The 56,527-nt window shown below is 67.3% G+C and carries 52 protein-coding genes and 1 riboswitch (2 of these 53 cut by a window edge); of the genes, 36 read left to right on the top strand and 16 right to left on the bottom strand.

The genetic code is table 11. The annotated features are described in order from the left end of the window. The 5 genes from AC3WOB_RS19775 to AC3WOB_RS19755 form a co-directional block, all read left to right on the top strand. Positions 1-673: the 3' portion of an SDR family NAD(P)-dependent oxidoreductase gene (locus AC3WOB_RS19775; protein WP_492275941.1), read on the top strand. Its footprint begins 80 nt before the window's first position; the window shows 673 of its 753 coding nt (coding positions 81-753); its start codon lies off the left edge, out of view; the stop codon is at positions 671-673. A gap of 9 nt (positions 674-682) precedes the next feature. Continuing rightward, positions 683-1,411, top strand: coding sequence for an SDR family NAD(P)-dependent oxidoreductase (locus AC3WOB_RS19770; RefSeq protein ID WP_424243453.1), 729 nt, complete (start codon positions 683-685; stop codon positions 1,409-1,411). A gap of 5 nt (positions 1,412-1,416) precedes the next feature. Continuing rightward, positions 1,417-3,123 (top strand): FAD-dependent oxidoreductase, encoded by a 1,707-nt coding sequence (locus AC3WOB_RS19765; protein ID WP_492275940.1) that lies wholly within the window; start codon positions 1,417-1,419, stop codon positions 3,121-3,123. Between the two features lie 25 nt (positions 3,124-3,148). Then, a complete protein-coding gene (locus tag AC3WOB_RS19760) occupies positions 3,149-3,748 on the top strand; it encodes a glutathione S-transferase (protein ID WP_492275939.1) in 600 nt (199 codons plus the stop codon). Positions 3,749-3,955: 207 nt separating this feature from the next. Continuing rightward, positions 3,956-4,462, top strand: coding sequence for a hypothetical protein (locus AC3WOB_RS19755; protein WP_492275938.1), 507 nt, complete (start codon positions 3,956-3,958; stop codon positions 4,460-4,462). A gap of 60 nt (positions 4,463-4,522) precedes the next feature. Here AC3WOB_RS19755 and AC3WOB_RS19750 read toward each other — a convergent pair whose 3' ends face one another. Then, a complete protein-coding gene (locus AC3WOB_RS19750; RefSeq protein WP_492275937.1) occupies positions 4,523-5,863 on the bottom strand; it encodes a DUF3100 domain-containing protein in 1,341 nt (446 codons plus the stop codon). A gap of 289 nt (positions 5,864-6,152) precedes the next feature. On the opposite strand from AC3WOB_RS19750, the gene AC3WOB_RS19745 reads away from it, so the two are divergent. From AC3WOB_RS19745 to AC3WOB_RS19730, 4 genes are all read left to right on the top strand, one after another. Next, positions 6,153-7,088 (top strand): LysR family transcriptional regulator, encoded by a 936-nt coding sequence (locus AC3WOB_RS19745; protein WP_013391271.1) that lies wholly within the window; start codon positions 6,153-6,155, stop codon positions 7,086-7,088. A gap of 76 nt (positions 7,089-7,164) precedes the next feature. Then, the gene (locus AC3WOB_RS19740) at positions 7,165-7,356 is read left to right on the top strand and encodes a DUF2970 domain-containing protein (protein ID WP_013391270.1); all 192 of its coding nucleotides are present in this window, start codon (positions 7,165-7,167) and stop codon (positions 7,354-7,356) included. A 222-nt stretch (positions 7,357-7,578) separates the two neighbouring features. Then, positions 7,579-9,321, top strand: a complete 1,743-nt coding sequence (locus AC3WOB_RS19735) for a nitrite/sulfite reductase (RefSeq protein ID WP_013391269.1) — start codon at positions 7,579-7,581, stop codon at positions 9,319-9,321. Next, positions 9,314-9,859: a DUF934 domain-containing protein gene (locus tag AC3WOB_RS19730; protein WP_013391268.1), complete on the top strand. Its 546-nt coding sequence runs from the start codon at positions 9,314-9,316 to the stop codon at positions 9,857-9,859. The genes AC3WOB_RS19735 and AC3WOB_RS19730 overlap by 8 nt, the downstream gene beginning before the upstream one ends. On the opposite strand, the gene AC3WOB_RS19725 is transcribed toward AC3WOB_RS19730, so the two are convergent. Then, entirely contained in the window at positions 9,856-10,653 is a 798-nt protein-coding gene (locus tag AC3WOB_RS19725; protein ID WP_492275936.1) for an IclR family transcriptional regulator, read from the bottom strand. The two genes, AC3WOB_RS19730 and AC3WOB_RS19725, sit on opposite strands and share 4 nt — an antisense overlap. A gap of 102 nt (positions 10,654-10,755) precedes the next feature. Here AC3WOB_RS19725 and AC3WOB_RS19720 point away from each other — a divergent pair, with 102 nt between their 5' ends. Genes AC3WOB_RS19720 through AC3WOB_RS19710 form a run of 3 tightly spaced genes read left to right on the top strand, consistent with a single transcriptional unit; the run spans position 10,756 to position 14,040 of the window. After that, positions 10,756-11,739 (top strand): Bug family tripartite tricarboxylate transporter substrate binding protein, encoded by a 984-nt coding sequence (locus AC3WOB_RS19720; RefSeq protein WP_013391266.1) that lies wholly within the window; start codon positions 10,756-10,758, stop codon positions 11,737-11,739. Between the two features lie 10 nt (positions 11,740-11,749). Further along, complete coding sequence (locus AC3WOB_RS19715; protein WP_492275935.1) at positions 11,750-13,267, top strand: class I adenylate-forming enzyme family protein; 1,518 nt, start codon at positions 11,750-11,752, stop codon at positions 13,265-13,267. Next, a complete protein-coding gene (locus AC3WOB_RS19710; RefSeq protein ID WP_492275934.1) occupies positions 13,264-14,040 on the top strand; it encodes a citryl-CoA lyase in 777 nt (258 codons plus the stop codon). Before AC3WOB_RS19715 ends, AC3WOB_RS19710 begins: the two co-directional genes overlap by 4 nt. Before the next feature lie 87 nt (positions 14,041-14,127). Here the strand turns inward: AC3WOB_RS19710 and metH are convergent, their stop codons facing one another. Next, entirely contained in the window at positions 14,128-17,901 is a 3,774-nt protein-coding gene (gene metH / locus AC3WOB_RS19705) for a methionine synthase (RefSeq protein WP_492275933.1), read from the bottom strand. Positions 17,902-18,342: 441 nt separating this feature from the next. Here metH and AC3WOB_RS19700 point away from each other — a divergent pair, with 441 nt between their 5' ends. The 6 genes from AC3WOB_RS19700 (at position 18,343) to AC3WOB_RS19675 (ending at position 25,402) form a co-directional block, all read left to right on the top strand. Further along, positions 18,343-20,388, top strand: coding sequence for a TonB-dependent receptor (locus tag AC3WOB_RS19700; protein ID WP_013391262.1), 2,046 nt, complete (start codon positions 18,343-18,345; stop codon positions 20,386-20,388). Positions 20,389-20,441: 53 nt separating this feature from the next. Continuing rightward, entirely contained in the window at positions 20,442-21,413 is a 972-nt protein-coding gene (locus tag AC3WOB_RS19695) for a cobalamin-binding protein (protein WP_492275932.1), read from the top strand. 153 nt (positions 21,414-21,566) lie between these two features. Then, positions 21,567-22,370, top strand: coding sequence for a thiazole synthase (locus AC3WOB_RS19690; RefSeq protein ID WP_013391260.1), 804 nt, complete (start codon positions 21,567-21,569; stop codon positions 22,368-22,370). Then, on the top strand, positions 22,367-23,209 hold the full coding sequence (thiD, locus tag AC3WOB_RS19685) for a bifunctional hydroxymethylpyrimidine kinase/phosphomethylpyrimidine kinase (protein ID WP_492275931.1): 843 nt from the start codon (positions 22,367-22,369) through the stop codon (positions 23,207-23,209). The genes AC3WOB_RS19690 and thiD overlap by 4 nt, the downstream gene beginning before the upstream one ends. A 101-nt stretch (positions 23,210-23,310) precedes the next feature. Continuing rightward, positions 23,311-23,991: a protein-L-isoaspartate O-methyltransferase family protein gene (locus AC3WOB_RS19680; protein WP_175211688.1), complete on the top strand. Its 681-nt coding sequence runs from the start codon at positions 23,311-23,313 to the stop codon at positions 23,989-23,991. Between the two features lie 79 nt (positions 23,992-24,070). Then, complete coding sequence (locus tag AC3WOB_RS19675) at positions 24,071-25,402, top strand: TolC family outer membrane protein (RefSeq protein ID WP_492275930.1); 1,332 nt, start codon at positions 24,071-24,073, stop codon at positions 25,400-25,402. A 21-nt stretch (positions 25,403-25,423) separates the two neighbouring features. On the opposite strand, the gene rfaE2 is transcribed toward AC3WOB_RS19675, so the two are convergent. The 6 genes from rfaE2 to ubiE form a co-directional block, all read right to left on the bottom strand. Next, positions 25,424-25,912: a D-glycero-beta-D-manno-heptose 1-phosphate adenylyltransferase gene (rfaE2, locus tag AC3WOB_RS19670; protein WP_492275929.1), complete on the bottom strand. Its 489-nt coding sequence runs from the start codon at positions 25,910-25,912 to the stop codon at positions 25,424-25,426. Positions 25,913-25,934: 22 nt separating this feature from the next. After that, the gene (locus AC3WOB_RS19665; protein ID WP_013391255.1) at positions 25,935-26,813 is read right to left on the bottom strand and encodes a ferritin; all 879 of its coding nucleotides are present in this window, start codon (positions 26,811-26,813) and stop codon (positions 25,935-25,937) included. Between the two features lie 185 nt (positions 26,814-26,998). After that, positions 26,999-28,552, bottom strand: a complete 1,554-nt coding sequence (gene ubiB, locus AC3WOB_RS19660; protein ID WP_013391254.1) for a ubiquinone biosynthesis regulatory protein kinase UbiB — start codon at positions 28,550-28,552, stop codon at positions 26,999-27,001. 3 nt (positions 28,553-28,555) lie between these two features. Then, positions 28,556-29,194, bottom strand: a complete 639-nt coding sequence (locus tag AC3WOB_RS19655) for a ubiquinone biosynthesis accessory factor UbiJ (protein ID WP_013391253.1) — start codon at positions 29,192-29,194, stop codon at positions 28,556-28,558. Between the two features lie 185 nt (positions 29,195-29,379). Continuing rightward, positions 29,380-30,384 carry a Tim44 domain-containing protein gene (locus AC3WOB_RS19650; protein WP_013391252.1) on the bottom strand — a complete coding sequence of 335 codons (1,005 nt, stop codon included), beginning with the start codon at positions 30,382-30,384 and terminating at the stop codon, positions 29,380-29,382. Between the two features lie 179 nt (positions 30,385-30,563). Next, positions 30,564-31,340, bottom strand: coding sequence for a bifunctional demethylmenaquinone methyltransferase/2-methoxy-6-polyprenyl-1,4-benzoquinol methylase UbiE (ubiE, locus tag AC3WOB_RS19645; protein WP_013391251.1), 777 nt, complete (start codon positions 31,338-31,340; stop codon positions 30,564-30,566). A 161-nt stretch (positions 31,341-31,501) separates the two neighbouring features. On the opposite strand from ubiE, the gene phoB reads away from it, so the two are divergent. The 10 genes from phoB (at position 31,502) to AC3WOB_RS19595 (ending at position 43,108) form a co-directional block, all read left to right on the top strand. Then, entirely contained in the window at positions 31,502-32,200 is a 699-nt protein-coding gene (gene phoB / locus AC3WOB_RS19640) for a phosphate regulon transcriptional regulator PhoB (RefSeq protein WP_006227196.1), read from the top strand. A 12-nt stretch (positions 32,201-32,212) separates the two neighbouring features. Further along, complete coding sequence (gene phoR, locus AC3WOB_RS19635) at positions 32,213-33,520, top strand: phosphate regulon sensor histidine kinase PhoR (RefSeq protein WP_013391250.1); 1,308 nt, start codon at positions 32,213-32,215, stop codon at positions 33,518-33,520. A gap of 73 nt (positions 33,521-33,593) precedes the next feature. Further along, positions 33,594-34,283 carry a heavy metal response regulator transcription factor gene (locus AC3WOB_RS19630; protein WP_013391249.1) on the top strand — a complete coding sequence of 230 codons (690 nt, stop codon included), beginning with the start codon at positions 33,594-33,596 and terminating at the stop codon, positions 34,281-34,283. Beyond that, on the top strand, positions 34,280-35,680 hold the full coding sequence (locus AC3WOB_RS19625; protein WP_492275928.1) for a heavy metal sensor histidine kinase: 1,401 nt from the start codon (positions 34,280-34,282) through the stop codon (positions 35,678-35,680). The genes AC3WOB_RS19630 and AC3WOB_RS19625 overlap by 4 nt, the downstream gene beginning before the upstream one ends. Before the next feature lie 75 nt (positions 35,681-35,755). Beyond that, positions 35,756-36,214 carry a DUF411 domain-containing protein gene (locus tag AC3WOB_RS19620; RefSeq protein WP_013391247.1) on the top strand — a complete coding sequence of 153 codons (459 nt, stop codon included), beginning with the start codon at positions 35,756-35,758 and terminating at the stop codon, positions 36,212-36,214. Positions 36,215-36,384: 170 nt separating this feature from the next. Next, positions 36,385-37,584: a phosphoglycerate dehydrogenase gene (serA, locus tag AC3WOB_RS19615; protein WP_492275927.1), complete on the top strand. Its 1,200-nt coding sequence runs from the start codon at positions 36,385-36,387 to the stop codon at positions 37,582-37,584. Between the two features lie 175 nt (positions 37,585-37,759). After that, positions 37,760-38,305, top strand: a complete 546-nt coding sequence (locus AC3WOB_RS19610) for a sigma-70 family RNA polymerase sigma factor (RefSeq protein ID WP_492275926.1) — start codon at positions 37,760-37,762, stop codon at positions 38,303-38,305. 2 nt (positions 38,306-38,307) lie between these two features. Next, complete coding sequence (locus AC3WOB_RS19605; RefSeq protein WP_492275925.1) at positions 38,308-39,321, top strand: FecR domain-containing protein; 1,014 nt, start codon at positions 38,308-38,310, stop codon at positions 39,319-39,321. A 191-nt stretch (positions 39,322-39,512) separates the two neighbouring features. Then, positions 39,513-41,963 (top strand): TonB-dependent receptor, encoded by a 2,451-nt coding sequence (locus tag AC3WOB_RS19600; protein ID WP_013391243.1) that lies wholly within the window; start codon positions 39,513-39,515, stop codon positions 41,961-41,963. Beyond that, positions 41,963-43,108: a PepSY-associated TM helix domain-containing protein gene (locus AC3WOB_RS19595; RefSeq protein ID WP_013391242.1), complete on the top strand. Its 1,146-nt coding sequence runs from the start codon at positions 41,963-41,965 to the stop codon at positions 43,106-43,108. The genes AC3WOB_RS19600 and AC3WOB_RS19595 overlap by 1 nt, the downstream gene beginning before the upstream one ends. Here AC3WOB_RS19595 and AC3WOB_RS19590 read toward each other — a convergent pair. Further along, a complete protein-coding gene (locus AC3WOB_RS19590) occupies positions 43,105-43,995 on the bottom strand; it encodes a LysR family transcriptional regulator (protein ID WP_041654804.1) in 891 nt (296 codons plus the stop codon). The genes AC3WOB_RS19595 and AC3WOB_RS19590 overlap by 4 nt on opposite strands. A 150-nt stretch (positions 43,996-44,145) precedes the next feature. On the opposite strand from AC3WOB_RS19590, the gene AC3WOB_RS19585 reads away from it, so the two are divergent. The 4 genes from AC3WOB_RS19585 to AC3WOB_RS19570 are packed head-to-tail and all read left to right on the top strand — an operon-like array spanning position 44,146 to position 47,106. Next, a complete protein-coding gene (locus AC3WOB_RS19585) occupies positions 44,146-44,577 on the top strand; it encodes a VOC family protein (RefSeq protein ID WP_013391240.1) in 432 nt (143 codons plus the stop codon). A gap of 24 nt (positions 44,578-44,601) precedes the next feature. Continuing rightward, positions 44,602-45,333: a 5-oxoprolinase subunit PxpB gene (gene pxpB / locus AC3WOB_RS19580; protein ID WP_013391239.1), complete on the top strand. Its 732-nt coding sequence runs from the start codon at positions 44,602-44,604 to the stop codon at positions 45,331-45,333. Then, positions 45,330-46,325 carry a 5-oxoprolinase subunit C family protein gene (locus tag AC3WOB_RS19575; RefSeq protein WP_492275924.1) on the top strand — a complete coding sequence of 332 codons (996 nt, stop codon included), beginning with the start codon at positions 45,330-45,332 and terminating at the stop codon, positions 46,323-46,325. The genes pxpB and AC3WOB_RS19575 overlap by 4 nt, the downstream gene beginning before the upstream one ends. Before the next feature lie 13 nt (positions 46,326-46,338). Continuing rightward, positions 46,339-47,106 carry a LamB/YcsF family protein gene (locus AC3WOB_RS19570; protein ID WP_013391237.1) on the top strand — a complete coding sequence of 256 codons (768 nt, stop codon included), beginning with the start codon at positions 46,339-46,341 and terminating at the stop codon, positions 47,104-47,106. Positions 47,107-47,161: 55 nt separating this feature from the next. On the opposite strand, the gene AC3WOB_RS19565 is transcribed toward AC3WOB_RS19570, so the two are convergent. Both AC3WOB_RS19565 and AC3WOB_RS19560 read right to left on the bottom strand, forming a co-directional pair. Continuing rightward, positions 47,162-47,863: a GntR family transcriptional regulator gene (locus AC3WOB_RS19565; protein ID WP_013391236.1), complete on the bottom strand. Its 702-nt coding sequence runs from the start codon at positions 47,861-47,863 to the stop codon at positions 47,162-47,164. Between the two features lie 111 nt (positions 47,864-47,974). Beyond that, on the bottom strand, positions 47,975-48,613 hold the full coding sequence (locus tag AC3WOB_RS19560) for a trimeric intracellular cation channel family protein (protein ID WP_041652134.1): 639 nt from the start codon (positions 48,611-48,613) through the stop codon (positions 47,975-47,977). 222 nt (positions 48,614-48,835) lie between these two features. On the opposite strand from AC3WOB_RS19560, the gene AC3WOB_RS19555 reads away from it, so the two are divergent. Continuing rightward, on the top strand, positions 48,836-49,705 hold the full coding sequence (locus tag AC3WOB_RS19555; protein ID WP_492275923.1) for a universal stress protein: 870 nt from the start codon (positions 48,836-48,838) through the stop codon (positions 49,703-49,705). 71 nt (positions 49,706-49,776) lie between these two features. On the opposite strand, the gene AC3WOB_RS19550 is transcribed toward AC3WOB_RS19555, so the two are convergent. From AC3WOB_RS19550 to AC3WOB_RS19535, 4 genes are all read right to left on the bottom strand, one after another. After that, positions 49,777-51,033: a muropeptide transporter gene (locus AC3WOB_RS19550; RefSeq protein WP_041652131.1), complete on the bottom strand. Its 1,257-nt coding sequence runs from the start codon at positions 51,031-51,033 to the stop codon at positions 49,777-49,779. 95 nt (positions 51,034-51,128) lie between these two features. After that, positions 51,129-51,743, bottom strand: a complete 615-nt coding sequence (gene metW / locus AC3WOB_RS19545; protein ID WP_013391232.1) for a methionine biosynthesis protein MetW — start codon at positions 51,741-51,743, stop codon at positions 51,129-51,131. Beyond that, the gene (gene metX / locus AC3WOB_RS19540) at positions 51,740-52,999 is read right to left on the bottom strand and encodes a homoserine O-succinyltransferase MetX (protein WP_492275922.1); all 1,260 of its coding nucleotides are present in this window, start codon (positions 52,997-52,999) and stop codon (positions 51,740-51,742) included. Before metX ends, metW begins: the two co-directional genes overlap by 4 nt. After that, positions 52,989-53,070, bottom strand: a riboswitch (SAM riboswitch). Its footprint overlaps the gene before it by 11 nt. Positions 53,071-53,157: 87 nt before the next feature. Next, the gene (locus AC3WOB_RS19535; protein ID WP_492275921.1) at positions 53,158-53,913 is read right to left on the bottom strand and encodes a GntR family transcriptional regulator; all 756 of its coding nucleotides are present in this window, start codon (positions 53,911-53,913) and stop codon (positions 53,158-53,160) included. Between the two features lie 168 nt (positions 53,914-54,081). Here AC3WOB_RS19535 and AC3WOB_RS19530 point away from each other — a divergent pair, with 168 nt between their 5' ends. The 3 genes from AC3WOB_RS19530 to AC3WOB_RS19520 all read left to right on the top strand — a co-directional run. After that, on the top strand, positions 54,082-54,363 hold the full coding sequence (locus AC3WOB_RS19530; protein ID WP_013391229.1) for a UxaA family hydrolase: 282 nt from the start codon (positions 54,082-54,084) through the stop codon (positions 54,361-54,363). Positions 54,364-54,390: 27 nt separating this feature from the next. After that, on the top strand, positions 54,391-55,566 hold the full coding sequence (locus AC3WOB_RS19525) for a UxaA family hydrolase (RefSeq protein WP_013391228.1): 1,176 nt from the start codon (positions 54,391-54,393) through the stop codon (positions 55,564-55,566). 179 nt (positions 55,567-55,745) lie between these two features. Beyond that, a protein-coding gene (locus tag AC3WOB_RS19520) for a Bug family tripartite tricarboxylate transporter substrate binding protein (protein ID WP_492275920.1) crosses the window boundary here: on the top strand, positions 55,746-56,527 show its 5' portion. The gene runs 229 nt beyond the window's last position; only the first 782 of its 1,011 coding nucleotides appear in the window; the start codon lies at positions 55,746-55,748; its stop codon lies beyond the right edge, outside the window.

The following is a 56,527-nucleotide window of genomic DNA, read 5'->3' as shown; positions in this document are numbered from 1 at the left end:
GCGCCAAGGCGCGGCCGTGATCGTCGCCGACGTGGACGCGGCGCTGGCCGCCGCCACGGCGCAGGCCATCCGCGTAGCGGGCGGCAAGGCTGCGGACGCAGTGCTGGACGTGACCGATGCCGCCGCCGTGCGCGCCTTTGCCGAGCGGTCCGCCACCGAACACGGCCATCTGGACATCCTGATCAACAACGCCGGGATTTCCGCCCGAGCCCCGTTCGACGATCCCAAGACGCCCGAGATCTGGGAGCGTCTGATGAGCGTGAATCTGCAGGGCACCTTCAACGTCACGCACGCCTTCGTCGAGCAGCTGAAGGCCACACGCGGCGCCATCGTCAACCTGTGTTCCATCGTGGCCTATGGCTGCAGCATTTCGACCGCGGGCTACGTGGTGTCCAAGGGCGGCGTGCGCTCCTTCACCGAGGTGTTGGCGCGCGACCTGGCGCCGCACGGCGTGCGCGTGAACGCCGTGGCCCCCGGTCTGATGGAAACCGAGATGACGGCGGGCCAGCGCGCGCAAGCGCAGGGCACGGACTGGTACATGCAGCGCGCGCCCATGGCGCGCGCGGGACGGGCCGACGAGATCGTGGGCCCGGTTCTTTTCCTGGCCTCGGACATGGCCAGCTACGTGAACGGCGTGGTGCTGCCCGTGGACGGCGGCTACCTGGCCGTATAGGGAAACATCATGAATCTGGGCACGGCATTGGTCACGGGCGGCGCCAGCGGCATGGGCTTGGCGATCGTGGAGCGGCTGGCGCGCGACGGCTTTCGCGTCGTGCTGGCCGATCGCAACGCGGAGCTGGCCGCGAAAGAGGCGCAGGCATTGCAGGCGCAGGGGCTGGACGTGGAACACCGCGTGGTGGACCTGACGGATGAGGCCGCCACCCGTGCGCTGGCCCGCTCGCTCGCGCCGCTGGCGGCGCTGGTCAACAACGCGGGGCTGTTCGACGAGCGCAAGTTCTTCGAGGTCGACAGCGCCGACTACCGCCGCGCCTTCGACGTCAACCTGCTGGCGGTGGCGACCCTGACGCAGGAAGCGGCGCGCGACATGGCGCCCGGCGCCAAGATCGTCAATATCGCGTCGCGCGCCTACCTGGGCGCGAAGAACCACCCGCACTACGTAGCCTCGAAAGCGGCCCTGGTGGGCTACACACGCGCCTCGGCCATGGAGCTGGCCGCGCGCGGCATCCTGGTCAACGCCATCGCCCCCGGCCTCATCGACACGCCGCTCTTGCGCAATCTCACACCCGAACGCCTCGCGGCCCAACTGGCCCTGCAGCCCACCGGCCGCGCAGGCCAGCCGCAAGACATCGCCAATGCCGTGTCCTTCCTGGCCGCGCCGCACATGGACTTCATCACAGGCCAGGTCATCTTCGTGGACGGCGGTAAATCGCTGGGCGGCTCGGGAGCATAGGCAGCATGGAAGGCATCACTTGGGACAAGGAAGTCGACGCGCTGGTCGTCGGCTCGGGCGCGGGCGGCATGGCCGCGGCGTTGACGGCGCGCGAGGAAGGGCTGGACGTGCTGCTGGTCGAGAAGACCGGCCGCGTTGGCGGCTCCACCGCCATCTCCGGCGGCGCGCTGTGGATACCGCTGAATGCGCAGACGGAAGCCGCCGGCCATCCGGACAACTTCGACAAGGTGTGGACCTATCTGGAACAGACCGTGGGCGCGGCGGCCCCGGACGACATGAAGCGCGCCTACCTGGAAGCCGGCCCGCGCATGATGGACTACCTGGCCTCGCGCGGCATCCTGGACGTGGCCGCGCGCACCGCCTCGCCCGATTACTACCCCGATCTGCCCGGCGCCGCGATGGGCGGCCGCTCGCTGGATCCGCTGGAGTTCGACGGCCGCAAGCTGGGCCAGGACTTCCGTACGCTGCGCGATCCGCTGAAGGAATTCACGGTGCTGGGCGGCATGATGGTCAACATCACCGACGTGCGGCATCTGCTGCGCGCCACGCGCTCATTCGCGGCCTGGCGCCACAGCATGAAGCTGGTGCTGCGCTATGCCGCCGACCGCGCGCGCGGTTATCACCGCGGCACCCGCCTGTTGCTGGGCAATGCGCTGGCCGCGCAGCTGTTCCACGGCCTGCTGGCCCGCAGGATCGAGTACTGGCTCGACACGCCGGCGCTGGCGCTGCACCGCGATGCCAGCGGCCGCGTGCTGGGCGCCGCCGTCGCGCGCGGCGGCAAGACGCTGAACATCCGCGCGCGGCGCGGCGTAGTGATGGCCACGGGTGGCTTTCCCTGGGATCCGGAGCGCCGCGCGCAGTCCTATCCCCAGCCCACCGGCCTCTGGTCCATGTCGCCGCGGGACAATACGGGCGACGGCATCCGCCTGTCGGAAACCGCCGGCGCCGCGCTCGGCACGGGCCACGCCAGCCCCGCATTCTGGGCGCCGGTATCCGTCCTGGAATCCGCGGACGGCCAGCGCCTGCATTATCCGCACCTGGTGTGGGACCGGGCCAAGCCCGGCCTCATCGCGCTCAACAGCGCCGGCCAGCGCTTCGTCAACGAATCGGCTTCGTACCACGAGTTCGTGCAGGCCATGTACCGCAACAACGGCGCGACGCCCAGCGTTCCCGCCTTCCTGATCTGCGACCAGCGCTTCATCGATACCTGGGGCCTGGGTCTGGCGCTGCCTGGCGGGAGACCGCGCCAGCATCTGATCGATGCGGGCTATCTGCTGCAAGGCGCCACCCTGGCGGCGCTGGCGGCACGGCTGGGCGTGCCCGGCGATGCACTGCAAGCCACGGTGGACCGCTACAACGCCCACGCGGCCCAGGGCCAGGACCCGGATTTCGGCAAGGGATCGACCGCCTACAACCGCTACCTGGGCGATCCGGAACACGAACCCAATCCCTGCCTCGCGCCGCTGGGTCCCGGCCCCTATTACGCGGTCAAGGTCTATCCCGGCGACATCGGCACGGCCTGCGGCATCGCCGCCAACCGGGACGCCCAGGCCCTGGACGCCGCAGGCGCGCCCATCCCCGGCCTCTACGTCGCCGGCAACGACATGCAATCCGTGATGGGCGGCGCCTATCCCGGCCCCGGCATCACGCTCGGTCCCGCCTTGACCTTCGGCTGGATCGCTGGACAACATCTGGCGCATGCACAACACTGACGCCTCTCCACCGACAAGGATACCCATGAAAATCTTTTACTCGCCCGCCTCGCCCTTCGTGCGCAAGTGCATGGTCATCGCCCATGAGCTCGGCCTGGCCGACCGCATCGAAAAGCTGCCCAGCGCGGCCGGCCCCGTCGCGCGCGACCAGAGCATCATCCCCAGCAATCCGCTGGGCCAGGTGCCTACCTTCATCACCGACGACGGCCAGGCGCTGTACGACAGCCGCGTGGTCTGCGAATACCTCAACGACCTGGGCGGCGGCGCGCTGTTCCCGGCCGGCAAGGACCGCTGGCAGGTACTGACAGAGCAATCGATGGCCGACGGCATGCTGGGTGCGGCGCTGCTGGCCCGCTATGAAACCGTGCTGCGCCCCGAAGCGCTGCGCTGGGACGGCTGGGTCGAAGGCCAGTTGGGCAAGGTCCGCGACGGCCTCGCGCTGGTGGAGAAGAGCGCCGCCTCGCTGAACGGCCGCCTCGACATCGGCACCATCACCATCGGATGCGCGCTGGGCTATCTGGATTTCCGCTTCCCCGACCTGGATTGGCGCGCCGGCCACCCGGCCACCGCCGCCTGGTACGAGACCTTCAGCCAACGGCCATCCATGCAGGCCACCAAGCCCTGATCCGGTTTGGGCAGGCGCAGGGCCGGGAGAACCCGCCGGGCTCCCTGGCCATCACCTGCCCTGAGTACGGCGCGGCCCTCGGGCCGCGTCGCTAGGGCCCCTGACCTCGTCAGGGGCCTTTTTTTCGCCACGACCGCCCTCAGCTGTTACAGTGAAATTGCCAAACGGGCCGATCCCCCGGCCTGTCATCAGAAAAAGGGGCCCAGCATGAACGTCGCTGCGATCTCCGCCATCCACCGGGCTGACGCGCCCTACCCCGCGCGCTCCGCCGCGCTGGACGCCACGCGCCCATTCCTTGAAACGCAAGGCATTGCCCATGTCCGAGCCGCCAAGGCCGCGGCTGCGGGCCACGCCGCGCCAGCCATCCGCGAACGCGACCACCAGCTGCCCGCGCTGACCATCATCGGCGCCTCCAATGCGGACGCGCTGCGCGACCTGCACGCGGAATCGCGCATGCGCCGCGCGCTCGAGGCGTTCACCACGCAACCCGACCCGACTGCCCAGCGCGCCGGTTCCGCCAACGACCTGGGCACCATCGAAGGCCTGATGCCGCTGCAAGCCTACCGTGTCGCCATGGGCAACCCGCAGGTCCAGGAACTGCAGACCGCGGTGGCGATGAAGGCGGCAGGCCTGGGCATCCCCAAGGTCGCCAATATCGGCGCGACCGAGAACGTCACGGACCAGGCGCGCTACCGGCCGGGCCACACGCCCTGACCAAAAAAAAACCGCCTGACGCTTTCATCAGGCGGTTTTTCATGCAGGACCGGACGGAGATCAGTGGAAGAATTCCGCAATCATCGTCGCACCCAGGAACGTACCCGCGTTGGCGGCCAGGGACACCACCACGATCTTCCAACCCAGCTTGCGGAAGGCGGGCAGGTCCTTGAGGATGGACAAGCCGGCCATGGCCAGGATCACGGTCGTGAACGGCAGGAAATTGACCTTGCCGACCATCGCGATGATCTGGTCCGAGTACGGCAGCACGCCCGGGCAGCCCGCGGTCATGGCGATCAGCGACAGCACGAACACGGCCGGCAGCTTGGGCACCACGCGCAGCACCAGGTCGGCGATGACGACCAGCAGGATGATGATGCCCATGCCCGGCAAGGCGTCGGCGAACGGCACGTTGTAGCCCAGGCGGTTGCCCACCAGCGCGAACAGGCCGCAGATGACGTAAGCGGTCAGGCGGTCGCCGAAGCCCATCTTGGCGCCATGCGCCGGCGTTTCCTGCGCGGCGCCGTCATTGGCAACCGCGGCGGTCTCGGCCTTGCCGCGCGAGAAGCGGCCCAGTACGGGCTCCAGCTTGTCGTACAGGAAGATGGTGGTCGGCAGCGAGATGAACAGCGTGAAGTACACGCCCACCACCGTGGTCAGCAGGTTGGCGGCGGCGGCCAGCGCGGCCACCTGGTGCGCGACTTCGGGCGTCTGCTGGGAGGCGATCGCGCCCACGCCGGCAGCCATCATGCTGCCCGAGCCCACGCCGGCGCCCATGGCGAGCGAACGCGGATCGAAGATGTTCAAGCTGGTGATGAAGCCGGCCATCAGCGCCACGAACAACGCGCCGATCACGGTGCCGGTGATGTACTCGGCCATCACGCCGCGGCCTTCGGGCGAGTTCATGCCGTAGCGCTCGCCGATGATGGCCAGGCTGGGCTCGCGGCCCACCGAGAAGGTTGCGCCGATGGCTTCGCGCTTGATGCCCAGCAGCAGGGCCAGCGGCAGGCCGATGGCCATGGTGCCGAAGAAGTGGCCGAACTCCTGGAACACCAGAGCCCAGCCGGCTTCGCGCACCTGCGGCAAGGCGCCGCCCACCATCAGGCCCAGCTTGGCCAGGAAAGGCAGCAGCGCGTATTGCAGATAACCGCTGATGCGGGTTTGCATGGCGGTGTCGATGTTCAGGCCGGCCGGCAGGCGCTGGCCACAGGCGGCGACGATGGCGCCGATGAAGATGGCCCACAGCATCGGCTGCAGAACGATCTTGCCCGGGCCGACGTTGAAGGTGGCGCTGCCGATCGCTTCTGAAATGACGACCACCAGCAAGATGGCGGCAAGCATGCGGATGCGCCCGGATAGCGGCATGGAGGGCGCGGCCAGGCTGGCGCTGGCGTGTGACATCGGATTCCCCTGATGAACGTGAATAATCGTCGTGGCTGTCCGCCGCAACCCCGTCCGGCCGGCGCCCCGGAGGAGCGTCGCGGCGCGGCGGCGGCGAGGCGCTCGCAGCAGGGCCGATTTTCGCCGGGGGCCCAGCATGCAACCATGACAGGGCTGGCGCATAAACGTTGCGTAAAATGCAACAGAAAGGCTTTTCCAGGGAAAATTTTGCATGAACTTGGGTCATGCAAGGGTAAACCCTAGATTTTATCTGTGGATCTGCCGCCGCACTCCCCCTCGGAGCACCGCCATGGACGAAAAACTCGACGCCCGCCGCACTCACTACTTCATGCAGGTCATGAGCCGCGGCTCGGTGCGCGGCGCGGCCGAAGTGCTGGACATGGACCCGTCCGCCGTCAGCCGCGCCATCGCCGCGCTGGAACGCGATTGCGGCATCGCCCTGTTCGAACGCCGCGGACGCGGCGTGGTGCCCACGGATGCCGGACATATCCTGGCGCGCTACATCAAGCGCCAGCAGGACATCCAGGAGAGTTTCTTCTCCGAGATCGACAGTCTGCGCAAGGCCGAGCGGGGACACATCGACCTGGTGCTGGGCGAAGGCTTCGTGGAACTGATGTTCGAACGCGTGCTGCCCGGCTACTGGCGCAGCCACCCCGAAGTCACGCTGGACATCGACGTGGCGCGCACCTCCGAGATCGTGCAGCGCATCGTCGACGACCGCGCCTACATAGGACTGGTGTTCCAGCCGCCCAACGACGCCCGCCTGCGCACCCATTACTCGCGGCCCGAACCGATCCGCGCCATCGTCCGCGACGACCATCCGCTGACCCGGCTGCGCCGCCCGCTGCTCTTGACCGACCTGGCCGACTATCCCGGCGCATCCATGCAGGAAGGGTTCGGCGTGCGCCAGCATATCCAGGCCGCCGAAATCAGCGAACAGGTCCGGCTGCGCAATGTGCTCACCACTTCGTCCTTCAAGGCGCTGTGGCAGTTCGCCGCCGCCGGCATCGGCTACGCGCTGACGCCGCCCATCGCGGTCACGGCCGACATGCGCGCTCAGCGCCTGGCCAGCCTGCCGCTGGCCAACCCCATCCTCAACCAGGGCAGCCTGCACGTGCTGAGCCGCGCCGGCCGCCACGTCTCGCCCGCCGCGCGCGAGCTGCTGGAGCATATCGTGCGCGGCATCGGCGCGCCGGCCGGTTCCATGCCTGATACGGTCGAGTAAGCCAGATCTGCATCTGTTTCCCCGGCGCGCGGCGGCCTACATTGGTGGCATCCGCCACTACGCCAGGAGAGACAACATGCTCAGTTTCTTGCGCACGGTCAAATCCGTGCTGTGGGGATTCTTCGGCGTGCGCCGCGGGCGGGGCTACGATGCCGACATCGCCAACAACAAGCCGGCGCCATTGATATTGACCGGGCTGCTGATGGCGGCTTGTCTGGTGGTCATCCTGGTGCTAGTAGCGCGTTGGGCTGTAAACGCCGCGTTGTAAATCGGCCGTCCCGCGAGAATGGCCGTCCCAAGGCGGGACAGCCCCCTCGGGGGGCAGCAAGCGCGCGCCAGCGCGTGCAGCGTGGGGGCCCATTACCTTATTACCAGAATGACTTAGACGGTCGCCGCAGCTGCCTGTTACGGTTATGAACCCCTTTCCCCTGCCGCATTGCGCCAGGCGAGCGCAGGGATTCAGACCGAGAAGACTTCAAGGGCAGTAGACATGTACGTGTATGACCCCGTCGACCAGCAACTCGTCGAGCAGCGTGTGGCGCAGTTCTCCGACCAGACGCGCCGCTTCCTCGATGGCCAACTAACGGAAGATGAATTCCGTGTTTTGCGTCTGCAGAACGGCCTGTACATCCAGCGCCACGCGCCCATGCTGCGCGTCGCCATTCCCTACGGCATCCTGGCGTCGCGCCAATTGCGCACGCTGGCGCACATCGCGCGCAAGTGGGACCGCGGCTACGGCCATTTCAGCACCCGCCAGAACATCCAGTTCAACTGGCCCAAGCTCGAAGACGTGCCAGCCATCCTGGCCGAGCTCGCCACCGTGCAGATGCACGCCATCCAGACCAGCGGCAACTGCATCCGCAACACCACCACCGACCATTTCGCCGGCGTCGCGCCGGACGAGCTGGTGGATCCGCTGGTGTGGTGCGAGATCATCCGCCAGTGGTCCACGCTGCACCCCGAATTCGCCTTCCTGCCGCGCAAGTTCAAGATCGCGGTCAGCGGCGCGGTGCAGGACCGCGCGGCCGTGGGCGTGCATGACATCGGGCTGCAAGCCGTCGAACGCGACGGCAAGCTGGGCTTTCGCGTCTGGATCGGCGGCGGCCTCGGCCGCACGCCCATCGTCGGCAAGCTGATCAACCCCTTCGTCGAATGGCAAGACCTGCTGACCTATCTGCAGGCCGCGCTGCGGGTCTACAACCTGCACGGCCGCCGCGACAACAAGTACAAGGCGCGCATCAAGATCCTGGTGAAGGACCTGACGCCGGAAGTCTACGCGCAGCAGGTGGACGAACAATGGCAGCTCATCAAGGGCGGCCCCGACACCATCACCCAGGAATTCGTCGACACCATCAGGACCCGCTTCGTCTGGCCGAAATATGACGCCGCCGCCGCGCAGGACGTCGACAACACCGCGGCGCTGGCCGCCGCCGATCCGCGCTTCGCGCGCTGGCTGCGCACCAACGTGCATCCGCACAAGGCGGCCGGCTACGCCGCCGTCACCGTATCGCTCAAGCCCACCGGCGTGCCGCCGGGCGACATCACCGCCGACCAGATGGACGCGGTGGCCAACCTGGCCGACGACTACGGCTTCGGCGAGCTGCGCGTCTCTCACGAGCAGAACCTGATCCTGGCCGACGTACGCCGCGCGCGCCTGCATGAACTCTGGACCACGCTGCAGACGCTGAACCTGGCCACGCCCAACATCGGGCTGCTGACCAACATCATCGCCTGTCCGGGCGGGGATTTCTGCGCGCTGGCCAATGCCGTCTCCATCCCCGTGGCCGAAGCCATCCAGCGCCAGTTCGACAACCTCGACTACCTGTTCGAGATCGGCGAGCTGGACCTGAATATCTCGGGCTGCATCAACTCCTGCGGCCACCATCACGTGGGCCACATCGGTATCCTCGGGGTCGATAAGGCCGGCGAGGAGTGGTATCAGGTCACCATCGGCGGGCGCCAGAACGGCGCCGCCAAGCCGCTGCCCGACATCGAATCCACGCGCGGCGGCGGCGCCGCGATCGGCCGCATCATCGGCCCGTCGTTCGCGCGCGACCAGGTCGCGGGCGTGGTGGACCGCCTGGTCCGCACCTATCTGGGCCTGCGCGACAGCGAAGAGGAACGCTTCATCGACGTGGTGGACCGCGTCGGCATCGATCCCTTCAAGCAGGACGTGTACTCCGATCCCGCCTTCGCCAAACCCGCGCAGCACGCCGAGGCCGCCCATGTCTGAAATCTATCCGCACGACGCCCCCGGCCCCCACCTGATCCGCAACGGCCGGCTGGAAGCCGACGCCTGGCGCGTCTTCACGCCTGAGCCCGAAGTCCCGGCCGAGGGCCAGGTGCCTGGCGACGCGCCGGGCTGGATCGTGCCGCTTTCGGTCTGGAAGACCTCGCGCGCCACGCTGCGCCGCCACCAGCATCCGGTCGCGGTCCAGCTCGACCCGGACGCCGACCTGCGCGACCTGGCCGAAGCCGACGGCACGCTGGATCCCGCCGGCATCGCCTTCATCGCCGTGGACTTTCCGGTCTACACCGACGGCCGCGGCTATTCGCTGGCGCAGCTGCTGCGCACGCGCTACCAGTGGCAGGGCGAATTGCGCGCGGTCGGCGACGTGATGATCGACACCATCCACTACCAGGCGCGCGTCGGCTTCGACAGCTTCCTGGTCAAGCCGGGCCATGATCCCCACAAGGCGCTGGACGCGTTCAAGACCTTCACGGTCCACTATCAAAAAACCTATCGGGTGCCGGCGCCAGCGGCCGCCTAGCCGCCCGAAAACCCCGGCAGCGCCCAGCGCTGCGCCCTGACCTCGTCTTGCGCCAACTGGGCGCGGATCAGGTCGGCAATGCCACGCTGGCGTGCCGCCTGCATGCGGCTGATCAGGCTGGACACGCTGACGGCCAGCCGCGGATATCCGCCCGCGTCGCACAGGGCCACGCCCACCCCCAACACGCCGGGCACCGCGGCATTGCCCACCACCGACCAGCCGCGGTCCCGCGTGTTCTCCACCAGGCGCCGCATCTGCGCCACCGTCATGCCGCCATAGGCGCGCAGCGCCTGCTCGTTCTGCGCAATCACCTCTTCCGACTCGTCCGGCGGCAATGCCGCCAATAGCGCCAGCCCGGCCGCCCCCACGCCCAGCGGCTGGCGGTGCCCCACCGTGACCGCCAGCACCTGCACGGGATAGTTGCCCACCTCGCGGTGCAGGCAGAGCGAATCGTTGCCGGCGCGGCAGATGAGGAAAGCGGAATCGCCGCTGACATCGCTGATCTGCCGCAGCACCGGCCGCAGGTCGCGCACCGCCTGCGCATGCGGATCGCCCGCCATCATCACGCCCAGCTCGGCCACGCGCCAGCGCGGCGCCTCGGACTCGCGCAAGGCGTAGCCCTCCTGCACCAGCACATCGAGATAGCGATAGGCCGTGGTCCGCTGCATGCCTGCCGCGCGCGCGATGTCGACCACGTGCATGCCCGCCGCGCCCGCCTGCCGCAGCACGCCCAACACGCGCAAGCCGCGGCGCAACACGCGCGGTCCCGAGCCTTCGGATTCTGGCTTGTTCAATTTTTGGACAGATTGCGTTGATGAGGCCTCTATCAAAGCCCAATATGAAGTTGGACAGACGCAGAGTTGTCCAAATATTAGACAAACAGGACGGAGACAACAATGAAGATGCAAAGCAAGCGGTGGGCCGCCGCGGCGGCCGCCCTGGGCGCGCTGCTCGCGGCCCCGGCCCTGGCGGCCAAGCCCTATCCCGAGCGTCCCGTGACGCTGGTGGTCGGCTACGCGGCGGGCGGCGCCACCGACATCGTGGCGCGCCTGATGGCGAAGTCCCTGTCGGAAGAGCTGGGCCAGACCATCGTGGTCGAGAACAAGACCGGCGCCAACAGCAATATCGGCGCGGAAATCGTCGCGCGCGCCGCGCCCGACGGCTACACGCTGTACGTGGGCTCCATTGCCAACACCATCAACCGCACGCTGTACAGCCAGCTCAACTATGACTTCGTGAAGGGCTTCGAGCCCGTGGGCCTGCTGGCGACCATTCCGAACATCCTGGTCGTCAACCCCAAGCTGCCGGTCAAGACCGTGCAGGAATACGTGGCCTACGCGAAGAAAAATCCGGGCAAGCTGACCTGCGCCTCGTCCGGCAGCGGCTCGTCCATCCACCTGTCGTGCGAGCTGTTCAAGATGCAGACCGGCACCGACATCCTGCACGTGCCATACCGCGGCAGCGGCCCGGCCGTGGCCGACCTGCTGGGCGGCCAGGTGGATTCCATGTTCGACAACCTGCCCTCGTCGCTGCCGCACGTGCAGGCCGGCAAGCTGCGCGCCATCGGCGTCACCTCGCCGCAGCGCCTGCCCTCGGCGCCCGACACGCCCACGCTGGCCGAATCCGGCCTGCCCGGCTTCGAGGTGGAATCCTGGTTCGGCGTGATGGCGCCGGCCGGCACCCCCAAACCCGTCGTCGAGCGCTTGAACCAGGCCATCAACAAGGCGCTGGCCAGCCCGGCGCTGCAGGCGTCCTACCAGCAGTCCGGCTTCTACGCGCCACAGCAGCCCAACACCCCCGAGACCTACGCCCAGAAGATCGCCAGCGAGATCGACAAATGGGGCAAGGTCGTCAAGAGCGCCAACCTCAAAGCCAACTAGGAACACCAGGATGTACCCGATAGATTTCTTCTTCCGCGCCGCCGAGCAGTATCCGGACCGCATCGCGCTGGACGGCCCCGAAGGCCAGGTCACTTACTCGCAATTGGCCGCCGATACGCGGGCGCTGGCCGCGGCCTTGCAAGAACTGGATCCCGCGCCGCAGACGCGGGTGGCGATCTGCGCCGGCAACTCCGCGCGGCACATCCTGGCGCTGCTGGCCGTGCTGGCCAGCGGCAAGGTGTGGGTGCCGCTCAACTACCGCAGCACGGAGCGCGAGATCGGGCGCATCCTGGACGCCACCGAGCCGTCCATCGTGATCGTCGACGGCGTGGGCGCGCCGCTGGCGCCCGCGGCCCAGGCGCCGCAAGACCGCCGCCACATCCATCTGGACGACGCGGCGGCGCCGCTGGCATTGGACGCGCTGCTGGCCCGCTGCGCCGGACGCGAGCCGCAGCGCCACGTGCTACCGCGCGACGCCACCCAGGCCATCAAGTTCACCGGCGGCACCACCGGCCTGCCCAAAGGCGTGATGCAGCCGTACCACGCATGGAACGCGGGCATCATCAACCAGATCTCCAGCTGGGGCCTCACCCACGAAGACCGCTATGTGGTGGCCGCCCCCATCACGCACGGCACCGGCACCTACCTGCTGCCGGTGCTGGCGCGCGGCGGCGCCCATCTGCTGCTGGACGGCGTGACGCCGGCCAGCATCACCGCCGCCTTCCGCGAACGGGGCGGCACGCTGAGCTTCATGCCGCCCACGCTGATCTACATGATCATGGCGCAGCCCGGCGTCTCGCGCGCCGACTTCCCGCGACTGCGCAACCTGATCTACGGCGGCGCCCCCATGCCCGTCGAAAAGATCGACCGCGCCCGCGCCTTCTTCGGCCCGGTGCTGGGCACCACCTATGGCCAGACCGAGGCGCCGCAGATCGTGACCGCGCTGCGCCCCGCCGACCTCGAAGCGCCGGAGAACCGCGCCTCGGTCGGGCGCGTCACCTGGCTCACCGACGTGGCCATCATGGCGCCCGACGGCGCGCTGTTGCCGCGCGGCGAGATCGGCGAGGTGGTGGTGCAGGGCGACCTGGTCATGTCCGGCTACTGGCGCCTGCCCGAGAAAACCGCCGAGACGGTGCTGGACGGCTGGCTGCATACCGGCGACACCGGCTTGATCGATGCGCGCGGCTACCTGTTCCTGAAGGACCGTCTGCGCGACGTGATCATCACGGGCGGCTTCAACATCTACCCGGTGGACGTGGAGAACGCGCTGTCCGCGCACCCTGCCGTATACGAATGCTCGGTATTCGGCCTGCCGGACGACAAGTGGGGCGAAGCGGTCCACGCCGCGGTGCAGTTCCATCCCGGCGCAGAGGCCAGCGCAGACGAGCTCAAGGCCCACGTGCGCGGCCTGCTCGGCCCCGTGGCCACACCCAAGCAGTTCCACATCCATGACAGCTTGCCGCGCTCCAGCGTGGGCAAGGTGCTGAAAAATGCCGTGCGCGACGCGGCCCAGAAGGAGACCCCATGAAAACGCCCGAAACCCGCCTCTGCGCGCATCACCTCACCGGCATGTCCTACCGCGACGTGGACCTGGTCGAGGACCTGATCGGCAAGAAGACATTCACCGAAGTCATGATCATGCAGATCCTGGGCCGCGAGGCGCGCCCGGTGGACCTGCGCATCGTCGACGCCGTGCTGGTCACCTTGATGGAGCATGGCCTGACGCCCAGCGCCATCGCCACGCGGCTGATCTACATGAGCGCGCCGGAGAACCTGCAGGGCGCGGTGGCGTCCGGCCTGATGGCGGTGGGCAGCCAGTTCGTCGGCACCATGGAAAATTGTTCGCGCCTGCTGGACCGCATCCGCCAGGCCGATGACGGCCACGCGGAGGCGCTGACGATCGCCCGCGAATTCCGCGCATCGCGCAGCGCCCTGCCCGGCTTCGGCCACCATCTGCACAAGCCCGACGATCCGCGCTCGATCAAGCTGCTGGCGCTGGCCGAGGCCGAACCGGACCTCAAGGGCGACTCGCTCAAGGCGCTGCGCCTGCTGTCGGCCGCGATCGACCAGACCTACGGCAAGCACATCACCATCAACGCCACCGGCGCGGTGGCGGCGCTGCTCAGCGAGATCGGCGTGCCGACCGAACTGATGCGCGGCTTCGCCGTCATCTCGCGCGCGGCCGGCCTGGTGTCGCACGTGGCCGAAGAACAGCAAAGCCCGTCCGGGCGCTATATCTGGGAAACCATCGATCACGCCATTCCCTACGTGGGCAAGGGAAAGACCCACCACGGCGAATAGCCGCCGTGACGGCGCGGTCGCCTGGCGGGCAGAATCGCGTGGAGGACAGGGGGCTGACAGGCATGTAGGCCTGACGCCCCCAAACCGTCAGCCCAGGTTCGGCGCCAAGGTGCGCTTCAGGTCCTCGATGCTGCGGCCGCTGCGGGCTGCGTAGTCCTGCAGCTGGTCTTCGCCGATCACGCCCACGTTGAAATACTGCGACTGCGGGTGGCTGAAGTAGAAGCCCGACACGCTGGACGCCGGGTACATGGCGTAGCTGTCGGTCAGCATCATGCCGATGTCGGCGCCGTCCAGCACGCGGAACATATCGGTCTTGATGACGTGTTCCGGGCAGGCCGGGTAGCCTGGCGCCGGGCGGATACCCACGTATTTCTCGGCAATCATGTCCTCGTTGGACAGGGCCTCGTCGGGCGCGTAGCCCCACAAGTCCTGGCGCACGCGGGCATGCAGGCATTCGGCGAAGCCTTCGGCCAGGCGGTCGGCCAGGGACTTCAGCATGATGCTGGAGTAATCGTCCAGCGCCTTTTCGAATTCCGCTTCCTTCTTCTCGATGCCCAGGCCCGCCGTGACCGCGAACATGCCGATGTAGTCCAGTTTGCCGCTGGACTTGGGCGCAATGAAGTCGGACAGGGACTTGTTGCTGACGCCTTCGCGCTTGGCGCCCTGCTGGCGCAGGTTGCGGTAGGTGAACAGCACCTCGCTGCGGGTCTCGTCCTTGTAGACCTCGATGTCTTCGTCGTTGATGCTGTTGGCCGGATAGAAGCCCACCACGCCGTTGGCGGTGAGCCAGCGGCCTTCGATGATGCGCTTCATCATGGCCAGGCCGTCGGCGTAGACCTTGCGTGCCTGCTCGCCCACGACCTTGTCGTCCAGGATGGCCGGGAACGGGCCGAACAGGCTCCAGGTCTGGAAGAACGGACCCCAGTCCACGTATTTGGCGATCTCGGCCAGGTCGTAGCTCTTGAAGGTGCGGCGGCCAATGAACTTGGGACGCGGCGGCGTGTAGTTGTCCCAGTCGATCGCGGGGCGCGAGGCGCGCGCTTCGGCCAGCGGCAGGATGGGCGTGGCCTTGCGGTTGGCGTGGCGGCGGCGCACCTCTTCGTATTCCCCGGCCAGTTCGGCCAGGTACGTTTCCGACTGGTCGGACATCAGGTTGGTCGCCACGCCCACCGAACGGCTGGCGTCCGGCACGTAGATGACCGGGCCTTCGTAGTTCGGCGCGATCTTCACGGCGGTGTGCACGCGGCTGGTGGTGGCGCCGCCTATCATCAACGGCAGCTTGCGGCTGCGGAAGTACTCGTCGCGCTGCATCTCGCTGGCCACATAGGCCATTTCTTCCAGGCTGGGCGTGATCAGGCCGGACAGGCCGACGATGTCGGCGTTCTCTTCCTTGGCCTTTTCCAGGATCTGGGCGCAGGGCACCATCACGCCCATGTTCACGACTTCGAAGTTGTTGCACTGCAGGACCACCGACACGATGTTCTTGCCGATGTCGTGCACGTCGCCCTTGACGGTGGCGATGACGATCTTGCCCTTGGCGCGCACGTCGCCGCCGGCGGCCGCGATCTGGCGCTTTTCTTCCTCGATGAAGGGAATCAGGTGGGCCACGGCCTGCTTCATGACGCGGGCGGATTTCACCACCTGCGGCAAGAACATCTTGCCCTCGCCGAACAGGTCGCCGACCACGTTCATGCCGTCCATCAGCGGGCCTTCGATCACTTCGATGGGGCGGCCGCCGCGATCGAAGATCTTCTGGCGCACTTCTTCCGTGTCTTCCACGATGAAGGTGGTAATGCCGTGCACCAGCGCGTGCGACAGGCGCTTTTCCACTTCAGCGTCGCGCCAAGCCAGGTCTTCTTCCTTCTTGGCGCCCGAACCCTTCACGCTGTCTGCGAACTGCACCAGGCGTTCGGTCGGCGTGCGCTCGTCGTCGGCTTCGGTCTTGCCGACGGGCTCGGCGCGGTCCAGCACCACGTCCTCGACCAGGTCGCGCAGCTTGGGATCCAGGTCGGCGTACACGCCCAGCTGGCCGGCGTTGACGATGCCCATCGTCATGCCTTCCTTGACGGCGTAGTAGAGGAACACCGTGTGGATGGCCTCGCGCATGGGCTCATTGCCGCGGAACGAGAAGCTGACGTTGGACACGCCGCCCGAGATGCGGGCGTGGGGCAGGTTCTCGCGGATCCAGCGCGTGCCTTCGATGAAGTCCACGGCGTAGTGGTTGTGCTCGTCGATGCCGGTGGCGACCGCGAAGACGTTCGGATCGAAGATGATGTCCTCGGGCGGGAAGCCTTCTTCCTCGACCAGGATCTTATAGGCGCGGCCGCAGATTTCCTTGCGGCGCTCCAGCGTGTCGGCCTGGCCCAGCTCGTCGAAGGCCATCACCACCACGGCCGCGCCGTAGCGGCGGCACAGGCGCGCATGGTGGCGGAAGGGCTCCAGCCCCTCCTTCATGGAGATCGAGTTCACCACGGGCTTGCCCTGCACGCACTTCAGGCCTTCTTCGATGACTTCCCACTTGGAGCTGTCGATCATGATCGGCACGCGCGCGATGTCGGGCTCGGAGGCGATCAGGTTGAGGAAGCGGCGCATGCAGGCCACCGAATCCAGCATGGCCTCGTCCATGTTGATGTCGATGATCTGCGCGCCGTTCTCGACCTGCTGGCGGGCCACCGCCAGCGCCTCGTCGTATTTCTCTTCGCGAATCAGGCGGGCGAACATCTTGCTGCCCGTCACGTTGGTGCGTTCGCCGACGTTGACGTACAGCGTGTCTTCGTCGATGTTCAGCGGCTCCAGGCCCGACAGGCGAGTCTTGACCGGAATGTCCGGCACGGCGCGCGGGGTCAACGACATGACCTTGGCCGCGATCTCGCGGATGTGGTCCGGCGTAGTGCCGCAACAGCCGCCAGACATGTTGACCAGCCCGGCGCGGGCGAATTCCTCCAGCAGCGCGGAGGTATCGGCCGGCGTTTCGTCAAAGCCGGTCTCGGCCATGGGGTTGGGCAGGCCGGCGTTGGGATAGACGCAGACGTAGGTGTCGCAGATGCGGGCCAGCTCGGCCACGTAGGGCCGCATCAGCGCCGCGCCCAGGGCGCAGTTCAGGCCGATGGTGATGGGGCGCGCGTGGCGTACCGAGTTCCAGAAGGCTTCCACGGTCTGGCCGGACAGGATGCGGCCCGACGCGTCGGTCACCGTTCCCGAGATCATGACCGGCAGGCGCACGCCGCGGGCCTCGAACACTTCCTCGGTGGCGAAGATGGCCGCCTTGGCGTTGAGGGTATCGAAGATGGTTTCGATCAGGACGATGTCGATGCCGCCGTCCAGCAGGCCGTTGAGCTGCTCGACATAGGCGACGCGCAGTTCCTCGAAGGTGACGTTGCGGGCGCCCGGATCGTTCACATCCGGCGAGATGGACGCTGTCTTGGGCTGCGGACCCAGCGCGCCGGCCACGAATCGCGGGCGGTCGGGCGTGCTGTAGGCATCACAGGCCTCGCGCGCCAGGCGGGCGGACACCAGGTTCAGTTCGTAGGCCAGTTCCGGCAGCTCGTAATCGCCCTGCGCGATGGTGGTGGCGCCGAAGGTGTTGGTCTCGATGACGTCGGCGCCGGCTTCCAGGTACTGGCGGTGGATCTCGGAGATCACGTCCGGCCGCACCAGCGACAGCAGTTCGTTGTTGCCCTTGACGTCCTTGCCGTGATCGGCGAAGCGCTCGCCGCGGAAGTCCGCCTCGCCCAGCTTGTAGCGCTGGATCATGGTGCCCATGGCCCCATCCAGGATCAGGATGCGCTTGCCCAGCAGGCGGGCGAATTCGCCGCCGTGGGTATAGGCTTCGGGCGGGTAAGGCAGGCGGGGATACGACACGGGCAGGTCCGGATGGAGTTGGCGACAGCGGCGCTATGTGGCGAAAAAGCGAAAAACGCCGCAAAAACAAGCCCTGATCGTAACAAAATGGGCCTGTTCGCGCCTCCGGGTGATACAGTTTCGGCCCCGAACCGGTGCTTTCGGCGTACGGGCCAGGCAAGAACGCAACACTTGCCGGCCGCGCGCGAAAGGTAAACGGGAAACAGGAAGAACCTCCCAGGACTGCGGCCCCACAAGGCGCCGGCAACCCTGGCTCCAGCCTGTGCTGCCCCCGCAACGGTCCCCATGCGCGCGAAACGCCCATGGCAGCCCGATACCGGCCAGTTCGATCGCAAGGAAGTCCATGCAATACCGCCAGGCCCTCACCGGCCCGCTGCGGCGTGGGCGTCCTCCCCATCGTGTATGGCCTGCGGGGTCGCGGGTCGCATCGAGGTTACGTAGATGAAAATCCGCTCCATCCGGCGCTATGCCGGCGCCCTGCTCTGCTCCGCCCCGGCCGTCGCCGCCGCCCAGCAAACCGCCTCCACCACTCCCCAGCTCGACGCCGTCACCGTCACCGCCCAGCGCGTGCCGACCGACGGCCGCACGCTGCCGGTGTCGATCTCGGTCATTACCGCCGAAGACATCGCCGCGGCGAGCGCCCGCACCATGCAGGACGTGCTGTCGACCCAGGCCGGCATCCACCTGATCAACACCAGCAGCTCCAGCGACAACTCCATCGTCGACCTGCGCGGCTTCGGCATCACCGGCGCCAGCAACACGCTGATCCTGATCGATGGCGTCAAGCAAAACACCAACGACCTGTCGGCGCCGAGCCTGGGCGTGGTGCCGCTGGACCAGGTCGAACGCATTGAAATCGTGCGCGGCAGCGGCTCGGTGCAATACGGCGGCGGCACCACCGGCGGCGTGATCAACATCATCACGCGCTCGGATTTCGCCAAGGAGCCGGTCACCGCCCGCGCCACCGCCACCTTCGGCAGCTACGGCCTGCGCCAGTACGACGCCGCCGTGGCGCTGAACAATGAAAAGGTCGGCGTCGACGCCTATATGCAGTCGCTGCACAGCGACGGCTACCGCGACCACAGCGGCGAGCGCCGCGAAGGCGGCGGCGGCGGCATCACCTTCCGCCATGACGACGGCTCGATCCGCCTGTATGGCCGCACTACCACGCAGAAGCTGGAACTGCCCGGCCCGCGCACGATCAATCCGACCACCGGCCTGAACGAATACCAGGACGACCCGCGCGGCTCGAAGAACGACATCGACTTCGTCAAGACGACCACCACCACCTTCGGCCTGCAGCTCGAGCAGGCGATCGGCGCCGGCACCCTGTACGCCGACCTGTCGACCCGCGAGAAGAAGCTGGACGGCCTGACGTACGACGGCTTCGGCGACATCCAGCGCGATCAGAAGCTGGAAGAGAACATCGCCAGCGTGCGCTACCGCCTGCCGATCAACGGCGGCCACAGCATCGTCTTCGGCGCCGACGGGCAGGAAGCCAAGACCACCGCCAACCAGAACGCCTATTACGACTTTCAGCCGTCGAAGTGGCAGTCGCGCCAGCACCAGTACGGCCTGTTCGCCGAGGGCCAGGTCCGCGCCACCGACAGCACCTACGTGACGGCCGGCGTGCGCCGCCAGTACGCATCCGACGACCTGGACGTGATCTCCGGCTCGGGCACGGCGTCGGATCGCAGCAACCACCTGACCGCCTGGCAGCTGGGCGTGCGCCAGGACCTGCCCGCCGGCTTCGGCGTGTACGGCAAGGTCGGCCGCAGCTTCCGCCTGCCCAATGCCGACGAACTGCTGTCGGTGCAGAACCCGCTGGCGCCGCAGACGTCGACCGACAAGGAAATCGGCGTGACCTGGCAGTCGGCCAGCAGCAGCGCCCGCCTGTCGTACTTCCGCTACGACCTGACCAACGAGATCCAGTACAACCCGCTGGCCGATGGCATCTGGGGCCCGGGCACCGGCGCCAACACCAACCTGGACCCGACCCGCCGCCAAGGCATCGAACTGGAAGGCCACACCGCGATTTCCAGCAGCGTCTCGCTAGACGCGAACCTGACCTGGATGGAAGCGCAGTTCCGCTCCGGCACCTACGCCGGCGTGGACTTGGCGGGCAAGACCGTGCCGCTGGCGCCAAAGTGGCTGGCCAACGCCGGCGTGACCTGGCGCCCCACCGATGCGTTCCTGTGGAACGTCACGGCGCAATACGTGGGCAAGTCGCGCATGGACAACGACCAGGCCAACCAGTTCGCCAAGGAACTGGACGCCTACGTGCTGTTCAACACCAAGGTGGCCTACAAGTTCACGCGCAACATCGAAGGCGCCATCGGCGTGAACAACATCTTCGACCGCCAGTACGCCACCTACGGCATCCGCGGCGGCAACGCGTCCTTCGAGATGCTGGGCCCCGTCGCCAACTACAGCCTGTACCCCGCGCCGGGCCGCAACTTCTACGCGTCGCTCACGCTGCGCTATTGATAGCGGCATTCCGATATAGTCGGCGTTCCCCGCTGGCTATATCGGCTTTCTGCATGACCCACGCAAGCGCCCGTTCTCGCATCGTTCCGCGGCTGTTCCTGGCCCTGGGTACGCTGCTGTGCGCGGTCGGCGCCACGGCCGGCCAAGCTGCGGCGCAGACCGCCGCAGGTTCCGCGGCAAGTCCGGCGACGGCTTCCGGGCCTGCCTCTGCCACGGCCATCCAGGTCGGCGATGACCAGGGCCGCACAGTCTCGCTGACCGCCCCCGCCCGACGCGCCGTCACCCTGGCCCCGCACGCTACCGAACTCGTCTTTGCGGCAGGCGCAGGTGACCGCATCGCCGCCACCATCCGCGGCAGCGACTATCCGCCCGCCGCCCGCCAGTTGCCCGTGATCGGCGACGGCACCCAGCCCGATGCCGAACGCGTGGCGGCTGTCCGCCCTGACCTGCTGATCGCCTGGCAGCCCGCCGCCGCGGCGCCGTTGGCGCGGGTGATGGACAAGCTGGGCGTGCCGGTGTTCTACAGCGATCCGCAGACCCTGGCCGCCATCCCCGACGCGGTCGAACGCATGGGCACGCTGTTCGGCACCGAGGCGCAGGCGCGGCCCGCGGCCCAGGCCCTGCGCGCGCGCCTGGACGCCCTGGCCTCGCGCTATGCCGGCCGCCGCCCTGTGCGCGTGTTCGTGCAGGCGGGACTGGATCCCATCTACACCCTGAACGACAGCAGCATCGTCAGCGACGCGCTGCGCGTCTGCGGCGGCGTCAACGTCTTCGGCCAGGCGCCCGTGGTCGCCCCCCAGGTCACGCTGGAAAGCGTGCTGGCGGCGCGGCCCGAGGCGGTGCTGGCCGGCATCTCCCGCCCGCAGGACGCCGCCCGCAACCTGGCCGCCTGGCAGGCGCTGGGGCTGCCCGCCGCCCGGCTGGGCCACGTGTACGGCGTCGACGCCGACGCCCTGTACCGCCCGGGTCCGCGCCTGATCGACGCCGCCGAGACGATCTGCGCCGATCTGGACCGGCTGCGCTGATCTTGGTCCGCGCACGCCACGATCTTCAAATAGTGGAACGCCGCATTTCAACGGACGCCTCTGCCGTGCGGCGTCGTGCTTTATCATTCGAGCAACGAATCGCCAGTCCCCGCGGGCCTCGCATCGTGCGCACCCGCCCTTTGAACCTCCGCCATGACCACTCAAGACACTCTCACCATCGCCGGCCGCGCCTACTCGTCGCGCCTGCTCGTCGGCACCGGCAAGTACAAGGACTTTGAACAGACCCGCGCGGCGCTGGATGCCAGCGGCACCGAAATCGTCACGGTCGCCATCCGCCGCACCAATATCGGCCAGAACCCCGGCGAACCGAACCTGCTGGACTACGTCCCGCCGTCGAAATTCACGCTGCTGCCCAATACCGCCGGTTGCTATAGCGCCGACGACGCCGTGCGCACGCTGCGCCTGGCGCGCGAACTGCTGGACGGCCACGACCTGGTGAAACTGGAAGTGCTGGGCGACCCGCAGACCCTGTTCCCCAACATGCCCGAAACCCTGAAGGCCACCAAGACCCTGGTGGACGACGGCTTCAAGGTGATGGTGTATTGCACCGACGATCCCATCCAGTGCCGCATGCTGGAAGACCTGGGCGCGGTGGCCGTGATGCCGCTGGCCTCGCTGATCGGCTCGGGCATGGGCATCCTCAACCCCTGGAACCTGCGCCTCATCATCGACCAGGCCCGCGTGCCCATCGTGGTGGACGCCGGCGTGGGCACCGCGTCGGACGCGGCCATCGCCATGGAACTGGGCTGCGACGCCGTCCTGATGAACACCGCCATCGCCGGCGCGCGCGATCCCATCCTGATGGCCAGCGCCATGAAGAAGGGCGTGGAAGCCGGCCGCGAGGCCTTCCTGGCCGGCCGCATGCCCAAGAAGCTGTACAGCGGCGCCCCCAGCTCGCCCACCGAAGGGCTGATTACCGCCGGCGCCCCCAAATGAGCAGCCGCCAGCAGGCCGCCAGCGGCCGTCCCATCCCCAACGCGCTGACCATCGCCGGCGTCGACCCGTCCGGCGGCGCCGGCATCCTGGCCGACGTCAAGGCCATGAGCGCGCTGGGCGCCTACGGCTGCGCGGTGATCGCGGCGCTGACGGCGCAGAACACCCAGGGCGTCACCGGCATTTCGGCGGTCCAGCCCGCCTTTGTCGGCCAGCAGATCGACACGCTGTTCGCGGACGTGCGCATCGACGCAGTCAAGATCGGCATGCTGGGCCAGCAGCCGGTGATCCAGGTGGTGGCCGAGAAGCTCGCCAAATGGACCCCGGCCCATGTGGTGCTGGACCCGGTCATGGTGGCCAAGAGCGGCGACCTGCTGCTGGAGCGCGACGCCGTGGGCGCCATGCGCGAGGCCTTGCTGCCCCAGGCCACCCTGCTCACGCCCAACCTGCCCGAGGCCGGCGTGCTGCTGGAAGAGCGCCCGGTGGAAACCGTCAAGGAAATGCGGCGCGTGGCCGAGCGCCTGCGCAACAAGCTGGCGCACTCGGGCGAACGCTGGGTGCTGGTCAAGGGCGGCCACCTGCCCGGCAACGAGACCATCGATCTGCTGCACGACGGCGACCGCATGATCGAATTGCCCGGCCACCGCATCGAAACCGTCAACACCCACGGCACCGGCTGCACCCTGTCGGCGGCGCTGGCTGCGCTGCTGCCGCAAACCGGGGACGTGCCCGAGGCCGCGCGCCGCGCCAAGGCCTACCTGACGGAAGCCATCCGCCATGCCGAACGCCTGTCGGTGGGCTCCGGCCACGGCCCGGTGCACCACTTCCACGCCTGGTGGTAGGCGCGGGCAGCGCCTGAAACATCTGTCGGCGGGGCGCGGCGTCACAGGACGCTACGAATCGGTACAATGGTCTGTTGATTCCTCTGTTTTTTCTGACCGTCATGAACGCTTCGACCCTGCCCGACGTAGAACAAGCCCGCTTCAACATGGTGGAACAGCAGATCCGCCCCTGGGACGTGCTGGACGCCAACGTGCTGCAAGCGCTGTTCGATGTGCGCCGCGAACAATTCGTTCCGCCGGCCCTGCGCGCGCTGGCGTTTTCCGACCTGGAACTGCCGCTTGAGATCAACGCGGTCAACACCCGCCAGAACATGCTGGCGCCCAAGGTGGAAGCCCGCCTGGCGCAAGAGCTGCTGCTGACCAAGTCGGACTGTGTGCTGGAAATCGGCACCGGCTCCGGCTACCAGGCCGCGCTGCTGGGCTACCTGGCGCAGCAGGTCACCTCGGTCGAGATCGACAGCCGCCTGGTGACGTTCGCGCAGCAGAACCTGCAGATGAACAACGTCACCAACGTCAAGGTCGAAACCGGCGATGCCCGTAACGGCTGGGGCTCCACCGAATACGACGCCATTCTCGTCACGGGTTCCGTGCCGACCGTCCCCGACGCGCTGAAGTACCAGCTGCGCGTGGGCGGCCGCCTGGTCGTGGTCGTGGGCCAGGCCCCCGTCATGACCGCCTGTCGCATCACCCGCACCACTGCGGCCAGCTTCGAAACCGTGAACCTGTTCGAAACCGTCATCAAGCCGCTGCGCGGCGTCGCGGTCTCGCAGTTCAAGTTCTGATCCCCAACCCCGCAGCCGGGCGCCTGCCCCTCTGACGGGGCAGCGGCGCCCAGGGCGACCCGGCGTATCGTTGATCATCATGCGTGTCCGATTGCTAACGGCTTTACTGGTTTTTACCTGCGCCGCAAGCGTCGGCCCATCGCTTGCCCGCGCGCAAAACCTGATACAGATCTGGCAATCGGCGCTGGGCAATGACCCCATCTACGCCGCCGCGCGCGCCAACTACCGCGCCGGCCTGGAAAAAGAACCCCAGGCCCGTTCCCTGCTCCTGCCCCTGATCTCCGCCGAAGCCGGCGGCGCCTACCAGGAAACCCGCAGCACCCGCGGCCTGGGCGTGGCCTACAGCGGCGGCCGCGGCGTCTGGGACCTGTCCCTGACCCAGCCGCTGTTCGACTGGGGCCGCTGGCAGAACTTCGAACAGTCCAAGCTGATCGTCGCCGACGTCGAGGTGCAGCTGCAGCAGGCCTACCAGGACCTGCTGCTGCGCGTGGCGGACGCCTATTTCAATGTGCTTTATGCCCAGGACACGCTGACCGCCACCGAAGCCGAAAAGGCCGCCGTGGCCGGGCAGCTGGAGTCCGCCAAGCGCAATTTTGAACTCGGCAACGCCACCATCACCGACACCTACGAGGCGCAGTCGCGCTACGACCTGGTGGTGGCGCAGGAACTGCGCCTGCAGAACGACCTGGAAGTCCGCCGCGACGAATTGGCCAAGATCATCGGCACGGCGCCGGGCGCGCTGGCCGAACTGCCCTACGGCGTACAACTGCCGGCGCCACAGCCCGCCCGCGTGGCCGACTGGAGCAATCAGGCCGAGGCCTCCAGCCTGGACGTGCTGCGCGCGCAACTCTTGACCCGCATCGCCGGCCGCGAGATCCAAATCGCCAAGAGCGGCCATTACCCCACCCTGAACCTGCGCGCCAGCAGCGGCAGCGCCAGCGACGCCGTCATGCGCAATGCCGCGCCGGGCAAGCCCATCGACAGCACGATCGGAGTGGTGCTGTCGATTCCGCTGTACTCCGGCGGCGGCGTCTCGTCGCAAGTGACCGAAAAGGTCCAGCTGGAGCAAAAGGCTCGCCACGACTACGAGGCGGCGCGCCGCCAGGCCGTCCAGTCCGCGCGCCAGTACTACACCGGCGTGACCAGCGGGCTGGCCCGGATCCAGGCCCTGGAGGCCGGCGAAAAATCCAGCCGCGCCGCGGTCGAGGCCAATCGCACCGGCTATGAGGTCGGGGTGCGTATCAACCTGGACGTGCTCAACGCCCAGCAGCAGCTCTACGCCACCCAGCGCGACCTGGCCCTGGCGCGCTACAGCACCGTGCTCACCAGCCTGCGCCTGAAGGCCACCAGCGGCATCCTGGCCGAAACGGACCTGGAAGCGATCAACCGCTTGCTGCGCGAGCCGCGCTGACCCCGCTGCGGGGGCCTGCGGTTACTGGTTCTGGATTTTTTTCACGAGCGCCGTGGTCGAGCGCTCGAACTCGAACGGAATCGCCACCGCGCGGCCGCCCCAGGACTTGACCAGGGCGGTCTCGGGCAGCTTTTCCATGTCGTAGTCGCCGCCCTTGACGATCAGGTCGGGCTTGAGCTGGCCGATCAGGGCCTCGGGCGTGTCTTCATGGAAGGACGTGACCGCGGTCACGCAGCCCAGCGCGGCCAGCAAGGCGGCGCGGTCTTCCATGCGGTTCAGCGGGCGCTCGGCGCCCTTGCCCAGACGGCGCACCGACTCGTCGGTGTTGACCGCCACCACCAGGGTCGCGCCCAGCTGGGCGGCCTGGTCGAGGTAGGTCGCGTGGCCCCGGTGCAGGATGTCGAAGACGCCATTGGTGAACACCAGCGGCCGCGGCAAGCGGCCGGCGGCGACGGCGGCGACGCATTCGTCGCGGGACAGGACCTTGGATTCGAAACGGGCGGCAGGCATGCGGCGATTGTATCGCCCCGGCTCAGGCGCCGCCCAGGATGATCTGCTTTTCCTTGGGCACGATCAGGGCCGTCATTTCCTTGCGGTAGCGGTTCAGGTCCTTCACCGTTTCGAAGCTGCGGTCCATCAGCTTGGACAGGATGTGCAGGATGCGCGTGGCAACCTTCTGCTCCCACTCGCCGTCAAAGCGGATCTGCGTGTCCAGCCAGTGCTCCAGCCAACCCGGTTCCGGCAGGCGCGACTGCACCGTGTCGTTGGGGAACAGGTCCTTGTTCACATGCAGGTTGGTCGGGTGCAGGGCCTGCTGCGTACGGCCGGCCGAGGCCATCAGCACGCCGATCTTGGAGAACGCCAGGCGGGCCTGCTCGCTGGTGTCCTGGCCGCGGTCGTGCAAGGCGCGGCGCATGTATTGCAGGTAGGCGCCAGCGTGGCGGGCCTCGTCCTGGGCCACGGTCTTGTAGATGGCCTTGATGACCGGCTCCGTGTGCCATTCAGCGGCGCGGCGGTACCAGTGGTTCAGGCGGACCTCGCCGCAAAAGTGCAGCATCAGGGTTTCAAGTTCGGGCGCGGCGTCGAACTCGAAGCGCACGTTGTGCAGTTCTTCCTCGGTGGGCACCAGGTCCGGGCAAAAGCGGCGCAGGTATTCGATCAGCACCAGCGAATGCTTCTGCTCTTCAAAGAACCACACCGACATGAACGCGCAGAAATCGCTGTCGCCGCGATTGTCGCGCAGGAACATTTCGGTCGCCGGCAAGGCTGCCCATTCCGTGATGGCGTTCATCTTGATCGTGTGGGCCTGCTCGTCCGAGAGCTTGCTGCGATCGAAATCACCCCAGGGAATGTCATGCGCCATGTTCCAGCGCACAGCTTCCATGGTCTTGAAGAGTTCAGGATAAAGCATGGTCTGCCCTTGTATTCGTCCCGCTAGTGGGGCTATAGATATAGAAATTAATGAATGGCGCGCGCCTTGCCGGCGAGGGCGCTGCATTCATCCACCGCAGCGCTATTTTTCGCCGTATACCGCGAAGCTATGATGACCGTTTCATGAATGAAACATGACAGGTGACATCTAGATCATCGCGCCGCCTATCGGGTCAAGGCCCATAACGCGACCCCGATGGCGACCGCCGCCACCCCAACCAGCGCTGCAACCAGCCGGTTGTTCTGTTCCTGCGCCCGCCGCAATTGGATCATCTCGGCCAGCAAGGCGGGCGAGACATTCGGACGGCTCAGGTGGTCATGGACCAGCCTGGGCAAAGCGGGCAGCATTTGCGACCACTGCGCGGCTTCTTTTTCCAGGCTCTGCCGCAGCCCCTTGAATCCGACACGCTGACGCATCCAGCGTTCCAGATAGGGCTTGGCGGTCTTCCAGAGATCCAGGTTGGGATCGAGCTGGCGGCCCAATCCCTCGACGTTCAGCAAGGTCTTCTGCAACAGGACCAGCTGCGGCTGGATCTCCACATTGAACCGGCGCGAGGTCTGGAACAAGCGCAGCAGCACCTGCCCCAGTGAGATCTCCGACAACGGCCGGTCAAAGTAAGGTTCGCAGACGGCGCGCACCGCGCCCTCCAGCTCTTCTTCGCGCGTATCGGGCGGCACCCAGCCCGATTCGATGTGCAACTGCGCCACGCGACGATAGTCGCGGTGGAAGAAGGCCAGGAAGTTCTGCGCCAGGTAATTCTTGTCGAACTCGGACAGCGAGCCGACGATGCCGAAGTCCAGGGCGATATAGCTGCCCAGCGTATCCGGGCGATCCGACACGTAGATGTTGCCCGGGTGCATGTCGGCGTGGAAAAAGCCGTCGGTGAAGACCTGCGTGAAGAAGATCTCCACGCCGGTGCGCGCCAGCGTCGGGATGTCGATGCCGGCCTGGCGCATGCGCTCCACCTGGCCCACCGGCATGCCGTACATGCGCTGCATGGTGAACACGGTGGATGCGGTGTATTCCCAGATCACCTCAGGCACGATCAGCATGTCGCCGCGGCCGGACTCGGGGCCGAAGTTACGGCGCAGCTGGCTGCAATTGGAGGCTTCGCGCACCAGGTCCAGCTCGTCGTGCAAGTACTTGTCGAACTCGGCCACCACTTCGCGCGGCTTCAGACGGCGGCCGTCGGCGCCCAGGCGCTCGATGATGCGCGCCACCACCTTCAGCAGCGACAGGTCTTTCTCGATGATGCTGAGCATGCCCGGACGCAGCACCTTGACCGCGACCTCGCGGCCGTCGTGCAGCACGGCGAAGTGCACCTGGGCAATCGAGGCCGAGGCCACCGGGTCCACTTCGAACTGGGCGAACAGCTTCTCGGGCGGCGCACCCAGCGCCGTTTCGATGCAGGCAGCGGCCTGGGCCGAGGGGAACGGCGGCACGCGGTCCTGCAGCAAGGCCAGTTCGTCGGCGATGTCGGCGGGGATCAGGTCGCGGCGGGTGGACAGCACCTGCCCGAACTTGACGAAGATCGGACCCAGCGATTCCAGCGCCAGGCGCAGCCTCAAGCCCCGCGGCTTGCGCGGACGCGTGCCCAGGCGGATGACGCGCAGGAGGCAGGTGGCCAGCGGATGGTTCAGGCTGGAGAGCACCAACTCGTCCAGGCCGTAGCGCAGCGAAACCAGGATGATGCGGAAGAGGCGCAGCAGGGGAAACATGTATCAGACGCCCCGCTTTGCGCTGGCGGATGCCAGACGGGTTTGCAGCGCGGCGGCCGAGCGGGCCAGCGCGTCGGCGCGGGCATTCAGTTCGGCCAGGTCCAGGCGCCATTGCTCCAGCGCGGGGCGGCTTGCCAGCATGCCGCTTTCCTCGGACAGGTATTCCGACACGTTCTCGGCCAGGCGCAGGCCGGCCGTGCGCGCGCCGCCCGCCGCGGCGCGGGCGCCGCCCACCAGGCGCAACGCGGCAATGTCGCCCACCACCCGGGCCAGCGCGTCTTCCGGATCCCAGCGCAGTTGCTTGGACAGGTCCGCCACCACTTGCGCCAGCGCCGCGTCGCCCGAAATATGGGTCGCCTCGGCGAAGTCGGGCGTCTCGCGGTCCGCGCCCAGGCGCGGCAGCGGCAGCTTTTCAGGCGCGACCGTCAGGGTCACGTCGGGCACCACGGCCGCATCGGCCTGGGCCGCCAGGCCTTCGCTGTCTATGGTCAGGCCCAGGCTGAAGCCGCCCAGCGCAAAACGCACGGTCTTGCCGGCGTGCCGGGCGAGGCGCTCGCGCGCCCAGTCCTCGCGCCGCAACAGGGCGTTGAGCGCGCTTACAGCCAGTCGCGAGGGGGTGGGCAGGAACGGAAAAGGCAGCATGACGGTCTGCAACGGCCCCGGTTGCCGGGGTTGCCGAAGTTAATGGGTAAATCGGGAGTGTAACGGGTTGGATGAATGGGTGTTTTGCGCAAGCACATGGAAAAACCGGCCCTTTAAGGGCCGGTTCAAACAGATGCCTTGCGGCATCCGCAACGGAGGCGGGATTCGGACCCGGCCGGCCAGGCTCAGCTGGCGAGATCCACCGGGATCTGCTGGATGCCGGCCAGCAGCCAGCCGCCATTGGCAGGCTTGAACAGATTCCACACTTCCTCGAAGCGGAAGGCCTCGGCGCCCGGGGCTTCGCGCAGCATGCCGGAGAAGCGCACGCTGGCCAGGTGGCCGTCGGAAACGGTTTCGATGCCCAGCATTTCGGCGTTCAGCAAGACCACTTCGGTCTTGTTGGGCGCCGCGCCGCGCTCGGCCAGTTGCGGCTTGAGCTCGGTGATCAGGTCGTCGGTCAGGAACTCGCGCAGGCCATCGGTGCTGCCGCTGTCCCACACGGCCTGGATGCGCACGAACTGATCCTTGGCCTGCTTCAGGAAGTTGGGCGTGTCGAAATCACCCGGCACGAACCAGTTGTTGTCGTCGCCCGCCTTGGGCATCGCGGCCGGGGCAGCGGCGGCGACCGGAGCGGCGACCGCTGCCGCAGCGGCAGGAGCCGCCGGCTTCAGCGATTCGCGCCACATCGGCTGCTGTTGCTGGCCCGGGGTGTTGTTGGACCCGTTGAACGCGCCCTGCGTGGCGGTGCGCGGACCGGCGCCGCGCAGGCGGCGGATGATGAACATGACGGCGAACACGACGGCGGCGATCAGCAGCGCGGAGCCGAGGAATTCGGCGAAGGCGCCCGACAGGCCCATGCTGGACAGCAAGGCGGCGATACCCAGGCCAGCGGCGATGCCGGCGATGGGGCCGAGCCAGCGCGAAGCGCCGCTCTTGGCGGCAGCGCCCGCGGCGCCGGCCGTGGCCGCGCCGGCGGCTGCCGGGGCGGCGGTGGCGCCAGCCGTGTTGTTGGCGGCGGCCGGCGGCGTGGTCGCCTGGCGCTGCTGGGTCACGTTGGAGGATTGGCGGCCGACGCTGCTGCCGCCGCCGGCACGGCGGGCTTCGGCGTCAAACGACGCCGTCACCAGTGCCGCGCCAGAGATGGCGATCAGCGCCGCGGCGACAAACCGCGAAAGACAGAATTTGGACATAGGTTTGCTCCCTCGTACTCGCGCCCCTGCCGCCCCGTAGCAGCAGGAAGTCCCACGGACCGCGGGACCTTAGTCGCGACTTTTCTTACATTAATCTGAATACCGTAAGAATAACGGACAAGACGCCGCCCCACAAGTTCCCGCAGGCACGGTGAAAATATCCAGATTGCCGGCGCGGATCAGCCCAGTTTCACGCCTTCGTGCAGGGCGGCGATGCCGGCGGTCAGGTTGAAGTACTGCACCCGGTCCAGCCCGGCCGTGCGCAGCATGTCGGCCAGGGTTTCCTGGTCGGGGTGCATGCGGATGGATTCCGCCAGGTAGCGGTAGCTGGCCTCGTCTTTGGCGACCTTCTTGCCCAGCCAGGGCAGCACATTGAAGGAATACCAGTCGTAAGCCGGCGCCAGAGGCTTGGCCACGCGCGAGAATTCCAGCACCAGCAGCTTGCCGCCCGGCTTCAGCACCCGGGTCATTTCGGCCAGGGCGCGGTCCTTGTGGGTCATGTTGCGCAGGCCGAAGGCCACGCTGACGCGGTCGAAATGGCCCGTGGGGAACGGCAGGCGCTCGGCGTCGCACACCGCGGTGGGGACCAGCAGGCCGGCGTCCGTCAGGCGGTCGCGGCCCACCCGCAGCATGGAGTCGTTGATGTCGGTGAGCCAGACCTCGCCCGTGGGGCCGGCGCGCTTGGCGAAGGCTTTGGCCAAATCGCCCGTGCCGCCGGCGATGTCCAGCACTTTCATGCCCGGACGAATGGCGGCGCGACCGATGGTGAAGGCTTTCCAGACGCGGTGCAGCCCGGCCGACATGAAATCATTCATGACGTCGTAGCGCTGCGCGACCGAATGGAACACTTCGGCGACTTTGCGGGCCTTTTCGCCTTCCGGCACGGTCTGGAAGCCGAAATGGGTGGATTGCGAGGCGGAATCCGCGGAATGTTGCGATTCGGAGGGGTTTTGCATGGTGAATTCCCGATATATCGTTCAATGGTAGCCTATCGGGCTCCCTGCGGAGGCCGGCGGACGCGGACTATGGCGCCCGGCGGTCACATACCTGAAATATTGCGGCCATACTATCGCAATGTTCGCGCCGCGCCGGCGCTTAGAAGTGTGCCCAATCCGCCATGTCCAGCACCATCCTCGTCGTCGAAGACGAACCCGCCATCCAGGAACTGATCGCCGTCAACCTGTCCTTCGCCGGACACAAGGTGCTGCGCGCCTTCGACGCCGACCAGGCCCAGACCCTGATCCGCGCCGAGCTGCCCGACCTGATCCTGCTGGATTGGATGCTGCCCGGCACCTCCGGCCTGGCCATGGCGCGCAAGCTGCGCAACGACGAGCGCACCCGCGCCGTCCCGGTCATCATGCTGACCGCCAAGGGCTCCGAGCAGGACAAGGTCGACGGCCTGGAAGCTGGCGCCGACGACTACATCACCAAGCCGTTTTCGCCCAAGGAACTGATGGCGCGCATCAAGGCGGTGCTGCGCCGCCGCGCGCCCCAGCTGACCGACGACGTGATCGACGTGGGCGGCCTGAAGCTGGATCCGGTGACGCATCGCCTGTCCGGCAACAGCCAGTCGCTGCAGATCGGCCCCACCGAATTCCGCCTGCTGCATTTCTTCATGACCCACCCCGAACGCGTGTTCTCGCGCTCGCAGCTGCTGGACCAGGTCTGGGGCGACCACGTCTTCGTGGAAGAGCGCACGGTCGACGTGCACATCCGCCGCCTGCGCAAGGCGCTGGAACCCAGCGGCCACGACGCGCACGTGGAAACGGTCCGCGGCAGCGGCTACCGGTTTACGGCCCAGCTCCCGACGCGGTAAAACTCCCGCACGATGATCTGGCTGCGCACTCTTTTCCTGGTCGCCCTGTGGGCGGTCGCCGCATTATTGGCTCAATGGCTCATAGGAGACCCGGCGGGCTGGATATTGTTCTCCGTCGCGCTGGCCGCCATGCTGCTCTGGCGCAGCTGGCGCCTGCACCTGGTGTCCCACTGGGCCAACCACCCGGACACCTCGCCGCCCGCGTCGGTCGGTCCCTGGGACGACATCCTCGCCCCGCTGTACCGCTACACCCGCGCCCGCGCCCGTGAACTGAACGAAACCCAGAACACCATGCAGGGCATGCTGGCTGCCGCGCAAGCGCTGCCGGACGGCGCGGTGACCCTGAACGAGGATTTCCAGATCGACTGGTGCAACCGCATGGCGCGCCAGCATCTGGGCCTGCGCCTGCCGGCCGACCGCGGCCACAACCTGCTGAACCTGCTGCGCGCGCCCGAATTCGTGGAGTACGCGCACCGCCCGTCCTGGCCCGATCCCATCCTGGTGCGCCTGGGCCAACAGGGCCAGGAGCGGCTGATGATGATGCAGCTGACCGCCTACGCCAGCAATCAGCGTCTGCTGATCACGCGCGACGTGACCCAGATCGAACGCCTGGAGACCACCCGCCGCGACTTCGTGGCTAACGTCTCGCATGAACTGCGCACGCCGCTGACGGTGCTGGCGGGCTTTCTGGAAACGCTGCGCGACATGCCCGCCGACGCCCTGCCCGCCGAACAGCGCGAGCAATACATCGACATGATGCACGAGCAGGCCCAGCGCATGCAGGCCATTGTCGAAGACCTGCTGACCCTGTCGACGCTGGAGTCCTCGCCAGGCAGCGACCCGCGCGCCGTCAACATGGGTGCGCTGCTGCAGAAGGCGCGCCAGCAGATCGAGGCGCTCTCGGGCGGCCGCCATGTGCTGGAATGGCACATCGACGAATCCCTGGACGTGCTGGGCGCCGAAACCGAGCTGACCTCGGCGTTGTCGAATCTGCTGACCAACGCCGTGCGCTACACGCCCGACGGCGGCACCATCACCGTGCGCTGGGAGCGCGAGGAAGACGGCGGCGCGCGCTACAGCGTGCAGGACACCGGCATCGGCATCCCCGCGCGCCACCTGCCCCGCCTGACCGAACGCTTCTACCGCGTCGACCGCGGCCGCTCGCGCGCGGTGGGCGGCACCGGCCTGGGCTTGGCGATCACCAAGCACATCGCCATGCGCCACGACGCCGAACTGCTGATCACCAGCGAGCCCGGCAAGGGCAGCGTGTTCGCCCTGCGCTTTCCGCCCGACCGGATCGCCATCGACAGCCCGGCCTGAACCACCCGAGCCTGTGCAAGGCAGCTTTGCCATGCACAGGCCCAAGTGCCGCGCGAATGGTAAATTTCCGGCCATGCGCATCCTGGTCATCGAAGACGAACCCAAACTGGCCGACTACCTGAAGAAGGGGCTGTCGGAGCAAAGCCATGTCGTGGACCTGGCGCGCGACGGCGTGGACGGCCTGCACCTGGCGCTGGAAGGCGTCTACGACCTGATCGTGCTGGACGTGATGCTGCCGGGCGTGGACGGCTTCGGCGTGCTGGCCGCGGTGCGCGAACAGAAAGACACCCCCATCCTGATGCTGACCGCGCGCGACGCGGTCGAGGACCGCGTGCGCGGCCTGGAAGGCGGCGCCGACGACTACCTGGTCAAGCCCTTCGCCTTTTCGGAACTGCTGGCGCGGGTGCAGGCGCTGCTGCGCCGCGGACGCTCGCAAGAGCCCACCCTGCTGCGCCTGGCCGACCTGGAACTGGACCTGGCCCGCCGCCGCGCCCAGCGCGGCGGCCGTCGCCTGGACCTGACCGCCAAGGAATTCAATCTGCTGGCCTTGCTGCTACGCCGCCAGGGCCAGGTGCTGTCGCGCACCACCCTGGCCGAGCAGGTCTGGGACATGAACTTCGACAGCGACACCAACGTCATCGACGTGGCGGTGCGGCGGCTGCGCAGCAAGCTGGACGACCCCTACGACACCAAGTTGCTGCACACCGTGCGCGGCATGGGCTACGTGCTGGAATCGCGCCCCGCCCACGGCCGCCCCGCATGAACCCGCTGCGCGTGCGCTCGATGCAGGCGCGGCTGACCCTGCTGCTGGGCGCCATCGCCCTGCTCGTGTCCAGCCTGGCGGGAGCCACTTTGTTCTGGGCGCTCAAGCGCGAAGTGGAGCGCCAGGAAATCACCGAGGTCAGCGGCAAGCTGGAATTGATCGATCACCTGATCGACATGCAGAACAACGCCCGCGGCCTGAACGACCTGGCCGCCACCTTCGACGAGATGCGCACGGGCCAAGGCCAGCTGGGCATCTGGATCGTGGATGCGCACGGCCGCTCCGTTTACGGCGGCCCCGCCCCCGAGACGCTGGCGACCAGCGACGGCAGGCAGGTCGTGCTGCAAACCGCCGACGGCGGCCGCATGCGCGGCCTGCGGGTGGCCATGAACGACCGCATCCTGCCCGGCGCGCAGTTGACCGTGGCGGTCAGCACGCGCACCAGCTCCCAGTTCCTGTATGCCTACGGCACCGCGCTGGTGCTGATCTGCGCGCTGTGGGTGGGCGCCACGGTGGTGCTGGCGGCCTGGGCCGTGCGCCGCAGCATGGCGCCGGCGCGCAGGCTGTCCGAACAGGCCGCCAGCATCCAGCCCGACAACCTGGCGCGGCGCCTGCCGCTGGAAGATACCGACCGCGAACTGCATGATCTGGTCCGCTCCTTCAACCGCACGCTGGAGCGCCTGCAGGCCGCCTATCAACAGATGGAAGGCTTCAATGCCGACGTGGCGCATGAGCTGCGCACGCCGCTGGCCACGCTGATCAACGGCACGCAGGTCATGCTGTCGTCGCCGCGCGATGCGGCCGAACTGCGCGATGCGCTGGAATCCAACCTCGAAGAACTGGAAGACCTGAAGACCCTGGTCAACGACATGCTGTTCCTGGCGCGCGCCGACCGCGGCGAACGGGCCGCGGACCTGGCGCCGGTATCGCTGGCCGCCGAAGCGCGGCGCGTGGCCGAATACTACGAGGCCATGCTTGAAGAAAGCGGCGTGCACCTGCGCTGCGTGGGCGACGCCACCGTGGCCGCCAACGCCGGCCTGGTGCGGCGCGCGTTGGCCAACCTGATCTCCAACGCCATCAAGGCCACGCCTCGCGGCGGCGAGATCGTGCTGGCCTGCTCGGCTTCGCCCGCAGGCGCCCGGGTGGAAGTGCGCAACCCCGGCGCGCCCATCCCGTCCGCCGACCTGCCCCGCATCTTCGACCGCTTCTTCCGGTCCACCCACGCGCGCACACCGCGCAGCGAAGGCCACGGCCTGGGCCTGGCCATCGTGCGCGCCATCGCGCGCATGCACGGCGGCGAGGTCGATGCGGCCTCGGGCGCGCACGGCACCGTGGTCGGCATCACGTTGCGCGCGCCGGAAGGCCACGCGTCCACGGCGAACATTACAAAATCGTAATGTTGACGACAGAATGGGGTCACTCCCGTTCTTCTACAGTACGCTTGAATTCACCTCGTCCCGCAACGGAGCATCATGAATCTTTCCCGTCTTACGCGCCGCCTGGCCCTTGCCGCGGCCCTGTGCGCGCCCGCTTTCGCCACCGCCCAGACGCCCGTCAAGGTAGAGGTCTGGAAGACCCCGACCTGCGGCTGCTGTGAAGACTGGGTCAAGCACATGCGCGACAGCGGCTTCGCCGTCACCACCCACGACGTCCAGGACACTGGCCCCATCCGCCGCAACGCCGGCATGGCCAATTACGGCTCCTGCCACACCGCGGCCGTCGAAGGCTATGCGATCGAAGGCCACGTGCCCGCCAGCGACGTGCGCCGCCTGCTGCTGGAAAAGCCCGACGCTGCCGGCCTGGCCGCGCCCGGCATGCCGCTGGGCTCTCCCGGCATGGACGGCCCCGAATACGGCGGCCGCAAGACGCCGCACGACGTGGTCCTGGTCGACAAGCAGGGCGGCGCCAAGGTGTTCCAGGCCTATCGTTAAAGCGCAGTTTTCGACGTCCTGTTCGGGCATCGCTCCTTTTCGGGCGATGCCCGAGTCGTTTGCGCACCTGAAACAATTCATCCACACCGCCCCAATGGCTACTCCTTGCACTGCAGCAAAAATGGGCCACAATCAATAAAACGGATTCCTCACCCACCCCTCAGGCTGTCATGGCACAAATCGTCCTGTTCGAGAACATCCACCCGAGCGCCCGCGCCGTCTTCGAAGCCGCCGGCTACTCCGACATCGTCACGCACGCCGCCTCCTTGCCGGCGTCGCAACTGAGCGACGCCCTGCGCGGCGCCCAGGTGGCGGGGATCCGTTCTCGCACCCACCTGGATGCCGCCCTGCTTTCCGGCAACCCCGACCTGCGCGTCGTGGGCTGCTTCTGCATCGGCACCAACCAGGTCGACCTGGACGCGGCCATGCAGCGCGGCATTCCGGTATTCAACGCGCCGTTCTCGAATACCCGCTCGGTTGCCGAACTGGTGCTGGGCGAAGCCATCCTGCTGCTGCGCCGCATTCCCGAAAAGAACGCCCGCGTGCACCAGGGCCACTGGGACAAGAGCGCTTCGGGCGCCTTCGAGACCCGCGGCAAGACGCTCGGCATCGTGGGCTACGGCAACATCGGCTCGCAGATCAGCACGCTGGCCGAAAGCCTGGGCATGCGCGTCATCTACCACGACGTCGAAGCCAAGCTGCCGCTGGGCAATGCCCGGCCCGCCGCCACCTTGAACGATCTGCTGGAGCAGGCCGACGTGGTGACCCTGCACGTGCCGGGCGGCAAGACCACCGAAAAGATCATGAACGCGGAAACCATCGGCCGCATGCGCCGTGGCGCCATCCTGATCAACGCCTCGCGCGGCACGGTGGTGGATATTGACGCGCTGCACGCCGCGCTTAAGTCCGGCCATCTGGCCGGCGCCGCGCTGGACGTGTTCCCGACCGAACCCAAAGGCGCGGACGAGCCGCTGGCCAGCCCGCTGATCGGCCTGCCCAACGTGATCCTGACCCCGCACATCGGCGGCAGCACGCAGGAATCGCAAGAGAACATCGGCCGCGAAGTGGCCGAGAAGCTGGTGCGCTTCCTGCAGGCCGGCACCACCAAGGGCGCGGTCAACTTCCCCGAACTGCCGTATCTGGAGCCGGCCGGCGGCACGCGCATCCTGCACGTGCACCGCAACGCCCCGGGCGCGCTCGGCACGCTGGACAACCTGATGGCGCAGCACGGCCTGAACATCGTCAGCCAGACCCTGCAGACCCGCGGCCAGATCGGCTACGTGATCACCGACGTGGAAGGCGAAGTCAACGACATCGTCATGACCACCTTGCGCGACCATCCGATCACGGTCCGCTGCGACCGGCTGTAAGGTTGCCAAGATGACAAGGGGCCCGCGCAAGCGGGCCCTTTTTGCTGCCGCGCCCCAACACCAACCCAGATCCCCGTGCGTATCGGCATTGCGCAATGCGGCAGACTTCAGTTATAAACGATAACCATTCCCACTCCTGCTAAATACGGCGCACCTTCGCGCCTGGGTCCGCCCGATGTCCGCCGCCGATCTCCCCGTGCAGCAAGACCTGCACGCTCTATACAGCGATCATCACGGCTGGCTGCTGGGATGGCTGCGCCGCAAGTTGGGCAACGCCGCTGACGCCGCCGACCTGGCACACGACGCCTTCCTGCGCCTGATCATCAGGCCGGCACCCGACGGATTTGCCAGTGCGGGCGCCGCTCGCGCCTATCTGCGCGCCATGGCGCAAGGCTTGTGCACCGATCTCTGGCGACGGCGGGAAGTGGAGCAAGCCTGGCTGGAAAGCCTTGCCGCGCAACCCATGGCCCATGCGCCCTCTCCGGAACACCAGTCGCTGGTCATCGAAACCCTGATGGAAGTCGGCGAATGGCTGGGACGCCTGCCGGAAAAGGTACGCACAGCCTTCATCCAGGCCCAGATACATGGGCTTTCCACCCGCGAGATCGCTGACCACATGGGCGTGTCCATGCGCATGGTGCAGAAGTACCTGGCTCAGGCCATGCTGCATCTTGCGTTGATCGACGCCGGGCTGGCTGCCTCCGGTATCCGCAGGCCCTGACCATGCCTGCGCCGCCCCGGCCGGTCCTCGCGGACGGCCCCCTTCCCGTCCAAGCGGATTATGAAAGCCTGAAAGCGGCGGCCGAGTGGTATGCAGTTTTGCAGGATGCCGAAGCCGGCTCCAGGCAGCACGTCGACTGGCAGCGCTGGCTGGATGCTCGGCCGGAACACCACCGCGCCTGGGCGCATGTCATGGCGGTCAGCCGGCGCTTTACGCTGCTGCGCAACGACGGTGAGCGCGAAGCCGCCGAGAAAGCAGTACAGGTCGCTTCCCGCCGCCCATCGTCGCGCCGCCGGGCCGTCGGCCACGTCCTGGCGCTGGGCGGCGCGGGAATCCTGGGTTGGCTCGCCTGGCGGCACACGCCTTTGCCCGCCATCGTGACCGCCTGGCGCTCCGACTATGCAACCGGCGTCGGCGAACAACGCAACATTGTCCTGGCCGACGACACCCGCGTCTGGCTCAATACCCGCAGCGCCATCAATGTCGATTTCAACCAGGATCGCCGTCTGTTGACGCTGGCCGATGGCGAAATCCTGGTCGAAACCGGCCAGGACACGCAGCGACGGCCGTTCTTCGTCGATACCCGCTATGGCCGCGCACAGGCCTTGGGCACCCGTTTCACGGTGCGGCAGACGGACGAAGATGTCCTGTTGGCGGTCTATGACGGGCAGGTGGGCATTCAGAACCTTGCCGGCCGCAATGCTCTCGTCCGGGCCGGGGAGCAACGGCGCTACACCGGGGACGATATCTCCGCGGCGGCCCCGGCCGATCCCGCGCGCGAAGCCTGGTCGCGCGGCGTGATCCTGGCGGAGAACCTGTCCCTCGCCGATCTCATCGCGGAACTGGGCCGCTATCACCTCGGGCATGTCGGCGTCGATCCCCGCATCGCCGGCCTGCGCGTCGTCGGCCGCTACCCGGCCAATGACTTGGATCGCACGCTGGCCATGCTCGCCCGTGACCTGCCGATACGCATCCAGCGCACACTGCCATGGTGGGTAACGCTGGCCCCCCGGTGAGCGTACCCCCGAAGAAATTTTCACAGCGCGGTTCGCTTTTCTCCTGTTCGTTCGATCAACAGGGAAAGAGGACTCCGCCGACCTTTGCCGCATTCCTACGGCAATACCGGTCCGTGACGGCCGGCCGACGCCCCATGCCCGTAAACGGTGGACCTCTCCTTGCCCAACTCCATTCCAAGGAAAGCCGTTCCATGCGCCGCCTGCCGCCACCTGCCTACCCCGTATCGTCCCTTGCCCGATTGCCGCGCCCAGCCGCCGTGGCGCGCAAGGCTTTGCTGGGCGCGATCCTGATGACGGGCGCCGGCGTCGGCACGGTCCATGCCCAAGCCGCCGGACCCGCCGCCGCCAGCCCCTCGGTCCGCGCCTACGACGTCCCCGCCGGCCCTCTGGCGGGCGCATTGAGCCGCTATGCCGATCAGGCCAATATTCTTCTCAGCGTGCCGGCAGCCATGACGGCAGGCAAGACCAGTCCCGGGGTACGCGGCACCCATACGGTCGATGGTGGGTTCCGGCAGCTGCTCAACGGCACCGGTCTGGAAGCCGTGCGCCAGGCCGACGGCGGCTACTCGCTGCGGCCCGCGCCCGTATCCGCTGAAACCACCCTGCCCGCCGTGTTGGTGACCGGTTCCGCCACTGCGGCGTACAACGAGCCCTACCCGGGCGGCGAGGTCGCGCGCGGCGCCAAGATCGGCCTGCTCGGCGACAGGGATTTTCTCGATACGCCCTTCAGCGTGACCTCATACACGTCCAAGCTGATCGAAGACCAGCAGGCGCAGAACCTCGGTGACGTACTGCTCAACGACCCCTCGGTGCGCAATACCTACTCGCGCGGCGCGGGTCGGGACGAATTCAATGTCCGCGGCTTCACGCTGTTCAACTACGACGTCGCCTATAACGGCCTGTATGGCATTTCCCCCCGCAACTCCACCTCGCTGATAGGAATCGAGCGCGTCGAGGTGCTGCGCGGTCCGAACGCGCTGCTCAACGGCATGGCGCCGTACGGCTCGGTGGGCGGCTCGATCAACCTGGTGCCCAAGCGCGCCGACGCCGAGCCCTTGAACCGCGTAACGCTGTCCTATCTCGAAAACAGCCAGTTCGGCCTGCAGGCGGATATCGCCCGCCGTTTCGGCGAAGACCAGCGCACCGGCGTACGCCTGAACGTGCTGCGCAGCGGCGGCGACATGAACATCTCCGGCGCCGGCGAGGACATGGGCGCGATCTCCCTCGGCCTGGACTACCGCGGCAACCGCTTCCGCATCGAAGGCGACATCAACTACCAGAACCGCGTGACCGACGCGCGCAGCGGCCTGTTATTCCCGCCGCCCTCGGGCGAGGACATCGGCCATGCACCGGACCCGAAACGCAATTTCTTCCCCGACTGGACCTACTGGAAAGCCAAGGAGTGGACGGGCGACGTGCGCGCCGAGTACGACCTGTCCGACGACTGGACGGTGTACGGCGCCTTGGGCGCGCGCAAGCACGACTTCGAAAGCCTGCAGACCACCTGGCTGATGCTCGACTCGGCGGGCATGATCGGCTCCGTGCCCGCCCGCCTGAACGAAAGGCTGTTGAGCAAGACCGGCGAGGTCGGCATCCGCGGCCGCTTCAATACCGGCCCGATCAAGCACGAACCGGTGCTGTCGGCCAGCTTCCTCGACATCGATTACTCGTCGGCGCGCGTGCGTTCCACCACCACGGTTTTCTCCGACCTGTACGACCCGGCCGATCTGGCCAAACCGAACATCCCCAAGCCCACCGATCTGGGCAAGACCAGCGAAACACGGTTGTACAGCGTTGCGCTGGCCGACACGCTTTCGGCGATGGACGGCGCGGTGCAGCTGACCGGCGGCCTGCGCCAGCAGCGCGTGCAGTCGGTGAACTACAACCCCGCGACCGGCGAACGCGTATCGGACTACGGCAAATCCGCACTCACCCCGGCGTTCGCGCTGACGGTGAGGCCGACCACGCAACTGGCGCTGTACGGCAACTACATCGAGGGTCTGAGCCAGGGCGGCACCGCGCCGGCCGAGGCCGTGAACGCAGGCGAGACCTTCAAGCCCGGCGTCTCGAAGCAATATGAAGTCGGCGCCAAGTACGACTTCGGCACCGTCGCAACCACCTTGAGCGCGTTCCAGATCGAGCAGCCCAGCGCTTACCTGGACCCGGTTACCTTGCGCTACCAGGCATCCGGCAGGCAGCGCAATCGCGGCGTGGAATTCCTGATCCAGGGCGAGCCGGCACGCCACGTCCGGCTCTTGGGCGGCGTGGCCTACACCGCTGGCGTCCTGACCAAGACGGAAGGCGGCGTCAACGACGGCAACGTCGCGCCTGCCGTGCCGCGCTGGCAGTTCAACGCCTCGGCGGAATGGGATACGCCTTTCGCGCAAGGCCTGACCCTGATGGCGCGCGTGCTGCGCACCAGCACCCAGTATGTCGATGCGGCGAACACACAGCAGCTGCCCGCCTGGACCCGCTTCGACGTGGGCGCGCGTTACGCGATGAATATCAACCGCACGCCGGTCACCTTGCGGGCGACGGTGGAGAACGTGTTCAACAAGCACTACTGGCTGTCGGCCGCGCGTGAAGGCCTGACGGTGGCCGCGCCACGCACGCTGCTGCTGTCCGTCACCGCGGAGTTCTGATGCGGCTGCTTGCAGGGAGCGCATCGCCCGCGCGGGCGGTGCGCAGCAAGACCTGGTATCTGGTCCACAAATGGACCAGCCTGGTCTGTACCCTCTTCATGCTGGTGGTCTGCGTCTCCGGCCTGCCCTTGATCTTCCACGACGAAATCGTGGAATGGCTGGACGCTCCGCCGCCCTGGCCCAGCGTCGCGCCGGACCCGTCCGCGCCTGCCCTCGACGGCCTGATCGCGCAGGCTCTCCACCATCATCCGGCGCATCGCATCGTCGAGGTCGAAGTGGCCGCCCGCTCGCCCCGCGTCATCCTGGCGCTGGCCCCTGGCGACCAGGCTCCGTCCGGAACATCCTCGATCCAGCTGCACTACGACGCTCGCAGCGGCTTGTTGCAGCAATCGGTGGACAGCGCCGACGAAGGCCTGGGCACGCGCGCCATGACCATCATGACGCGCTTGCACATCGATCTCTACGCGCTCCTGCCCGGCCAGCTGTTTTTGGGCTTCATGGCCCTGCTCTTCTCGGTGGCGGTGATATCGGGCGCCGTCCTCTATCACCCCTACATGAAGAAAACCCCGTTTGGCACCGTCCGCGCCACGCGCGCCAAGCGCCTGAAGTGGCTGGACCTGCACAACCTCCTGGGAATCGTCACGCTGGTCTGGGCGCTGATGATGGGCGTCACAGGCGCCATCCACGAACTGGCGGTGCCGCTCTTCCGCTACTGGCTGTCCCACGACGTCCAGGCCGCGGTGGCGACGACCGACGGCCATCCGCCCGCCGGCCCGTCGCAATTGGCCTCGGCGCAACAGGCCTACGCTACGGCGCGGGCTGCCGTCCCCGGCCGCGTGGTGGAGTCCCTGCGCTTCCCGGACGCGGGCCTGGGCCTGCCGCAGCACTACCTGCTGTGGGCCAAGGGTGAAACCCCGCTGGCCGCCCATCTCTTCGACGGTGTCCTGGTGGACGCGCGTACGGGCCAATTGACGGCGGTGCTCGAGATGCCCTGGTACCTGCGCGTACTGCAATTCTCGCGGCCGCTGCACTATGGCGACACCGCCGGCCTGCCGCTGAAGCTGATCTGGGCCGCCTTGGACCTGATCACGATCGTGGTCCTGGGCAGCGGTCTCTACCTATGGCGCAAGCGTAAGAAAAACTAGCGGGCCGGACGATGCGCGCCATCGGCAGCCGAGGCCGCGCGGACCAGGCATTCCGCCATCTTGCCCCTAACGCTCGCGGCATCGAACGGCAGCCGCCCGATGATGCCGATCTCGCGGTGGAAGGCCGCCTCGTCCAGGGACACCAGGCGCAAGCCCGCCAGATCCAGCCCCAACAAGCGCGGCAGCAGCGCCACCCCCAGGCCGTGCCGCACCAGGTTGGCGATGGCCTCGATCTCGTCGAGTTCCACCGCCTCGTGCACCGTGATGCGTTGCTTTTTCAGGAACAGATCCACCCCCCGTCCGCCGAACGAGGCCCGGTCGTAGCGGATGAACGGCTGGGTGGCCAGCAGCTCGCGCCAAGGAGCCCGCGCCATCGATTCCGGCATCGCCAGCACCATTTCCTCGCGCAGCAGCGGCTGCCAGCCCAATTCTGGTGGCAAGGCGAACGGAGGCCGGATCAGCAGCGCCATATCCACTTCGCCCGCGTCCACCTGCCCCAATAGCGACAGCGACACGCCAGGCACGATCCGCACCCGCACGTCGGGATAGCCCGCCCGGAACTCTCCCAGCGCCTGCGCCAACAGATGCTGCTGCACCGAGGCAATCGCGCCGATGCGCAGCGATCCGCTGACATGTCCTGCGCCGGCCGCGGCCGCCATGCGCTCGGCCATCGCCACCAGTTCCTCGGCCTGCGGCAGCATCTCGCGCCCATGGAGGTTCAGCACGGCCGCGCGGGCGCTGCGGTCGAACAGCGCCACGCCCAGGTATTCCTCCAGGCGCTTGATCTGGGCGCTGACCGCCGACTGGGTCAGCCCCAATTGAGCGCCGGCACCGGTGAAAGTGCCGTCCCGCGCCACAGCCAGAAAGGTTTTGAACTCTTTGATCACGATCAATAATTTCGATGCTAAGACACGAAAAATATCGTTTTTCAATCAAAAAAACAATACTTAAACTAAGCGCTGATGCCAGGCCTGCGCAGTCTTGCGATGGCCTGCAATCTGATTGATCATTTTCTTTTGCCCGACCCGGAGCCTTCCATGACCGCTCAAACCAACCTGCCACCGTTCCACCTCGCCTTCCCGGTCCGCGACCTGGCCGAAGCCCGCGCCTTCTATGGCGAAAAGCTGGGCTGTCCGGAGGGCCGCAGCTCGCCCGAATGGATCGACTTCAACTTCTACGGCCACCAGATCGTCGCCCACCTGGCGCCCAGCGAATGCGGCCACAAGGCCACCAGCGCCGTGGATTCGCACAATGTGCCGGTGCGCCATTTCGGCGCCGTGCTTTCCATGGAACAATGGGAAGCGATGGCAAAGCGGCTGACCGACGCCGGCACCGAATTCGTCATCGAGCCCTACATCCGCTTCAAGGGTGAAGTGGGCGAACAAGCCACCATGTTCTTCCTGGATCCGTCGGGCAACGCGCTGGAATTCAAGGCGTTCAAGAACATGGATTCCCTGTTCGCCAAGTAATCCGTCTCTACAGGTTTCGTGTCGTTGAACGCAATTTCAGAACCTCCTTCTCCGGCCGAAACCTCCTGGCGCATCCTGCCTCAGGGTGACCGCTGCCTGATTATTTCCTTTGGCGACCAGATCGACGCGGCCGTGGGCCGGACCTGTCTGGCCGCGGCCGGGAAGCTGCGCGACGCGCGGCTTCCCGGCGTGACCGACGTGGTGCCATCGTTCGTCGCGGTGGCGGTGCATTACCGTCCCGGCGCCAGCGGCGGCCCCACGTACACGCAACTGGCCGAACGCATCGGACAACTGCTGTCCGCAGGCATCGCCGCGGACACCCTGGGCGGACGCGAGATCGACATCCCGGTCTGCTACGGCGGCGAACACGGCCCCGACCTGGCCGAGGTGGCCGAAGCCGCCGGCCTCACCCCTGAAGGCGTCATCCAGCTGCACAGCCAGCCCCGCAGCATGGTCTTCATGCTGGGCTTCGCGCCCGGCCACGCCTACCTGGGCGTGCACGACGAAAAACTGAATATCCCGCGCCGCGCCTCGCCGCGCACCGCCGTGCCTGCCGGCGCAGTGGCGGTCGCCAACCGCCAGACCGTGATCTACCCGAACCGGCTTCCCGGCGGCTGGAACATCATCGGCGCCACCCCGCTCACCATGTTCGACCCGGCCCGCGAACCCGCCGCCTTGCTGCAACCCGGCGACTCGGTCCGCTTCGTGCCCATCAGCTCCGAGGAGTTCGACCGCATCCGGGGAGCCCGGCCATGAGCCTGACCGTGATCAAGCCCGGCATGCTGTCCAGCTTCCAGGACCGCGGCCGCGAGGGCTACCAGCACCAGGGCATCCCGGCTGCCGGCGCCATGGATGAGCGCGCGCACCGCCTGGCCAACGCCCTGGCCGGCAACCAGGACGAACACGCCACGCTGGAAATGACCCTGACGGGTCCGACCCTGCGCTTTGACGCGGCGGCCTGCTTCGCCCTGGCCGGCGCCGACCTCGGCGCCACGCTCAACGGCCAGGACATCCCGGTCCACCGCCCCCTGGTGGCGCGGGCCGGCGACACGCTGGCCTTCGGCGCCAGGCCGGCCGTGGGCGTACGTGGCTATCTGGCGCTGCACGGCGGCTTTGCGCTGCCGCGCGTCATGGGCAGTGAAAGCACCTACCTGCGCAGCGGCTTCGGCGGCTTCCAGGGGCGCGCGCTGGCCAAGGGCGACCAGGTGCCGCTGCATGCGCCGCTGGCCGCCAGCCGCGATCTGGACGCCTTGCAGGAAGCGCTGTGGAACCAGCGCGTGTATCTGCCGGCGGCGCTGGGCGCCAAACGCCGCGAGTTCATCCGCTTCCTGCCGGGCATGCACTGGGAGGAATTCTCCGGCGCCACCCGCCAGGCCTTCGGCGGCGGCGCGGAATTCCGCATCAGTCCGCAGTCGGACCGCATGGGCTACCGCCTGCTGGGCCCGGGGCTGTCCATGAGCCAGCCACGCCAGATGCTGTCGGAAGCGGCCTGCTTCGGCACCGTGCAGGTGCCCTCGGGCGGCGAGGCCATCATCCTCATGGCCGACCGCCAGACCACCGGCGGCTATCCCAAGATCGCGCAGATCGCCACCGTGGACCTGCCGGTCCTGGCGCAGTGCGCGCCCGGCCAGACCTTGCGTTTCCAGCTGATCGAACTGGAAGAAGCGCAGCGCCTGGACGGCGAGCGCGAACGCGCCTTCACGCAATTGCAAGATGCGCTGACGCCGTTGCGCGCGCTCCTTGCCTAGAAAGGAATTTGCCATGACCACCCGCATCGACATGAACTGCGACATGGGCGAAAGCTATGGCGCCTGGACCATGGGCAACGACGCGGCGGTGCTGCAGTTCGTCAGCTCCGCCAACATCGCCTGTGGCTTCCATGGCGGCGATCCGGCCACCATGCGCAAGACCGTGGCCGCCGCGCTGGCGCGCGGCGTGGCGCTGGGCGCCCATCCCAGCCTGCAGGACCTGGCCGGATTCGGCCGCCGTGTCATCCAGATCAGTCCCGACGAAGCCTACGACATCGTGGTCTATCAGATCGGCGCGCTGGCCGGCGTGGCCGCCTCGCAAGGCGCCCGCCTGCACCACGTCAAGGCGCACGGCGCCCTCTACAACATGGCCGCCAAGGACGAAGGCCTGGCGCGCGCGATCTGCCAGGCCGTCAAGGACGTGGACGCCACGCTGATCCTGTACGGGCTGGCGGGCAGCAAGCTGATCGACGCGGCCCGCGCCATCGGCCTGGCCGCCGCCAATGAGGTCTTTGCCGACCGCTCCTACCAGGACGACGGCTCGCTCACGCCGCGCAGCCGTGCGGGCGCGATGATCGAAGACCTGGATCAGGCGGTGGCGCAGGTGGTGCGCATGGTGCGCGAAGGCAAGGTGCGCTCGGTCGACGGCAAGGACGTGCCGGTGCAGGCGGATACGCTCTGCATCCACGGCGACCAGCCGAACGCGCTGATCTTCGCCGACGGCATCCGCAAGGCGCTGGAGCAGGCGGGCATCGAAGTCCGCACACCCCCGAGGGCATAGGCGCGGCCGGCTAGGCGTGGCCGGCATAGGCGCAGCCGGCTCAGGCGCGATCAGCTCAGGCGCGGCCGTAGCGCGGCGCCGGCTCTTCCCCGTCCTGCTGCGCGGCATGGCGATAAGCCTCCAGCACGCCAGGCAGCACATCCGCCAGATAGCTGCGCGTCATGTCGATCGCGCGCTCGACATCGCGAACGGCCAGCGCCTCGATCACGCCGCGGGTGCATACCTGGATCCCGCTGAACGGCATCGCTTGCCTGGCCAGCAGGTAGCGCAGCGGCTCGATCTGTTCGTAAAGCTTGCTGAGCATGCTGGCCAGCGGGGTATTGCCCGTGCTGCGGGCCGCGGCCAGATAGAACTCGCACGCCGCCCCGATCGCCGCTTGCGCATCGCCCGCGGCCAGCGCCGCCGCGATGGCCGCGTCATGACCGCGTTGCTCGGCCAGCAGCGGCGCCAGATCGTCGACCTCCGCCGCCTGGCGCAGGCAATAGGCTTCCAGCTCAGCACGTAACAGGTACAGATGGCGGATCTGCGCTTCGGTGTAGAGAGTGACGCGGAAGCCCTTGCGCTGGATGTGCGTGACCAGGCCGCTCAATTCCAGCAGGCGCAACGCTTCGCGGATCGGGCTGCGGCTGGTGCCGAAACGCTGCTCCAGCTCCTGTTCGCGCAGCGGCTGGCCGGGCCGGATGGTGCCGTCCACGATCAATTCACGAATCTGTTCCTGCAGGAAATACGGAATCGTGGCGGGCGCTTTGATGTCCAATCGGCTCCCCTTGTACTGCGCAATGCATGGTATGAGACATTGTGAAGATACTAGAAATTTCTTGAAACATAAATAAGAAAATTGTTGCAGAGCGCCATGCCGCCCCGGCTGTCAGTCCCAGTCGTCCCGATATACGAACTTCGGCATCTGCCAATTGAAGCGCAGGGCCAGCAGGCGCACCGCCAAGCCCGCGGCCAGCGCAATCGGCACCGCGGCATTGGCGGACAGGCCCAGCGCCTGCGAACCCAGGTACAGGCCGCCGGTCACGAAGGACACGCTGGCATAGAGTTCCTTGCGGAACAGCAGCGGCACCTCGTTGCACAGCACGTCGCGCAGCACCCCGCCGGCGCAGCCGGTGATCATGCCGCTGATCAGCACCACGGTGACCGGCAGCTGCATCACCTGCGCCACCTGGCAGCCGATGACCGTGAACGCCACCAGGCCCAGCGCGTCGGCCAGCAGGAACACGCTGCGCAGGCGCCGCATGACCGGCGCGATCAAGGCGGTGATGATCGCCGCGCCCGCCGTCATCCACAGGTATTCCGGGTGGACCACCCAGGTCAGGGGGTAGTGCCCCAGCAGCACATCGCGCAGCGAGCCCCCGCCCAGCGCCGTCACGCAGGCGATGATGCAGACGCCCATCCAGTCCATGTCGCGGCGGCCGGCGGAAAGCGCTGCGGTCATCGCTTCCGCCACGATGGCGACGAGGTACAGCGTGTGCAGCAGGGTGGGCGACAGATCCGGGAACATGGGGCGCGGGAAAGTTGGACTGGCCCCCATTGTATTAAGCCGGCACGCCGCGGCGGCCATTGCCTGCATCCGCGCCATCCCTTACCCTCGACTTTGCGTTGATATCTATCAAGTCCCCATCCGCGAGGCCGCGGGACAATGGGGATATAGCCCGTTAGGGCGGAACGGCTGGAACGCGCGCATGCGGGAGTCGGCGATCTGGCCACAACCGGGAGAGAACGTATGACACAGCAAACTGGCCCCATCCTGTTGGCGACCGACCTGAGCGCGCGCGGCGACCGCGCCCTGGACCGCGCGCTGCAACTGGCCAAGGAACTTGGCACCAAGCTCATCGTCCTGCATGTCATGGAATCCCATGCCACGCCGGCCCGCCTGACCACGCCGGTATGGCGGCGCCTGTCGACGGACCACAAGGCGCTGGCCGAGCGCGAGCTGGCCGAAGACCTGGCGGCGGCCGACGTGCCGACCGAAGTGGTGGTCGTCAGCGGCGATCCGCTGGTCCGCATCATGGAAACCGCCGACAGCTACGGCTGCTCGCTGATCGTCACCGGCACCGCCCGCGATGAAACGCTGGGCCGCCTGCTGTTGGGCACCACGGTCGAAAAGCTGGCCCGCCAGGCGCGCCAACCGGTGCTGGTGGTCAAGACCCGTCCGCGCCGCCCCTACCGCGACGTGCTGGTCGCCACCGACTTCTCCGCCGGTTCGCGCCAGGCCTTGCGCGCCGCGCTGCAACTGGTGCCGAATGCGGAGCTGACGCTGTTCCACTCCTATGACATCCCCTTCCAGGGCAAGAAAGCGCCGGAAGATGCCATCACGCGCAGCTTCTATCACGCCGCCGAACAGAGCGCCCAGGAGTTCATCGCCGAAACGCCCGAACTGGCCCAGGTTGCCGCCCCCAAGGTGGTGCTCGAATGCGGCCAGCCGGAAACCGTGCTGTCGGAGTACTCGTTCAACCACCGTTCCGACCTGGTCGTGACCGGCACCCACGGCCGCACCGGCATCCTGCGCACCGCCATCGGCAGCGTGGCCGAACGGCTACTGGAATCCCTGCCCAGCGACGTGCTGATCGTCCGCCTGCTCGGCGAGGAGTAACCCGGTCAGGGCATAAAAAAAACGGCGCCTCGGCGCCGTTTTTTTTGCTTGTGGGGCTCTTGTGCTTGCCCCTACGCTTCCTCGCCCTGCTTTTCCATGGTTTCTATCGTGCCACGCAGCAGATGCAGCAGCACCAGGCCGGGCAGCGCAATGACCACGGTCAGCAGGAAAAAGCCTGGCCAGCCCATGGCCTCGACCAGCGGCGGCGTGAGCGGCCCCGCCAGATAGGTGCGACCCACGGCGGACAACGCCGACAGCAGCGCGAACTGGGTCGCCGAAAACTGCTGGCGGCACAGCGCCATCAGCAGGCCGACGAAGGACGCCGTACCGAGTCCGCCGCAGAGGTTCTCGATACCCACGCCCGCGGCCATCAGCCAGAGGTTCTTGGGGCTGACGGCAATCAGCCAATACGCCAGGTTCGATACCGCCTGCAAAAGACCGAAGGCCATCAGCGAGCGGTACAGGCCCCAGCGCGACATCAGCGATCCGCCTGCCAGCGCGCCGATGATGGTGGCGGCCAGGCCCAGCACCTTGTTCACCGTGCCGACTTCCGTCGGCGTGAAGCCCGCGCCGCGGATCAGGAAGGTGGTGGACAGCGCCCCGGCGAAGGCGTCGCCCAGCTTGTACAGCACGATCAGCAGCAGCACCGCCAGCGCCCCGCGCCGCGTGAAGAACTCGCGCAGCGGCTCGCCCACGGCCTCGCGCAGCGTGCGCGGCGGGCGCGCGACGTGCTCGGGCTCGGGCGCCCAGAACGTCGCCAGCGCGCACAGCAGCATCAGGCCGCCCATCAGCACATAGGTATTGCCCCAGCCTATCCATTGGTCCGCCAGGATCAGCGCCAGCCCGCCCGACACGATCATGGCCAGCCGGTAGCCCATGACCTTGATGGCCGCGCCGGCGCCACGCTCATCCTTGCGCAGTACGTCGGTGCAATAGGCGTCGAAAGCGATGTCCTGCGTGGCCGACAGAAAGGCCACCAGCACGGCCAGCAGGGCCAGGGTCTGCAGCGTCGACGACGGCGACAAGGCGCCCATCGCCATGATGGCCACGGCCAGCAGCAACTGGGTCAGCAGCATCCAGCCGCGGCGCCGGCCCAGCAGGGGCGGCGCATAGCGGTCCACCAGCGGGGCCCACAGGAACTTGAGGGTATAGGCGCTGCCCACCAGGGTCAGGAAACCGATCTGCTGCAGCGGCACGTTTTCCACCGTGGCCCAGGCCTGCAAGGTGCCGCTGGTCAGGGCCAACGGCAATCCGCTGGCAAAGCCCAGGACCAGCAAGGGGGCCACGCGGGGGCTGGTGTAGACGTTGGATACAGCGGTAATGACGATCTCCTGAAACGCGCCCGCGCGCCGCTAGCGGCCGCAGGCTTGCGGCATTTTAGGGCCTCTGCGCCCGCGCTGCAGGCAGGATGCGTGTCGGAATGTCAGGGCGACGCGAAACGGTACACCGCCAAGGTGCTGCGCCAGCTGGGCAGCAATTTCACCTCGCGCCCTTCGTTGAAGGTGGCGCGTTCAAGAATGCTCAGGCGCACCTCGCCGGCCAATTGCTCGAAGTCGCGCAGCGTGCACAGGTGGATGTTCGGCGTGTTGTACCACTGGTAGGGCATCTGGCCCGTCACCGGCATGCGGCCGCGCAGGATGGCCCAGCCGTGCGGCCAGTAGCCGAAGTTGGGGAACGACACCACGCCGAAGCGCGCCACCCGCGCCATTTCGCGCAGGATGTGCTCGGTGCGGTGCATGGACTGCAGGGTCTGCGACAACACCACGGTGTCGAACTGCTTGTCGTCGAACAGCGCCAGCCCGTCTTCCAGGTTCTGCTGGATCACTTCGACGCCGCGCCGCACGCAGGCGATGACGCAGTTGTCGTCCAGTTCCACGCCGGCGCCCCGCACCTGGCGGTGATCGCGCAGATGCGCCAGCAGCGCGCCGTCGCCGCAGCCCAGGTCCAGGACACGGCTGCCGGGCTCGATCCAGCTGGCGATGCGCGCCAGGTCGGGCCGCAGGACGTTGAGCGCGGGGCGGGGAGTCACGGGCGTCATGCGGCGCGTCCTTCGGTCTGGGCGGCATCGCCGAGGCCGAGCTCGCGCGCGATGCGTTCGTAATAGCCGCGAACCACGGCATGGTAGCGCGCGTCTTCCAGCAGGAAGGCGTCATGGCCATGCGGCGCGTCGATCTCGGCGTAGGTCACCGGACTGGCGTTCTTCAGCAGCGCGCGCACGATTTCGCGCGAGCGTTCCGGCGGAAAGCGCCAGTCGGTCGAAAACGACACCAGCAGGAAATCGGCCTTGGCCGGCGCCAGCGCGCGGGCCAGGTCGCCGCCGGTGGTGCGCGCGGGATCGAAGTAGTCCAGCGCGCGCGTGATCAGCAGATAGGTATTGGCGTCGAAATAGCGGGTGAATTTCTCGCCCTGATAGCGCAGGTACGACTCCACCTCGAACTCGACGTCGTAGCCGTAGTGGTAGGCGCCATTCTCCGCCGGGGCGCGCTGGGCGCGGCCGAATTTCTCGGCCATGTCGTCATCGGACAGATAGGTGATGTGGCCGATCATGCGCGCCACCGACAGGCCGCGGCGCGGCACCGTGTCTTGCGCGTAGTAGTCGCCGCCGTGGAAATCCGGATCGGTGATGATGGCGCGGCGCGCGACCTCGTTAAAGCCAATGTTCTGCGCCGACAGGCGCGGCGTGCTGGCGATGACCACGCAATTGGCCACGCGGTCCGGCAGCGTGATGGCCCAGCTGAGCGCCTGCATGCCGCCCAGCGATCCGCCCATCACCGCCGCGAAACGGTCGACGCCGAAATGGTCGGCAACCCTGGCCTGCGCCCGCACCCAATCCTCCACGGTCAGCACCGGGAAAGCGGCGCCCCAGGGCTTGCCGGTTTCCGGATTGATGCTGGCCGGGCCGGTAGAGCCGAAGCAGGAGCCCAGGTTATTGACCCCGATCACGAAGTAGATGTTGGTGTCCACCGGCTTGCCGGGACCCACCATGTTGTCCCACCAGCCCACATCGCTGGGGTTGTCGGCCGCCTGGCCGGCCACGTGGTGCGAGGCGTTCAGCGCGTGGCAGATCAGGACCGCGTTGCTGCGCTGGGCGTTGAGCGTGCCATAGGTCTCGACCGCCAGTTCGTAGGCGGCCAGCGACTGGCCGCTCTGCAAAGGCAGGGGCTCATCGAAACGGATGAAGGTGGGAGCGACGAGGCCGACCGAACCGGGATCAACGGCATCGGAAGTCGTGACGGGTGCGGGTATGAACCCGCTGGCCGAATCACCGGCCAAATTCTGGGCAGGAGTGGTCATACGGACCTCTTTAGCTGGATTTATTGGAAGGCGCCCGCAAGCGGATCAGGCAAATCGGCGCCGAAAAATTTTGTACTGCGGCAGGAATTCTAGCACTGCTCAAGCGCGCCGCAATGGCGGGCGGCATCGCCGGTCAGCCGGCCGCATGCGCCGGACCTTCAGGCGCCAGCCTCCCAGGGCTCCTGGCCCAGGTACTCGTAGCGCTCGGTGTTGACCCGCGATATGCGCCATTCCACCGCCTGCCGCTTGTAGGAAAACGCCACGCGGCGGATCTCCAGCAGAGGGCTGCCTTCGGCCACGCCCAGCGCCCGCGCCTGCGCGCGTTCGGCCACGCAGGTGCGCAGCCGCTCGTCGGTGGCAATCACATTCACGCCGAAGACGTCCTGGTACAGCGCGTAAAGCGTGCTGGCGCGGTCGCGCAGATGCTCCTCGGTCATGCCCGGAAAGCATGATTCGGGCAGGCAGATCTCGTCCATCATCACCACGTCGCCATTGAGCGACAGCACGTTGAGGAATTCGAACACCATGGCGCCGGCCGCCAGGTTCAGCTTCTCGCGCGCGATGGCCGACGCGCGCACCCGGCGAAAGCGCAGCAGTTCGGTCGCGGGATAGGACTTGTCGCCATCCTGGCGCACGATGCGGAAGAACTTGAAGAAATGGTGATTGCGCGTATGCACGGCCACGTAGGTGCCGCGGCCTTGATGGCGCACCAGGATGTTCTCGGCCGCCAATTCGTCAATGGCCTTGCGCAAGGTGCCGATGGATACGCCGAAGCGTTCCGCCAGCAGCTTCTCGGGCGGGATCGCCTCGCCCTGCTTCCATTCGCCCTGCGCCAGCGCGGCCAGCACGGCCTGCTTGACCTGCGCGTACAAGGGACTGCCCAAAGGCACGGTCGAGGACAGGCTGGTATTCATGGGTGCATCGCATCAATCAGGAGCCCACAGTGTAGCGGCGGGGACGGAACCTGCTCAAGTCATACAATTCATATATATGATTTAGTTGACATGAGCGAAGCCGGGTCCTAAGATTTCCTGGCCGTAGTGATCCGCGCCCTGCGCTCCCAGCCCAAAAGAGGAAGACAAATGATTCACGCCGTATTGCACGATGCCAAGGACACGGTGGCTGTCGCCGTGGTGGAAGGAGTCACCGCCGGAACGGAACTCAACGCCTGGATCATGGATGAAGACAAGATCATCCACGTGCGCGCCTCGCAGGACATCCCCATCGGCCACAAAGTGGCGATGAAGGACATGGCCGTGGGCGACACCGTCTTCAAGTACGGCGTCGACATCGGCCGCGTGGTGGAGCCCATCCAGGCCGGCCAGCACGCCCATGTGCACAACATCAAGACCAAGCGCTGGTAAGCCCTCCACCCCGCACAGGAATCCACCATGTCCATCATCAACGCTTCGACCACCTTCCAGGGCTACCGCCGCGACAACGGCCGCGTCGGCGTCCGCAACCACGTCATCGTCCTGCCTGTGGACGACATCTCCAACGCCGCGGCCGAAGCCGTGGCCAACAACATCAAGGGCACGCTGGCCCTGCCTCACCCCTATGGCCGGCTGCAGTTCGGCGAGGACCTGGAACTGCATTTCCGCACCCTGATCGGCACCGGCTGCAATCCCAACGTCGCGGCGGTGGTGGTGATCGGCATCGAGGAAGGCTGGACCAAGCGCGTGGTGGACGGCATCGCCGCCACCGGCAAGCCGGTCATGGGCTTCAGCATCGAACTGCACGGCGACCATGACACCATCATGCGCGCCTCGCGCTGCGCCAAGGAATTCGTGCACTACGCCACGGCCCTGACGCGCAGCGAGTGCCCCATCGCCGACCTGTGGGTGTCGACCAAATGCGGCGAGTCCGACACTACCTCCGGCTGTGGCGCCAACCCCACCGTGGGCAACGCCTTCGACAAGCTCTACGGGCTGGGCTCCACACTGGTCTTCGGCGAAACCTCGGAGCTGACCGGCGGCGAACACATCGTGGCTGAGCGCTGCGCCAACGACGCGGTGCGCGAACGCTTCATGTTCATGTTCAACCGCTACCAGGCCATGATCGACCGCTGGAAGACCAGCGACCTGTCGGAATCCCAGCCCACCAAGGGCAATATCGCGGGCGGGCTGACCACCATCGAGGAAAAGGCCCTGGGCAATATCCAGAAGATCGGCAAGCAATGCCGCGTGGACGGCGTGATCGACAAGGCCGAGATCCCCGACGGCCCCGGCCTGTGGTTCATGGACTCGTCCTCCGCCGCCGCCGAAATGGTGACCCTGTGCGCGGCCTCGGGCTACGCGGTGCATTTCTTCCCCACCGGCCAGGGCAACGTCATCGGCAACCCCATCCTGCCGGTCATCAAGATCTGCGCCAATCCGCGCACGGTGCGCACCATGTCCGAGCACATAGACGTGGACACCAGCGGCCTGCTGCAACGCGAAATCGACCTGAACCAGGCCGGCGACAAGTTGCTGGAATGCATGCTGGCCACCGCCAACGGCCGCTGGACCGCGGCCGAAGCGCTGGGCCACCGCGAATTCGTCCTGACCCGCATCTTCGAAAGCGCTTAATCGCGCCTGTCGTCCCTGGCAACGGCGCGTCCGCAAGCAGGATTGCGGACGCGCCGTCCTGCCGCCCAGCATCCCCGCAGCATCGTCTCAAAACAACACCAGCAGACCCGGGCGGCATTCCGCCACGGCAGCACAGGCGGTTGCATTCCTACCCGGGCGCCACCCAAGGAGGAAGACAGATGAACAGCGAACACGATCACCATCCCGACGCCGCGCAACGCCGGCGCCTGCTCGCCGCCCTGGGCGCCGCCGGCCTCTGTGCCCTGGCGCCGTGGCAGCGCGCCCTGGCGCAGAAGGCCTGGCCGGAACGGCCGATCAACTATGTGGTGCCTTTCCCGCCCGGCGGCCTGACCGACGTGGCCGCGCGCCAGGTCGGCAAGGCCCTGAGCGACGCCGAGCGCTGGAACGTGGTGGTGGAAAACAAGCCTGGCGGCAGCGCCAACATCGGCGCGGCCCACGTCTCGCACGCGGCTCCCGACGGCTACACCTGGCTGGCGATCACGCTATCGCACGCGGCCAACGCCACGCTCTTTGCCGGCAAGGCGGGCTACGACCTGACCCGCGACCTGACGCCGCTGGCGGGACTGGCGTCCTCGCCCATCATGGTGGTGGTCAACGCCAAGAGCGACATCAAGAGCATGGCCGACCTGGCGAAGGCGGCCCGCTCGAAGTCGCTGTCGGCGGGGTCCAGCGGCAACGGCACGCCGCCGCACCTGACGCTGGCGCTCTACCAGAAGCTCACCGGCGTGCCGATGATGCACATCCCCTACAAGGGTGGCGCGCCGTCCCTCACCGACCTGATAGGCGGCCACCTGGACGTGGTGTTCTCCAACTATCCGGAATCGCTGGCGCACGTGAAGAACGGTTCCTTGCGGGCGCTTGCCATCACTACCCGCGAACGCAGCGCCGATCTGCCCGACGTGCCCACCGTGAAGGAGGCCGGCCTGCCCGACCTGATCGT

Source organism: Achromobacter sp. FW305-C-30-7 (genome assembly GCF_058783105.1).
The sequence above is the reverse complement of the archived record's forward strand: the minus strand, read 5'-3'. Positions and strand labels throughout refer to the sequence as shown.

Bases quoted from the DNA above. Each gene is read 5' to 3' on its own strand.
- AC3WOB_RS19770 (WP_424243453.1), top strand. From the start codon at position 683: ATGAATCTGGGCACGGCATTGGTCACGGGCGGCGCCAGCGGCATGGGC.
- AC3WOB_RS19765 (WP_492275940.1), top strand. From the start codon at position 1,417: ATGGAAGGCATCACTTGGGACAAGGAAGTCGACGCGCTGGTCGTCGGC.
- AC3WOB_RS19560 (WP_041652134.1), bottom strand. From the start codon at position 48,613: ATGTTCCCGGATCTGTCGCCCACCCTGCTGCACACGCTGTACCTCGTC.
- rfaE2 (WP_492275929.1), bottom strand. From the start codon at position 25,912: ATGCCTGCCGCCCGTTTCGAATCCAAGGTCCTGTCCCGCGACGAATGC.
- AC3WOB_RS19715 (WP_492275935.1), top strand. From the start codon at position 11,750: ATGTACCCGATAGATTTCTTCTTCCGCGCCGCCGAGCAGTATCCGGAC.
- AC3WOB_RS19730 (WP_013391268.1), top strand. From the start codon at position 9,314: ATGTCTGAAATCTATCCGCACGACGCCCCCGGCCCCCACCTGATCCGC.
- AC3WOB_RS19700 (WP_013391262.1), top strand. From the start codon at position 18,343: ATGAAAATCCGCTCCATCCGGCGCTATGCCGGCGCCCTGCTCTGCTCC.
- metW (WP_013391232.1), bottom strand. From the start codon at position 51,743: ATGACGCCCGTGACTCCCCGCCCCGCGCTCAACGTCCTGCGGCCCGAC.
- AC3WOB_RS19620 (WP_013391247.1), top strand. From the start codon at position 35,756: ATGAATCTTTCCCGTCTTACGCGCCGCCTGGCCCTTGCCGCGGCCCTG.
- AC3WOB_RS19650 (WP_013391252.1), bottom strand. From the start codon at position 30,384: ATGTCCAAATTCTGTCTTTCGCGGTTTGTCGCCGCGGCGCTGATCGCC.
- AC3WOB_RS19740 (WP_013391270.1), top strand. From the start codon at position 7,165: ATGCTCAGTTTCTTGCGCACGGTCAAATCCGTGCTGTGGGGATTCTTC.
- thiD (WP_492275931.1), top strand. From the start codon at position 22,367: ATGAGCAGCCGCCAGCAGGCCGCCAGCGGCCGTCCCATCCCCAACGCG.
- AC3WOB_RS19630 (WP_013391249.1), top strand. From the start codon at position 33,594: ATGCGCATCCTGGTCATCGAAGACGAACCCAAACTGGCCGACTACCTG.
- AC3WOB_RS19655 (WP_013391253.1), bottom strand. From the start codon at position 29,194: ATGCTGCCTTTTCCGTTCCTGCCCACCCCCTCGCGACTGGCTGTAAGC.
- AC3WOB_RS19755 (WP_492275938.1), top strand. From the start codon at position 3,956: ATGAACGTCGCTGCGATCTCCGCCATCCACCGGGCTGACGCGCCCTAC.
- AC3WOB_RS19675 (WP_492275930.1), top strand. From the start codon at position 24,071: ATGCGTGTCCGATTGCTAACGGCTTTACTGGTTTTTACCTGCGCCGCA.
- AC3WOB_RS19750 (WP_492275937.1), bottom strand. From the start codon at position 5,863: ATGTCACACGCCAGCGCCAGCCTGGCCGCGCCCTCCATGCCGCTATCC.
- AC3WOB_RS19535 (WP_492275921.1), bottom strand. From the start codon at position 53,913: ATGAATACCAGCCTGTCCTCGACCGTGCCTTTGGGCAGTCCCTTGTAC.
- AC3WOB_RS19585 (WP_013391240.1), top strand. From the start codon at position 44,146: ATGACCGCTCAAACCAACCTGCCACCGTTCCACCTCGCCTTCCCGGTC.
- phoB (WP_006227196.1), top strand. From the start codon at position 31,502: ATGTCCAGCACCATCCTCGTCGTCGAAGACGAACCCGCCATCCAGGAA.
- AC3WOB_RS19605 (WP_492275925.1), top strand. From the start codon at position 38,308: ATGCCTGCGCCGCCCCGGCCGGTCCTCGCGGACGGCCCCCTTCCCGTC.
- AC3WOB_RS19625 (WP_492275928.1), top strand. From the start codon at position 34,280: ATGAACCCGCTGCGCGTGCGCTCGATGCAGGCGCGGCTGACCCTGCTG.
- AC3WOB_RS19720 (WP_013391266.1), top strand. From the start codon at position 10,756: ATGAAGATGCAAAGCAAGCGGTGGGCCGCCGCGGCGGCCGCCCTGGGC.
- serA (WP_492275927.1), top strand. From the start codon at position 36,385: ATGGCACAAATCGTCCTGTTCGAGAACATCCACCCGAGCGCCCGCGCC.
- AC3WOB_RS19665 (WP_013391255.1), bottom strand. From the start codon at position 26,813: ATGCTTTATCCTGAACTCTTCAAGACCATGGAAGCTGTGCGCTGGAAC.
- AC3WOB_RS19595 (WP_013391242.1), top strand. From the start codon at position 41,963: ATGCGGCTGCTTGCAGGGAGCGCATCGCCCGCGCGGGCGGTGCGCAGC.
- AC3WOB_RS19575 (WP_492275924.1), top strand. From the start codon at position 45,330: ATGAGCCTGACCGTGATCAAGCCCGGCATGCTGTCCAGCTTCCAGGAC.
- ubiE (WP_013391251.1), bottom strand. From the start codon at position 31,340: ATGCAAAACCCCTCCGAATCGCAACATTCCGCGGATTCCGCCTCGCAA.
- AC3WOB_RS19530 (WP_013391229.1), top strand. From the start codon at position 54,082: ATGATTCACGCCGTATTGCACGATGCCAAGGACACGGTGGCTGTCGCC.
- AC3WOB_RS19695 (WP_492275932.1), top strand. From the start codon at position 20,442: ATGACCCACGCAAGCGCCCGTTCTCGCATCGTTCCGCGGCTGTTCCTG.
- AC3WOB_RS19710 (WP_492275934.1), top strand. From the start codon at position 13,264: ATGAAAACGCCCGAAACCCGCCTCTGCGCGCATCACCTCACCGGCATG.
- phoR (WP_013391250.1), top strand. From the start codon at position 32,213: ATGATCTGGCTGCGCACTCTTTTCCTGGTCGCCCTGTGGGCGGTCGCC.
- AC3WOB_RS19745 (WP_013391271.1), top strand. From the start codon at position 6,153: ATGGACGAAAAACTCGACGCCCGCCGCACTCACTACTTCATGCAGGTC.
- AC3WOB_RS19680 (WP_175211688.1), top strand. From the start codon at position 23,311: ATGAACGCTTCGACCCTGCCCGACGTAGAACAAGCCCGCTTCAACATG.
- AC3WOB_RS19525 (WP_013391228.1), top strand. From the start codon at position 54,391: ATGTCCATCATCAACGCTTCGACCACCTTCCAGGGCTACCGCCGCGAC.
- AC3WOB_RS19735 (WP_013391269.1), top strand. From the start codon at position 7,579: ATGTACGTGTATGACCCCGTCGACCAGCAACTCGTCGAGCAGCGTGTG.
- AC3WOB_RS19570 (WP_013391237.1), top strand. From the start codon at position 46,339: ATGACCACCCGCATCGACATGAACTGCGACATGGGCGAAAGCTATGGC.
- AC3WOB_RS19610 (WP_492275926.1), top strand. From the start codon at position 37,760: ATGTCCGCCGCCGATCTCCCCGTGCAGCAAGACCTGCACGCTCTATAC.
- metX (WP_492275922.1), bottom strand. From the start codon at position 52,999: ATGACCACTCCTGCCCAGAATTTGGCCGGTGATTCGGCCAGCGGGTTC.
- AC3WOB_RS19600 (WP_013391243.1), top strand. From the start codon at position 39,513: ATGCGCCGCCTGCCGCCACCTGCCTACCCCGTATCGTCCCTTGCCCGA.
- ubiB (WP_013391254.1), bottom strand. From the start codon at position 28,552: ATGTTTCCCCTGCTGCGCCTCTTCCGCATCATCCTGGTTTCGCTGCGC.
- AC3WOB_RS19690 (WP_013391260.1), top strand. From the start codon at position 21,567: ATGACCACTCAAGACACTCTCACCATCGCCGGCCGCGCCTACTCGTCG.
- AC3WOB_RS19760 (WP_492275939.1), top strand. From the start codon at position 3,149: ATGAAAATCTTTTACTCGCCCGCCTCGCCCTTCGTGCGCAAGTGCATG.
- AC3WOB_RS19555 (WP_492275923.1), top strand. From the start codon at position 48,836: ATGACACAGCAAACTGGCCCCATCCTGTTGGCGACCGACCTGAGCGCG.